Source organism: Pseudomonas sp. S5D5 (genome assembly GCF_003013355.1).
Classification (GTDB): domain Bacteria; phylum Pseudomonadota; class Gammaproteobacteria; order Pseudomonadales; family Pseudomonadaceae; genus Aquipseudomonas; species Aquipseudomonas aylmerensis.
In genome coordinates, this window is record NZ_PTEO01000001.1 from 1,907,481 (window position 1) to 1,965,151 (window position 57,671).

The 57,671-nt window shown below is 61.6% G+C and carries 46 protein-coding genes (2 of these 46 cut by a window edge); 26 read left to right on the top strand and 20 right to left on the bottom strand.

The features are described from left to right. Positions 1–314 carry the beginning of an NCS2 family permease gene (locus C9990_RS09080; protein ID WP_106803060.1) on the bottom strand. The gene continues 1,033 nt to the left of window position 1, outside the view, so only the first 314 of its 1,347 coding nucleotides appear in the window; it begins with the start codon at positions 312–314; the stop codon falls past the left edge of the window. Between the two features lie 704 nt (positions 315–1,018). Beyond that, positions 1,019–1,453 (bottom strand): MarR family winged helix-turn-helix transcriptional regulator, encoded by a 435-nt coding sequence (locus C9990_RS09090; protein WP_065903407.1) that lies wholly within the window; start codon positions 1,451–1,453, stop codon positions 1,019–1,021. Positions 1,454–1,534: 81 nt separating this feature from the next. Here C9990_RS09090 and C9990_RS09095 point away from each other — a divergent pair, with 81 nt between their 5' ends. Both C9990_RS09095 and C9990_RS09100 read left to right on the top strand, forming a co-directional pair. After that, positions 1,535–2,701, top strand: coding sequence for a PLP-dependent aminotransferase family protein (locus C9990_RS09095; RefSeq protein ID WP_106803061.1), 1,167 nt, complete (start codon positions 1,535–1,537; stop codon positions 2,699–2,701). A 10-nt stretch (positions 2,702–2,711) separates the two neighbouring features. Next, positions 2,712–3,314 carry a glutathione S-transferase family protein gene (locus C9990_RS09100; protein ID WP_106803062.1) on the top strand — a complete coding sequence of 201 codons (603 nt, stop codon included), beginning with the start codon at positions 2,712–2,714 and terminating at the stop codon, positions 3,312–3,314. Positions 3,315–3,351: 37 nt separating this feature from the next. On the opposite strand, the gene C9990_RS09105 is transcribed toward C9990_RS09100, so the two are convergent. Beyond that, positions 3,352–4,239, bottom strand: coding sequence for a LysR family transcriptional regulator (locus C9990_RS09105; RefSeq protein WP_065903398.1), 888 nt, complete (start codon positions 4,237–4,239; stop codon positions 3,352–3,354). A 130-nt stretch (positions 4,240–4,369) separates the two neighbouring features. Here C9990_RS09105 and C9990_RS09110 point away from each other — a divergent pair, with 130 nt between their 5' ends. The 3 genes from C9990_RS09110 to C9990_RS09120 are packed head-to-tail and all read left to right on the top strand — an operon-like array spanning position 4,370 to position 7,300. Then, a complete protein-coding gene (locus C9990_RS09110; protein WP_106803063.1) occupies positions 4,370–5,662 on the top strand; it encodes a CitMHS family transporter in 1,293 nt (430 codons plus the stop codon). A 1-nt stretch (position 5,663) separates the two neighbouring features. After that, entirely contained in the window at positions 5,664–6,989 is a 1,326-nt protein-coding gene (locus tag C9990_RS09115; RefSeq protein WP_106803064.1) for an acyclic terpene utilization AtuA family protein, read from the top strand. Beyond that, entirely contained in the window at positions 6,986–7,300 is a 315-nt protein-coding gene (locus tag C9990_RS09120; RefSeq protein WP_106803065.1) for a hypothetical protein, read from the top strand. Before C9990_RS09115 ends, C9990_RS09120 begins: the two co-directional genes overlap by 4 nt. Positions 7,301–7,414: 114 nt before the next feature. Here C9990_RS09120 and C9990_RS09125 read toward each other — a convergent pair whose 3' ends face one another. Further along, entirely contained in the window at positions 7,415–7,786 is a 372-nt protein-coding gene (locus C9990_RS09125; RefSeq protein WP_065903382.1) for a glutathione S-transferase N-terminal domain-containing protein, read from the bottom strand. A gap of 101 nt (positions 7,787–7,887) precedes the next feature. After that, positions 7,888–8,433 carry a GTP cyclohydrolase I FolE gene (folE, locus tag C9990_RS09130; RefSeq protein WP_019826593.1) on the bottom strand — a complete coding sequence of 182 codons (546 nt, stop codon included), beginning with the start codon at positions 8,431–8,433 and terminating at the stop codon, positions 7,888–7,890. Positions 8,434–8,609: 176 nt separating this feature from the next. Between folE and C9990_RS09135 the strand changes: the two genes are divergently transcribed. Together C9990_RS09135 and C9990_RS09140 are read left to right on the top strand one after the other, a co-directional pair. Beyond that, entirely contained in the window at positions 8,610–9,341 is a 732-nt protein-coding gene (locus C9990_RS09135; protein WP_106805616.1) for a zeta toxin family protein, read from the top strand. Next, positions 9,338–9,517 (top strand): hypothetical protein, encoded by a 180-nt coding sequence (locus tag C9990_RS09140; RefSeq protein ID WP_106803066.1) that lies wholly within the window; start codon positions 9,338–9,340, stop codon positions 9,515–9,517. The genes C9990_RS09135 and C9990_RS09140 overlap by 4 nt, the downstream gene beginning before the upstream one ends. Before the next feature lie 50 nt (positions 9,518–9,567). On the opposite strand, the gene C9990_RS09145 is transcribed toward C9990_RS09140, so the two are convergent. The 3 genes from C9990_RS09145 to C9990_RS09155 all read right to left on the bottom strand — a co-directional run bounded on the left by C9990_RS09145 (position 9,568) and on the right by C9990_RS09155 (position 11,254). After that, positions 9,568–10,125 (bottom strand): Smr/MutS family protein, encoded by a 558-nt coding sequence (locus C9990_RS09145; protein ID WP_106803067.1) that lies wholly within the window; start codon positions 10,123–10,125, stop codon positions 9,568–9,570. 75 nt (positions 10,126–10,200) lie between these two features. After that, positions 10,201–10,521: a hypothetical protein gene (locus tag C9990_RS09150; RefSeq protein WP_065903373.1), complete on the bottom strand. Its 321-nt coding sequence runs from the start codon at positions 10,519–10,521 to the stop codon at positions 10,201–10,203. A 142-nt stretch (positions 10,522–10,663) separates the two neighbouring features. Then, positions 10,664–11,254 (bottom strand): cysteine hydrolase family protein, encoded by a 591-nt coding sequence (locus C9990_RS09155; RefSeq protein WP_065903371.1) that lies wholly within the window; start codon positions 11,252–11,254, stop codon positions 10,664–10,666. 239 nt (positions 11,255–11,493) lie between these two features. Here C9990_RS09155 and prmB point away from each other — a divergent pair, with 239 nt between their 5' ends. Further along, a complete protein-coding gene (prmB, locus tag C9990_RS09160; protein ID WP_065903369.1) occupies positions 11,494–12,402 on the top strand; it encodes a 50S ribosomal protein L3 N(5)-glutamine methyltransferase in 909 nt (302 codons plus the stop codon). Positions 12,403–12,485: 83 nt separating this feature from the next. On the opposite strand, the gene C9990_RS09165 is transcribed toward prmB, so the two are convergent. Together C9990_RS09165 and C9990_RS09170 are read right to left on the bottom strand one after the other, a co-directional pair. Beyond that, positions 12,486–13,292 (bottom strand): hypothetical protein, encoded by an 807-nt coding sequence (locus C9990_RS09165; RefSeq protein ID WP_065903367.1) that lies wholly within the window; start codon positions 13,290–13,292, stop codon positions 12,486–12,488. Between the two features lie 99 nt (positions 13,293–13,391). Then, complete coding sequence (locus C9990_RS09170; protein WP_065903365.1) at positions 13,392–14,354, bottom strand: alpha/beta hydrolase; 963 nt, start codon at positions 14,352–14,354, stop codon at positions 13,392–13,394. A 143-nt stretch (positions 14,355–14,497) separates the two neighbouring features. Here C9990_RS09170 and aroC point away from each other — a divergent pair, with 143 nt between their 5' ends. The 4 genes from aroC to C9990_RS09190 all read left to right on the top strand — a co-directional run bounded on the left by aroC (position 14,498) and on the right by C9990_RS09190 (position 17,828). Continuing rightward, on the top strand, positions 14,498–15,589 hold the full coding sequence (gene aroC / locus C9990_RS09175; protein ID WP_106803068.1) for a chorismate synthase: 1,092 nt from the start codon (positions 14,498–14,500) through the stop codon (positions 15,587–15,589). Positions 15,590–15,662: 73 nt separating this feature from the next. Continuing rightward, entirely contained in the window at positions 15,663–16,826 is a 1,164-nt protein-coding gene (locus tag C9990_RS09180; RefSeq protein WP_106803069.1) for an MFS transporter, read from the top strand. Continuing rightward, a complete protein-coding gene (locus C9990_RS09185; protein WP_106803070.1) occupies positions 16,823–17,353 on the top strand; it encodes an acireductone dioxygenase in 531 nt (176 codons plus the stop codon). The genes C9990_RS09180 and C9990_RS09185 overlap by 4 nt, the downstream gene beginning before the upstream one ends. Before the next feature lie 211 nt (positions 17,354–17,564). Next, the gene (locus C9990_RS09190; RefSeq protein ID WP_065903357.1) at positions 17,565–17,828 is read left to right on the top strand and encodes a response regulator transcription factor; all 264 of its coding nucleotides are present in this window, start codon (positions 17,565–17,567) and stop codon (positions 17,826–17,828) included. A 59-nt stretch (positions 17,829–17,887) separates the two neighbouring features. Here C9990_RS09190 and C9990_RS09195 read toward each other — a convergent pair whose 3' ends face one another. After that, the gene (locus tag C9990_RS09195; protein ID WP_003172952.1) at positions 17,888–18,166 is read right to left on the bottom strand and encodes a DUF3509 domain-containing protein; all 279 of its coding nucleotides are present in this window, start codon (positions 18,164–18,166) and stop codon (positions 17,888–17,890) included. Between the two features lie 395 nt (positions 18,167–18,561). On the opposite strand from C9990_RS09195, the gene C9990_RS09200 reads away from it, so the two are divergent. From C9990_RS09200 to C9990_RS09225, 5 genes are all read left to right on the top strand, one after another. Beyond that, positions 18,562–20,388 (top strand): long-chain-acyl-CoA synthetase, encoded by a 1,827-nt coding sequence (locus C9990_RS09200; protein WP_106803071.1) that lies wholly within the window; start codon positions 18,562–18,564, stop codon positions 20,386–20,388. A 95-nt stretch (positions 20,389–20,483) separates the two neighbouring features. Next, positions 20,484–20,999, top strand: coding sequence for an ankyrin repeat domain-containing protein (locus tag C9990_RS09205; protein ID WP_065903353.1), 516 nt, complete (start codon positions 20,484–20,486; stop codon positions 20,997–20,999). A gap of 41 nt (positions 21,000–21,040) precedes the next feature. Next, on the top strand, positions 21,041–21,571 hold the full coding sequence (locus C9990_RS09210) for a hypothetical protein (RefSeq protein ID WP_106803072.1): 531 nt from the start codon (positions 21,041–21,043) through the stop codon (positions 21,569–21,571). A 67-nt stretch (positions 21,572–21,638) separates the two neighbouring features. Continuing rightward, positions 21,639–21,830, top strand: coding sequence for a PLDc N-terminal domain-containing protein (locus C9990_RS09215; RefSeq protein ID WP_003172956.1), 192 nt, complete (start codon positions 21,639–21,641; stop codon positions 21,828–21,830). 1,117 nt (positions 21,831–22,947) lie between these two features. After that, positions 22,948–25,035, top strand: a complete 2,088-nt coding sequence (locus C9990_RS09225; RefSeq protein WP_065904285.1) for an LTA synthase family protein — start codon at positions 22,948–22,950, stop codon at positions 25,033–25,035. Between the two features lie 72 nt (positions 25,036–25,107). On the opposite strand, the gene C9990_RS09230 is transcribed toward C9990_RS09225, so the two are convergent. Continuing rightward, complete coding sequence (locus tag C9990_RS09230) at positions 25,108–25,260, bottom strand: DUF3309 family protein (protein WP_015885095.1); 153 nt, start codon at positions 25,258–25,260, stop codon at positions 25,108–25,110. 328 nt (positions 25,261–25,588) lie between these two features. On the opposite strand from C9990_RS09230, the gene C9990_RS09235 reads away from it, so the two are divergent. Together C9990_RS09235 and csrA are read left to right on the top strand one after the other, a co-directional pair. Next, a complete protein-coding gene (locus C9990_RS09235) occupies positions 25,589–26,410 on the top strand; it encodes an SDR family oxidoreductase (RefSeq protein WP_065904286.1) in 822 nt (273 codons plus the stop codon). Between the two features lie 164 nt (positions 26,411–26,574). Next, positions 26,575–26,778, top strand: a complete 204-nt coding sequence (csrA, locus tag C9990_RS09240) for a carbon storage regulator CsrA (protein WP_065904288.1) — start codon at positions 26,575–26,577, stop codon at positions 26,776–26,778. Between the two features lie 10 nt (positions 26,779–26,788). On the opposite strand, the gene C9990_RS09245 is transcribed toward csrA, so the two are convergent. From C9990_RS09245 to C9990_RS09260, 4 genes are all read right to left on the bottom strand, one after another. Next, positions 26,789–27,016: a YheU family protein gene (locus C9990_RS09245; protein ID WP_003192759.1), complete on the bottom strand. Its 228-nt coding sequence runs from the start codon at positions 27,014–27,016 to the stop codon at positions 26,789–26,791. 60 nt (positions 27,017–27,076) lie between these two features. Beyond that, positions 27,077–28,261 (bottom strand): osmoprotectant NAGGN system M42 family peptidase, encoded by a 1,185-nt coding sequence (locus C9990_RS09250; protein ID WP_065904290.1) that lies wholly within the window; start codon positions 28,259–28,261, stop codon positions 27,077–27,079. A gap of 387 nt (positions 28,262–28,648) precedes the next feature. Next, a complete protein-coding gene (gene ngg, locus C9990_RS09255; protein ID WP_065904291.1) occupies positions 28,649–30,397 on the bottom strand; it encodes an N-acetylglutaminylglutamine synthetase in 1,749 nt (582 codons plus the stop codon). 3 nt (positions 30,398–30,400) lie between these two features. Then, positions 30,401–32,173, bottom strand: a complete 1,773-nt coding sequence (locus tag C9990_RS09260) for an N-acetylglutaminylglutamine amidotransferase (protein WP_106803074.1) — start codon at positions 32,171–32,173, stop codon at positions 30,401–30,403. A gap of 311 nt (positions 32,174–32,484) precedes the next feature. Between C9990_RS09260 and C9990_RS09265 the strand changes: the two genes are divergently transcribed. Then, positions 32,485–37,320 (top strand): NEL-type E3 ubiquitin ligase domain-containing protein, encoded by a 4,836-nt coding sequence (locus C9990_RS09265; protein WP_106803075.1) that lies wholly within the window; start codon positions 32,485–32,487, stop codon positions 37,318–37,320. An 8-nt stretch (positions 37,321–37,328) separates the two neighbouring features. Here C9990_RS09265 and mnmC read toward each other — a convergent pair whose 3' ends face one another. Next, positions 37,329–39,326 (bottom strand): bifunctional tRNA (5-methylaminomethyl-2-thiouridine)(34)-methyltransferase MnmD/FAD-dependent 5-carboxymethylaminomethyl-2-thiouridine(34) oxidoreductase MnmC, encoded by a 1,998-nt coding sequence (gene mnmC / locus C9990_RS09270; RefSeq protein WP_106803076.1) that lies wholly within the window; start codon positions 39,324–39,326, stop codon positions 37,329–37,331. Positions 39,327–39,482: 156 nt separating this feature from the next. Here mnmC and pap point away from each other — a divergent pair, with 156 nt between their 5' ends. From pap to C9990_RS09285, 3 genes are all read left to right on the top strand, one after another. Further along, entirely contained in the window at positions 39,483–40,997 is a 1,515-nt protein-coding gene (gene pap / locus C9990_RS09275; RefSeq protein WP_065904299.1) for a polyphosphate:AMP phosphotransferase, read from the top strand. A gap of 985 nt (positions 40,998–41,982) precedes the next feature. Then, positions 41,983–43,167 carry a thiolase family protein gene (locus tag C9990_RS09280; protein ID WP_106803077.1) on the top strand — a complete coding sequence of 395 codons (1,185 nt, stop codon included), beginning with the start codon at positions 41,983–41,985 and terminating at the stop codon, positions 43,165–43,167. A gap of 118 nt (positions 43,168–43,285) precedes the next feature. Next, positions 43,286–44,242 (top strand): DMT family transporter, encoded by a 957-nt coding sequence (locus C9990_RS09285; protein ID WP_065904307.1) that lies wholly within the window; start codon positions 43,286–43,288, stop codon positions 44,240–44,242. Here C9990_RS09285 and C9990_RS09290 read toward each other — a convergent pair. Beyond that, positions 44,239–45,621 carry a class II fumarate hydratase gene (locus tag C9990_RS09290; RefSeq protein ID WP_065904309.1) on the bottom strand — a complete coding sequence of 461 codons (1,383 nt, stop codon included), beginning with the start codon at positions 45,619–45,621 and terminating at the stop codon, positions 44,239–44,241. The genes C9990_RS09285 and C9990_RS09290 overlap by 4 nt on opposite strands. Before the next feature lie 193 nt (positions 45,622–45,814). Between C9990_RS09290 and C9990_RS09295 the strand changes: the two genes are divergently transcribed. From C9990_RS09295 to C9990_RS09305, 3 genes are all read left to right on the top strand, one after another. Continuing rightward, a complete protein-coding gene (locus C9990_RS09295; protein WP_025855033.1) occupies positions 45,815–46,333 on the top strand; it encodes a DUF2059 domain-containing protein in 519 nt (172 codons plus the stop codon). A gap of 6 nt (positions 46,334–46,339) precedes the next feature. Beyond that, the gene (locus C9990_RS09300; protein WP_065904311.1) at positions 46,340–46,633 is read left to right on the top strand and encodes a BolA family transcriptional regulator; all 294 of its coding nucleotides are present in this window, start codon (positions 46,340–46,342) and stop codon (positions 46,631–46,633) included. A gap of 157 nt (positions 46,634–46,790) precedes the next feature. Beyond that, positions 46,791–49,499, top strand: a complete 2,709-nt coding sequence (locus tag C9990_RS09305) for an RHS repeat-associated core domain-containing protein (RefSeq protein WP_106803078.1) — start codon at positions 46,791–46,793, stop codon at positions 49,497–49,499. 57 nt (positions 49,500–49,556) lie between these two features. Here the strand turns inward: C9990_RS09305 and C9990_RS09310 are convergent, their stop codons facing one another. Both C9990_RS09310 and C9990_RS09315 read right to left on the bottom strand, forming a co-directional pair. Next, positions 49,557–53,993 carry a SpvB/TcaC N-terminal domain-containing protein gene (locus C9990_RS09310; RefSeq protein WP_256595068.1) on the bottom strand — a complete coding sequence of 1,479 codons (4,437 nt, stop codon included), beginning with the start codon at positions 53,991–53,993 and terminating at the stop codon, positions 49,557–49,559. Positions 53,994–54,082: 89 nt separating this feature from the next. Next, on the bottom strand, positions 54,083–57,671 hold the 3' portion of the coding sequence (locus C9990_RS09315) for a neuraminidase-like domain-containing protein (RefSeq protein ID WP_371920625.1). It continues 1,295 nt past the right edge of the window; only the last 3,589 of its 4,884 coding nucleotides appear in the window; its start codon lies off the right edge, out of view; it ends in the stop codon at positions 54,083–54,085.

Genomic DNA, 57,671 nt, shown 5'->3' on the forward strand with positions numbered 1-57,671 from the left:
GTGAAAAACGCGTTCAGGCCCATGCCCGGCGCCAGGCCTACCGGCCAGTTGGCGTACAGGCCCATCAACAGACAACCCAGCGCCGCGGCGATGCACGTGGCGACAAACGCCGCGCCATGATCGATGCCGGCGTCGGCCATGATGTTGGGATTGACGAAGATGATGTAGGCCATGGTGATGAACGTGGTGAGGCCGGCGATCAGTTCGGTCTTCACTGTGGTGCCATGCAGGCGCAGTTTGAACAGGCGTTCCAGCCAGCGACTGCGTGCGGGTAAGAGATCCAGCGTTGGGGCTTCGGATTTGCGGCTTTCCACAGCGAGTACTCCTCAAGAGTTTTATTGTTATTTCCAGCGCCGGTCACGACAGTGGGCAGCAGCGCTTTGAGGTACTGGCGGGTTTTGTTGACCAATAGGTCAGGAACTCGCACGAAGCGAATTATGCTTTTGTATACAAATAAAGCAAATAATGTTTTCGATTGTCTGGGCGAAAGTCGATGGAAGGCCACGGGTGTGGTGTCTGGATAGGGGGGGGAGGCGGGTTTTTTTGGTGAGTTGGGTTTATTGGAGTGAGCCGGGCTTGTTGGGGGGGAACTGGGCTTGTTGGGGTGAACTAGGCTTGTTGGGATGAACTGGGCTTATTGGGGTGAACTGGGCTTATTAGGGTGAACTGGGCTTATTGGGGTGAACTGGGCTTGTTGGGGTGAACTGGGCTAATTGGGGTGAACTGGGCTTGTTGGGATGAACTGGTGCTTATTGGGGTGAACTGGACTTAATTGTGGTGAGCGGGCTTGCCCCGCGTTGGGGTGCGAAGCAGCCCCAAAACCTGCTGGCAGGTTCTGTCTGTAAGAATGCAGTGACTGAATTGGGGCTGCTTCGCACCCCAACGCGGGGCAAGCCCGCTCGCCACAAGTCAGTGCCACAGCCACAGATCCAGTTGTTGCCCCAAGCCCTTGCCACAGCCCCAGATCCAGTTGTTGCCACAAGTCCTTGCCACAGCCACAAGCACATCTACAAAGCAATCACGGCTGCCCGGCAAGGGCCTGATTCACCGCCAACCAGCCCGCCACGGCTTCCTCCCCGGCTTCACTGAATGCGCGTTGCAACAGCTTCACCTGCTCACGCCGCAGTGATTGCTCGAACCGCATACCTTCCTCCGTCAGTTCCAGCAGGCGTTTGCGCTTGTCGGTCTGCGCCGCAACGCTGTTGACCAGGTGCATTTCCTGCAATTGGCGCAACGGCATGTTCAGCGCCTGCTTGCTCACGCCGAGCAGTTCCAGCAACTCCTTCACGCTCAAGGCCGGGTAGCGCGCGATAAAAAATACGATGCGCTGGTGCACCCGGCTCAGGCCGCGGCGTTCGAGCATTTCATCGGCTTTGGCAGTGAACGCCTGGTAGCCGAAGAAGAACGCTTGCATCGCCTCTTGCTGGCTGCCCTGGTTTTTAAGGTCAAGCATGTTGACGTATCCATTCAAGCTGTCGTAATTTCGGTCAACCAGTTTGACGTATTTCCCACAGGCTTTGCTACCGGTGACCTTATGGCCTTCTCTGAACGTGTTACGCGCCTCAAAAGCTCCTTGATCCGTGAAATCCTCGCGGCCGCCCAGCGCCCGCAAGTGATGTCGTTCGCCGGTGGCCTGCCGGCCGAGGCCATGTTGCCGGCCTTGCATTGGGAGGGCATGCCGCTGAACATCGGCCAATACGGCATGAGCGAGGGCGAACCGCAATTGCGTGAGTTACTGGCGGCCGAGGCGCGCGCCCTGGGGGTGCCGTGCCAGGCGAGCCAGGTACTGGTGGTCAGCGGCTCGCAGCAAACCCTCGACCTGGCGGCGAAGTTGTATATCGACAAGGGCACGAAAATCCTGTTGGAAGGCCCGACCTACCTGGCCGCGTTGCAGATCTTCCAACTGTTCGGCGCCGATTGCCTCACGGTGCAGCTGGAAGCAGACGGCCCCGACCTGGCCAGCTTGCGCGCCAACCTTGAGCGCCATCGCCCGGCGTTCATCTACCTGATCCCGACGTTCCAGAACCCATCCGCCGTGCGCTACAGCGAGGCCAAGCGCGAGGCTGTCGCCGCGTTGCTCGATGAGTTCGGCGTCACCCTGATCGAAGACGAACCCTACCGCGAGCTGACCTTCGACGGTGGCAGCGCCAAGCCCATCGTCGGCCGCCTGAACAAAGCCAGCTGGATTTACACCGGCACGGTTTCCAAAACCTTGCTGCCGGGATTGCGCGTCGGTTACCTGATCGCCAGCCCGGACCTGTTCCCGCACTTGCTCAAGCTCAAGCAGTCGGCGGACCTGCACACCAACCGCGTCGGCCAGTGGCAGGCGATGCAGTGGATCGGCACGCAGAAATACCAGCAGCACCTGGGGCAATTGCGCAGCTTTTACCGCGAGCGCCGCGATGCCTTCCAGGCGGCATTGCTGCGTCACTTCGGCGAGCTGGCCGACTGGCAAGTGCCCCAGGGTGGATTATTCTTCTGGCTGACCTTGAAACAGCCGCTCGACACCCGCACCTTGTTGGCTCCTGCGCTCGATCAGGACGTCGCGTTCATGCCCGGTGAACCGTTCTTTTCCGAGCCGGACCAGCACCTGGGCTCACTGCGACTCAATTTCAGCCATATCGACCCGTCCCGTCTGGACGAAGGTCTCAAGCGCCTGGCCGCAGTGGTCCGTCAAGCACAGCACGCGCAAGCGGCATAAGGGGAGCCCCATGTACAAGGTTTATGGCGATTACAAGTCGGGCAACTGCTACAAGGTCAAATTGATGCTCAACCTGCTGGGCATCCCGTACCAATGGGTGGATGTGGACATCCTCAGGGGTGATACGCAGACCGCCGAATTCCTGGCAAAGAACCCCAACGGCAAGATCCCGGTGCTGGAGCTCGAAGACGGCACCTGCCTGTGGGAATCCAACGCGATCCTGAATTTCCTCGCCGACGGCAGCGAATTCCTGCCCACCGAGCCGCGCCTGCGCACGCAGGTGTTGCAGTGGCAGTTCTTCGAACAGTACAGCCACGAGCCGTACATTGCGGTGGCGCGGTTTATCCAGTTTTACCTGGGGTTGCCGCAGGAGCGCCTCGAGGAATACAAGAAGCTGCACAAGGGCGGTTACAAAGCCCTCAAGGTCATGGAACGCCAGCTGCAACTGACCCCGTACCTGGTGGGCGACCAGTTCTCCATCGCGGACGTGGCCTTGTATGCCTATACCCACGTGGCCCGGGAAGGTGGTTTTGACCTGGATGCGTACCCGGGCGTGCAGGCGTGGTTGGCGCGTGTGGCCAGCCACCCCAAGCACGTCGCGATGCTCGACTGAACGCCCTCAATCTGTAGGCGCCCGGCAAGCCGGGCTCCTACAAGGAGGGCATCTGGGCCTTGAGCAGGTCAAAACAGCGCTGCGCCGCCGGGCTCAGGCTCATGCCGCTGCGGCTGATCAGCCCGATCTCCCGGTTCACGCCGGGATGATCGATATTGATGCGTTTCAAGCCTGCCAAACTGTCCGCCGCCGACTCCGGCAGCACACTGATGCCCAGCCCCTGGCGCACCAAGGCAAGGACCGTCGACATATAGTTGGCCTCCATGCCTGCGTTCATCGTCAGCTGCGTCTCATCAAACAACGCATCCACTTGCTCCCGCACGCTGCTGTCACGCCCGGTGAGGATGATCGGCTGGTCCGCCAGTTGCTCCAGGGTCAGCTGGCGATGGCGGGTGAGGGGATGGTCCAGCGGCACGAAGGCGCACAGTCGATCATTCAGCACCGGCACAAACGCCAGGCCGTGACTGAGCCGTGCGCGTACACCAATGCCGAAATCGACCTCGCCTGCACGTACCTGGGCATGAATGCGGTGGGCCACCAGGTCGTGCAGGCGCACTTCGATGCCGCCAAAGCGTTCGCGAAACAGCCGTAGGGCCGGGGGCAGGGTGCCGGCGCAGACCGAGGGCAGGGCGGCGATGGTGACGACGCCGCGACGCAAGGCGGCCAGGTCGCGGGAACCGGTGACAATGTTGTCCAGGTCCAGCAGCAGTTTTTCCATAGGGCCGCGCGCGTCCTGGCCGGCGGCCGTGATGCTCACATGGCGCGGGCTGCGGTCGAGCAGGGCAACGCCCAGCCAATCCTCCAGTTGCTGGACTTGCACGGTCAGCGCCGAAGGTGACAGGTGCAGTTCGTTGGCCGCCTTGGTGAAACTCCCGGTACGGGCCACCGCGAGGAATGCCTGGATATGCTGGATCGAATTTTTCATTGTTGTTTTTCTCGAGCGTTTTGTTTTTACGAACATGACTCGCTGAACATTCCAATTTACAAAGGGTAACGTGATTCCAATACTCGGGGGAAAACAATAACCGGCCGCAAAGGCCGCTCTGGAGTAACCCATGCTCGCTACCCTGGGTGTCATCACCATCCTGTGCCTGCTCGCTGCCGTCATGAGCAAACGCCTCTCGCCGCTGGTGGCCCTGATCGCCTTGCCGATCATCGCCGCGTTGCTCGGTGGGTTCGGCTTGCAAACCAGCGCCTTCATCATTACCGGTATCAAGAACGTTGCCCCCGTGGTGGGCATGTTTGTGTTCGCGATCCTGTTTTTCGGGATCATGACCGATGCCGGCATGCTCGACCCCATCATTGATCGCATCCTGCGCACGGTAGGGACGCGTCCTACAAGGATTGTCGTCGGTACCGCGACCCTGGCCCTGTTGGTGCACCTCGACGGCTCCGGCGCGGTGACCTTCCTGGTGACGGTGCCGGCGATGCTGCCGCTGTATACGCGGCTGGGCATTGATAAACGTATCCTTGCCTGTGTCTGCGCGATGGCCGCGGGGGTCAACTTCCTGCCGTGGACCGGCCCGGTGCTGCGCTCCTCGGCGGCACTGCATGTGCCGGTGGCTGACCTGTTCCAGCCGCTGATCCCGGTGCAGATCGTCGGCCTGGTCTTCGTCTTCGCCTGTGCCTGGTGGCTCGGCCGTCGCGAGGAAAAACGCTTGGGCCTGGGCGCCGGTTCCAGCGTGGATGCCGTGCCCCAACGGGTGCTCAGCGACGCCGACATCCAGCTGCGCCGGCCTCGGCTGTTCTGGGTCAACCTGGTGCTGACTGTGTTGGTGATGGTGGTGATGATCGCCGGCTGGGTCGACCCGGTGGTGATGTTCATGCTCGGCACCGTGATGGCCCTGTGCATCAACTACCCGAATGTGGACGCCCAGCGCGCCCGCATCGATGCCCATGCGAAAACCGCGCTGACCATGGCCAGTATCCTGCTCGCCGCCGGGGTGTTCACCGGCATCATGCAAGGCACCGGCATGCTCAAGGCGATTGCCGAAGTGGCGGTGGCGCAGATTCCGGCCGGCCACGGCAAGTTGATCCCGGCGGTGGTGGGCTTTATTTCCATGCCGTTGAGCATGCTGTTCGACCCCGATTCGTATTATTTCGGCGTGATGCCGGTGATCGCCGAAGTCGGCAAGGCCCTCGGTGTCGACCCGTTGCAGGTGGCCCAGGCCTCGCTGCTGGGCGTGCACACCACCGGTTTCCCGGTCAGCCCGCTGACCCCCGCGACCTTCCTGTTGGTGGGCCTGTGCAAGATCGAATTGGCCGATCACCAGCGCTTCACCATCCCTTTTCTGTTTGCCGCGTCGGTGTTGATGACCCTGACCGCGTTGCTCCTGGGAGTGATTTGAGATGAAAACCTTGCGCATCGGTTCCGGTGCCGGCTATTCCGGCGACCGTATTGAACCCGCCGTGGAACTGGCTGAACAGGGCGATCTGGATTACCTGGTCTTCGAATGCCTGGCCGAACGCACGATTGCCCTGGCGCAACAGGCGCGGATCACGGATCCCGACGGCGGCTATGACCCGCTGCTCAGTGAGCGCATGCGCCGCGTGTTGCCGTTTGTGGGGGAGGGCGCCGGGCGTCGCCGCCTGCGGGTGGTCACCAACATGGGCGCGGCCAACCCGGTGTCGGCGGCGATTGAAGTGCGGCGCATCGCCAGCGAGCTGGGCCTGCGCCTCAAGGTGGTCGCGGTGGTGGGCGACGATGTCTTGGCTGCGTTGCAGCCCGAGCAAGTGCTGGATAACGGCCAGACCGTCGGTTCACTCGGCGAACGGCTGATTTCCGCCAATGCCTACCTGGGCGTGGAAGGCATCCTTGAAGCCCTGCGCGCCGACGCCGATGTGGTGATTACCGGACGTGTCGCCGACCCGTCGCTGTTCCTCGCGCCGCAGATGTTCGAGTTCGGCTGGGCCGCGGATGACTGGCAGCGCTTGGGTCGCGGCACTTTAGTTGGACATTTGCTCGAATGCGCCGGGCAAGTCAGTGGCGGCTATTTTGCCGATCCGGGCTTCAAGGATGTGGATGACCTGGCGCGCCTGGGATTCCCCTTGGCCGAGATCGATGCCGAGGGCGAAGCGCTGATCACCAAGGTTGCAGGCTCCGGTGGACGGGTCAGCCGTGCGACCTGCACCGAGCAACTGATTTATGAAGTGCATGATCCAGCGGCGTATTTGACCCCTGATGTGACCGCCGATTTTTCCCAGGTGGGTTTTGTCGAGGAAGCGGTTGATCGTGTGCGCGCCCAGGGCGCCGCGGGTCGCGCGCGACCTGAACAGTTGAAGGTCAGCGTGGGCTATCTGGATGGCTGGATCGGCGAAGGGCAGATGTCCTACGGCGGCCCCGGCGCCGTCGCACGGGCTCAATTGGCGCGGGATGTCGTACTCAAGCGTCTGGCGTTAACCGGCGTGAAGATGCAGGACGTGCGCGCCGAGCTGATCGGCATGGACTCGCTCCACGGCCCGCGCAGCAGTGTCGAGCCTTGGGAAGTGCGCTTGCGCGTCGCGGCTCGATGCGAGGAGCGTGGCGAAGCGGTACGGATCGGCAATGAAGTGGAAACCCTCTACACCAACGGCCCCTCCGGCGGCGGCGGTGCCAGTAAAAGCGTGCGCCAGGTGGTGGCGGTGGCGTCATTACTGCTGCCGCGAAGCGCGGTCAACCCGAGGATCGAAGCATGAAACTGCACACGCTGGCCCACTCCCGGACCGGGGACAAGGGCGACACCTCGAACATCTCGATCATTGCTTATCGCGCCGAGGATTACCCGTTGCTGTGTGAACAGCTCACGGCCGAACGCGTGACCGAGTTCTTTGCCGGCCTGCTGGAACCGGGTGCTGCGCCGGTGCGGCGTTATGAATTGCCCACTGTCCAGGCGCTGAACTTCGTCTTGCCGGGGATTCTGCGCGGTGGCGTGACCCGCTCCCTGGCGCTGGATGCCCATGGCAAATGCCTGGGCTCGGCGCTGCTGGATGTTGACTTGGTAATCTGAACTCAAAGTGGGAACGGGCTTGCTCGCGAATGCGCTGTGTCAGTCGATAGATTGATTGACTGATCCGCCGCTTTTGCGAGCAAGCCCGCTCCCACATTCGATCTTCAGTGTTTGTCAGACCGCGGCGAAGCGCTTGTCCAGGTAGTCGATGATGACCTTGGAGTCATACATCCAAGTGGTCTGGCCGTTTTCTTCGATGCGCAGGCACGGCACTTTGATCTTGCCACCTTGCTCCAGCAGGGTCTGGCGGTCCTGCTCGTTGTTTTTCGCATCCTTGAGCGCCACCGGCACATTCAGGCGGTGCAGGGTGCGGCGAGTCTTCACACAGAACGGGCAGGCGTGGAATTGATACAGGGTCAGGCCTTTGGCCGCTTCGTTGACCTGTGCCTGTTGTTCGGCGGGGCGCTGTTTTTTACGCGGACGGGTAAGGAAGTCGCCCGCGATGATGACGTGGCCGAGGCCCACTCGAAGTGCTTTGACGAACATGGCTGAAACCTCTTGCCCATGAAGAAGGGGCCGCAGCTTACCTGATTTCTGCAGGCGAAAAAAAACCGGCGATGAACGCCGGTTTTTTCCTACTCAGACGATTACTTGATCAGGCTGAGGAATTCGCTGCGGGTGGCCGCGTTTTCGCGGAACTCACCCAGCATCACCGAGGTGATCATCGAGGAATTCTGTTTCTCGACACCGCGCATCATCATGCACATGTGCTTGGCCTCGATCACGACGGCCACGCCCAGGGCACCCGTCACCTGCATCACCGCATCGGCGATCTGGCGACTGAGGTTTTCCTGGATCTGCAGGCGGCGCGCGTACATGTCGACAATCCGCGCAACCTTCGACAGGCCCAGCACTTTGCCGCTCGGGATGTAGGCAACGTGCGCCTTGCCGATAAACGGCAGCAGGTGGTGTTCGCACAACGAATACAACTCGATGTCCTTGACCAGCACCATTTCGCTGTTGTCAGAGCTGAACAAGGCACCGTTGGTGACTTCTTCCAGGGTCTGTTCATAGCCGCGGCAAAGGTACTGCATCGCCTTGGCGGCACGCTTTGGCGTGTCGAGCAGGCCCTCGCGGGAAACGTCCTCGCCGAGTTGGCCGAGGATCGCGGTGTAATTCTGTTCCAATGTCACAGGACTGTTTCCGTATGGGTTTCAGAACGGTACGGTGTATGCCTGTACCAATGTGAAGCGTTGCCCGGCGCTTAATGGCGGCGGGTGATGTGGCGCACATAGTAGCGTAGGAACGCCGACAGTTGTATTCCTGGGCGATAGCGATGTTAGAGTCTGCCTCCGCTGAGGAGGACGTAATGACCCCGCTGGAGCGATGCATCTCAGAACGCGCATTGACCTTTGCCAAGGCCAATCGGACGAGGATAGCCCGGGAGCTGGCTTGCCTGGATAAGTACCCGGGTGAGCGCTATCCAGTCTCGGTATTTATGGCGGGCTCTCCCGGTGCAGGTAAAACAGAAGTATCAAAGTCCTTTATTCGTTTGATGGAGGAAGGGGGAGCCGGTGCCTTGCGTATCGACCCGGATGACTTCAGGGAATACTTTCCCGAGTACACGGGTCGAAACTCCAGCCTTTTTCAACGTGGCGTGACGGCTATGGTCGAGCGTACCGTTGACTTGGTCTATCAGCAGCGGCAGTCCTTCCTGTTGGACGGAACGCTGGCGAATTTTGCTGTTGCTCGAAAAAACATCCAGCGTGCACTCGATAAGGAAAATCGGTCCGTTCAAGTTATCTATGTTTACCAAAAGCCTGAACTTGCATGGGAGTTCGTGCTGGCACGCGAGGCTGTTGAAGGTAGAAATATCCCCTGCAAAGAGTTCATTCGCCAGTTTTATGCATCAAAGGCAACGGTGTGCGGATTGAAGCGCGAGTTCCTTGGGCGTCTTCAAGTCGATGTTCTCATCAAGGACACCGACGGCGGCGAGTCGCAGATCGGTATCAACCTATCGGCAGGGGAAATTGACGAACTTGTCAGGCAGCCCTACCATCCTGAAGAACTTGAGCAAATATTGACCGGAGTAGCCTTATGAAAGGCGAAGTGACGGAAGTTGTTGAGAAGTACTCATCGACCACAATGTCAGATTTTTTCCGAAGTGGTTCTGTGGAGGAGCGACGTGCGGTCTATCGGAGCGCGGCCAACACGGCAATCACCCTGCAAAAAGCAGTGATCTCGTTGGCAAGAGAGAAAAAAGCGAAAGACAGCTGAAACCCATGCGGCCGACAACAGCCCAGCTCACTTGCTGGGCTTTTTTTTGCTTACTCGTCACGCCCTTCCATCATGGTGCGCTTGAGCATCACATACACCGCCCCCGCGCCGCCGTGGCGGGACTGGCAGGAGGTGAAGCCGAGTACCTGGGTGTGCTGGCGCAGCCAGGTGTTGACGTGGCTTTTGATCATCGGACGCTTGCCGTCCAGTCGCACAGCCTTGCCGTGGGTGACGCGCACGCAGCGGATTTCAAATTTGGTGGCTTCGGCGAGGAAGGCCCACAGGGTTTCGCGGGCTTTTTCCACGGTCATGCCGTGCAGGTCGAGGCTGCCTTCGAACGGGATCTGGCCGGCCTTGAGCTTGCGCATCTGGCTTTCCTGCACGCCGTCGCGGGCCCACATGAGTTCGTCTTCGGGGCCGACATCGATCACGAACTGGTCCGACAGGCCATCCACGGTGGTGGCGTCGGTGCGCACGGTTGCAGCCTGGCGCAGTTTGGCGATCTGCGCCCGGTCGGCCTTGGGTTTGCCGGTGTCGGCGCGGTCGTGCTTGATCGGCTTGACGCCGCGCAGCTCGTTTTTGAACAGGGAAAAATCGTCGTCTTGCATGTCAGCCTCCGCGAAGGGCGGGCAGTTTACCTAAATCGCGGCGGCCAGGGCGCAGGAAACGCTATCCAAGCGCCATCAGTCGTGCTTTTTCATCAGGTGTGAAGCGATGTTCAGCGACAAGGGCTGACGCATCTTCCGACGGCTGCGACGCCACAGCCAGACGCCCAGCCACAGCACCAGCAGGCCAATGACCGCCAAGATCGCCGAGCCGCCGGGGCTGGCATTCAGTTCGCCAAGGGCCGGCGAGTGACCGAATAAACCAGCGGCACCCGCACCCGCCAGCAGCACACCAACAATCGCCAGCAGCGCGGCAATGCCGGCCACCAGGCGCAGACGCCAGTTGCTCGGGCCCTTGGGGCGCAAGCGACGAGCATCAAAACCATCGGATATCTTCATTCCGACCTTTCCTCCAGGGTATCGGCCCTTCGACCGGAAGATACACAGGTTGTTCCTGTACCCGAGGTAATTGCAGCAAATGACAGGCATTTGCAGATGAGCGGGACATAAAACATGCCGCGCCGCTCATCCCATGGGTCGATCAGATCAGATCTTTGGTCAGCGCGAGGGTCGCGAAGTTGTCGGCCATGATGGCCATTTCGGTCTGTTGCACGTGCTCGGCGCTGAGGATGCCGCCCTTGTAGGGCAGGTCGCGCGTCGCGCAGGCGTCTTCCACCAGGGTGCAGCGAAAGCCCAGGTTCTTGGCGGCGCGCACGGTGGTGCTGACGCTGGAGTGACTCATGAAACCGCAGACGATCAGGTCCAGGGAGCCAAGGTCCTGCAGGTGTTTTTCCAGGCCGGTGCCGTGGAACGCGCTGGGCAGCAGTTTGCCGATGATGGTCTCGTCGCCGACAGGTTCCAGGCCGGGGATGAATTCGCCGCGCTCGCCTTGCGGGTCGAACAGGCCGCCAACGGTGCCCAGGTGACGCACATGCACGATCGGGCGCCCGGCGTTGCGCGCGGCAGCGGCCAGTTGCTGGATGTTGGCGACCGCCGCGTCCATGCCCGAGAGGGCGAGCGGGCCGCTGAGGTATTCCTTCTGGGCATCGATGATCACGAGGGTCGCATGGCCAAGGTTGGCTGCCGCATAACCACGACCGCTGAGTTGAAACATCGTCTTTGGAACGGACATTCTGGGGCTCCTGTGAGGGGGGCTTTTGTGACATTGTCCACTGGCTGAGCGGTTCTGTGAATCGCTACCATCGTAAGGTACGCCGTTGTTGACGTGCAGCCATGTCAAGTGGGCGGCTTGTTTAACCGAATGATGGCAATTTGGATGAAATCCGACGTATGGCCTGGGCTTTTCGTACATCGTCGGTACAGGCGAAGGCTGTTAGAATCGCCAGTCGTTTTTTCCAGGAGTCTGCCCCCGTGATCACTTCCCGCCTGCGCACCTTGCGCGACCACATCCGTTGGGCTGTCAGCCGTTTCCATGGGGAAGACCTGTTTTTTGGCCATGGCACCGACAACGCCTGGGACGAAGCCCGGCAATTGGTGCTCGGCGCCTTGCACCTGCCGTGGGAAATCGCCGACAGCTACCTGGATTGCAATCTGGAAGAAGAGGAAATCTCCCACGTGCAGCGCTTGCTGCATCGACGTATCCACGAGCGCGTGCCTACCGCCTACCTGCTGAAAGAGGCCTGGTTCTGCGGTATGTCGTTTATCGTCGACGAGCGCGTGCTGATCCCGCGTTCACCGATTGGCGAACTGATCGAAAACCGCTTCGAACCCTGGCTGGCCCAGCCACCGGCGCGCATCCTCGACCTGTGCACCGGCTCCGGTTGCATCGGCATTGCCTGTGCCTACGAGTTCCAGGACGCCGAAGTAGTGCTGGGCGACTTGTCCTTCGAAGCGCTTGAGGTGGCGAACCAGAACATCGAGCGCCATGGTGTCGACGAGCGCGTCTACACCGTGCAGGGCGACGGCTTCGACGGCCTGCCGGGCCAGCGCTTCGACCTGATCGTGTCGAACCCACCGTATGTGGATGCCGAAGACTTCGCCGACATGCCGGACGAATACCAGCACGAACCGGAGCTGGGCCTGGCCTGTGGCGATGATGGCTTGAACCTGGTGCGGCGCATGCTGGCCGAAGCGGCAGACCACCTGACCGAGAAGGGCTTGTTGATTGTCGAAGTGGGCAACAGCCAGGTGCACGTCGAGGCGCTGTATCCGGAAGTGGACTTCGCCTGGCTGGAGTTCCAGCGCGGTGGCCACGGGGTGTTCATGTTGACGGCCGAGCAGTGCCGCCAGCATCAAGCGGTCTTTGCCGCTCGGGTGTGAAGCACGCCCTGTAGGCGCCCGGCGTGCCGGCGATGGCTCTCTTGAGGCCACCATCGCCGGCAAACCGGGCGCCTACAGTTGCATTACCGGTGAGTGGCAATCCAGATCAACAACCCCGCCTGAAACACGGTAAACGCCACCAGGCAAGTAATCGTGAAGCGCAAGCCGCTGTCTTCGCGCTTGAACTTGGTGACCTTTTCTTCTTCCTTGCGCAGCTTCACTTCCTGCTCCGCCAGGTTCTGCTCGGCCTGTTGCAGCATCTGCGCGGCTTCGAGAATTTCCACGAACTGCACTTTCTCGGTGTTCCAGCTGTCGAGCACGTCGCTGACCTTGCCCGGCTGAACGTTGCCCTTGAGGTGCTGCACATCGGCGTAAGCCACATCAAACCCCTGGATGCGCAGGAAGTGATCGCGGCGCAGGCGCGTGGATTCGTTGAGGGCGTCCTTGTTGGCCAGGTCGACGCCGTCGACGCGGTAGTGTGACCACTTCTTCTTCGCCCAGGCGGCGCCTTGGGCCACCAGGAAGCGACCGATGCCACGGTTGGCCGGTTCGATTTCCAGGCTGTTGCCCGGACCGAAGTGCACGCGGTGCGTGTCATGGTCGACCCAGATATCCAGATGGTTCTGCTCACGGCGCACGCGCTGCCCCGGCAGCTGGATGACCATGCGCAACAGGCTGTGGCGTTTGTCGTGGCGCTCGGCATAGCCGAACTGCACGAACCGCAATGGCCGCACGCCTGTGGCGCGGTCGGTGGCCAGCGGCGCCAGGCGCAGCATCTTGAAATGCTCGGCCTGAACATCCGCCCACGGCAGGGGCGCAGCGTCGACGGCCTCGGTTTTTTCAGCCGGGGTGTCGGCGATTGGTTCCGGTGTTGCTTCAGTGGTTGTCATGCGGCGCGATCCTGTCCAAGCCCAGCGAGTCGACAGTCTTTTTGCTGTCGACTCAGGGCTTATCGGCCGGTTTCTGCAGGACTGGAGGCAAATTGTCGCTTAACGGGGTTGAAGTCCGTCGATAAAGCGCACCAGGCGGCTGCCCAACTCGGCGGCGAGCGGCAGTTGCGGGTCATTGTAGGAGGCCAATTGCTGCTTTACGTCATTGGGCACGATGCGCATCACGTGGTTCATGCCTTCGATCACCGTCAATTGCGCGTCGGGCTTGGCGTTTTTCAGTTGGCGGGCATCGTCGACGCCGACCTGGATGTCGTTGGTGCCCTGGATGATCAGCGCCGGCATGTTCAGCTTGGCGAAGGCCGCCGACGGGTCGGCGCGGAACAGGCTGATCAGATAAGGCTGCACGCTGGGACGGAAAATACCCTCCAGCGGGCCAGGCACATCGGCATCCACCTGGCCGGCCTTGAGGTGATCAAGGATTTCATTGCTGCGCAGCAACAGGGCAGGGGGCAGGTGGTCGGCCAGTTGCTGGCGGATCACCTGGTCGACCGGCCGCGCGCTGCCGGACAGCGAGATCACCCCGGCCGGGTCCAGTTGCGGTGCCGCCAGGGCAGCCACCAATGCGCCTTCACTGTGGCCCAGCAGGATCAGCGGGCCCATGCGTTCATCGGCCTTGAGCTGCTTGCCCCAGGCCACGGCGTCTGCCACATAGGCATCCAGGGTCAGGTTGCGTTCATCCGGGGTGGCGGCCAGGCTCGCGGCCACGCCGCGCTTGTCGTAGCGCACGCTGGCGATGTTGTGCCGCGCCAGCACCCAGGCCAGGCGCTTGAGGCTGTCGTTGCGTGCGCCGTCGGCACTGTTGCCGTTGCGATCGGTGGGACCGGAGCCGGCGATGATCAACACCACCGGTACCGGCTTGTCGGATTTGGGCAACAAGAGCGAGCCAAACAGCTCGCCGCTGCCGGTGTCCAGGCTGATGGGCCGTTGCAGGACGACAGGGGAGGCGGCGAAGCCAAGGCTGGAAAACAGGGTGAGGGTCAAAAGCAGAACTCGCAGCATCATCGCGCCATCATTGGGAAGGTGCCGGTTGGACCAACGTCTACCGGTAAGGTTTCGAGGATGAACTAGTGAGTTAGCCTGCGTATACTGGCCGCCTTAAGTTATTACGGTTGACTTGATTCAACTGATTTCACGGAGCGCTCTGCATGTCCGGCAATACCTTCGGCAAGCTGTTCACTGTCACCACCGCGGGCGAAAGCCATGGCCCGGCGTTGGTCGCCATTGTCGACGGCTGCCCGCCTGGCCTCGAGCTGTCCCTGGAAGACTTGCAGCGTGACCTCGACCGCCGCAAGCCCGGCACCAGCCGCCACACCACCCAGCGTCAGGAGCCCGACGAAGTCGAGATCCTCTCCGGCGTGTTCGAAGGCCGCACCACCGGCTGCGCCATTGGCCTGCTGATTCGCAACACCGACCAGAAGTCCAAGGACTACTCGGCGATCAAGGACCTGTTCCGCCCGGCTCACGCCGACTACACCTACCATCACAAATACGGCGAGCGCGACTACCGTGGCGGTGGCCGCAGCTCGGCCCGCGAAACCGCCATGCGCGTGGCTGCCGGCGCGATCGCGAAGAAATACCTGGCAACCCAGGGCATCGTCATTCGTGGCTACATGAGCCAGTTGGGCCCGATCGAGATTCCGTTCAAGACCTGGGACAGCGTTGAAGACAACGCCTTCTTCAGCCCCGACCCGGACAAGGTGCCGGAGCTGGAGGCCTACATGGACCAGTTGCGCCGCGACCAGGATTCCGTCGGCGCCAAGATCACGGTGGTCGCCGAAGGCGTCAAGCCGGGCCTGGGCGAGCCGATCTTCGACCGCCTCGACGCCGAGCTGGCCCACGCGTTGATGAGCATCAACGCGGTGAAAGGCGTGGAAATCGGCGCCGGTTTTGCCTGCGTGTCGCAGCGCGGCACCGAGCACCGTGATGAGCTGACCCCCGAAGGTTTCCTCAGCAACAACGCCGGCGGCATCCTCGGTGGTATTTCCTCCGGGCAGCCAATCGTCGCGCACCTGGCGCTCAAGGCCACGTCAAGCATCACCACGCCGGGCCGTTCGATCGATGTGCACGGCAACCCGGTGGATGTGATCACCAAGGGCCGCCACGACCCATGCGTCGGCATTCGCGCCACGCCGATTGCCGAGGCGATGATGGCCATCGTGCTGATGGACCACCTGCTGCGCAACCGTGGGCAAAACGCTGATGTACAGGTGACCACCCCGGTGCTGGGCCAGCTGTGACCGCCTGTAGGGGTGAGCGAGCTTGCCGTGGCAAGGGCGCTTGTTCTTGCCGGGCGGCGAAGCAGCCCCGGTAATGACCCCAGCCCTCCCGTACTGGCGCCTCTCCAGCTTCTACCTGTTCTACTTCGCCCTGCTCGGGGCGACGGCGCCGTTCCTGGCGCTGTATTTCGATCATCTCGGGTTCTCCAGCGCGCGCATCGGCGAGCTGGTGGCCATCCCCATGCTGATGCGCTGCGTGGCACCCAACCTGTGGGGTTGGCTAGGCGACTACACCGGTCGGCGCCTGGCCATCGTGCGCTTTGGTGCGGTGTGTACGTTGGTGAGCTTTTCGCTGATCTTCGTCAGCCACACCTACGCCTGGCTGGCCCTGGTGATGGCACTGCATGCGTTCTTCTGGCACGCGGTGCTGCCGCAGTTTGAGGTGATCACCCTGGCGCACCTGCAAAAACAGACCTCGCGCTACAGCCAGATCCGCCTGTGGGGCTCCATCGGTTTTATCCTCACCGTGGTGATCATGGGCCGCCTGTTCGACTGGCTGAGCCTGGACATCTACCCGGTAGTCGTCGTGGTGATCATGGCCGGCATCATCGGTGCCAGCCTGTGGGTGCCGAATGCGCAACCGGCCAGCCTCGGCAATCGCCTGGCCGGGGAGGGGTTCCTCAAGCAGTTACGCAGCCCTGGGGTACTGGCGTTTTATGCCTGCGTGGCGCTGATGCAAATGAGCCACGGCCCGTACTACACCTTCCTCACCCTGCACCTGGAACACTTGGGCTACAGCCGGGGCACGATCGGCATGCTGTGGGCGCTGGGAGTGGTGGCGGAGGTGCTGATGTTCCTCGGCATGAGCCGCATCCTCACGCGTTTTTCGCTGCGCCGGGTGCTGCTGGCCAGTTTCCTGCTGGCGGCCCTGCGCTGGTTGCTGCTGGGATCGTTTGCCGAGTACTTCTGGGTGCTGCTGCTGGCGCAGGTCATGCACGCCGCGACTTTCGGCAGCTTTCACGCGGCGGCCATCGCCTTTGTGCAACGCAGCTTCGGCGCTAGACAACAAGGCCAGGGCCAGGCGCTGTATGCCGCCCTGGCGGGTACCGGCGGCGCGTTGGGCGCGCTGTATTCCGGCTACAGTTGGAACCTGTTGGGGCCGACCCTGACTTTCAGCATCGCCAGCGTCGCGGCCCTGGCCGCCGCCGTTATCATCGGTCTTCGATTGCAAGAGCAGAACCAAGGAAACCCTCAATGAGCTATGTCGCCGTCTACCCCGTCACTTCACCGGATACCCCGAACAAGGTCCTGACCCATGCCGACGACATCGCCGCGATCCTCGCCGAGCACGGTGTGCGGTTCGAGCGCTGGCAGCCCGCACCCATCGAGCAGGGGGCCAGCGACGCGCAAATGATCGCGGCGTACCAGGCGCAGATCGACGCCCTGGGCTACGAGCGCGTGGACGTGTTCAGCGTCACCGGCGACCACCCGCAAAAAGACTCACTGCGCGCGCAGTTCCTCGATGAGCGCCGTTACAGTGACGACGAAGTGCGCTTCTTTATTGCGGGCCAAGGCTTGTACACCCTGCACATTGGCGACTTTGTGTACGCCATACGTTGCGAAAAGCATGACCTGCTGGTGATCCCGGCGGGTATTGCACACTGGTTTGATATCGGCGAGAACCCGCACTTGGTCACGCTGCGGCTGTTCAATAACGCTCAAGGCCAGGTACCCGCGTTCACGGGAGATGAGATCGCCCGACGTTTCCCCGGATTGGACGACTGATTGCGGCGAATTACAAACATCAACCCCGATGAGTTGTTAGTTGCTGTGGGAAGAAACTTAAATTCCTGTAAGGCCCGGCTGTTTATTGCGGGCCCTACGCCTTAATACCATTCGTTATGTAACTCTCTGCGGCATCGATGTTTATATCACCTGTCAATAGGAGGAATCCGAATGCTGACAGGGCGTCCGCCAATAAAAGGGAGAGAACTTAATGATAGGCACAGAGGAGTCGTCACCGTACTGCGTGCCCGATGCCGTCAGGCGGCGGCTGAGCTTGTCCGGCAAGCCCTTGACCCCCACCGAGTTGGAGATCCTGCGCTGGGCCGCGGAAGGCAAGACGGTCTGGGAGATCAGCCAGATACGCAATACGTCCGAAGCCACGGTGAAATTCCACTTGCGCAACATCTACGGCAAGTTGGAGGTCACCAACCGCGTGCAGGCGATGAACGAGGCGGCGCGTCGAGGCCTGTGCTGAATCCATGAAAAAGGGCCGCAATGCTCAACGGCATTGCGGCCCTTTTTTTAGCTGCTTGCTCAGGCCGAATGGTAAGTCGGCAGGGCAAAACGGTTCTGGCTCTGCAGCATCGAAATTTGCGGCAACTCACTGGCTTGTTCGGCCAGGTCGCGGCGAATGGCGCTGATCACCCAAGTGAGTTGATCGGCGGTGTGCAACTGCTGGTAGGAAATCGAACGCTTGACCTGTTTGCCTTCGCTGTTGCGCAGGGTCAACAGGATGCCGCCGTCGGGACGTGGCTGGGTGGTGACGTCGTAGTTGGAGAATACTGAAGCGAATTTATCTTGGATCAGGCTCATGTCTATCAGCTCCGTTGGCTCAAGTTGGCAAGCATGGAGTGATAGGTGCAGTGATTGTGCCAGCTACTGTATTTTAAAAATATCGTTATAAATCAGTGGCTTATAAAAAATGAGATTTTTCGTTTTCGTGCAATTTGCATGAATGGCCATCATGCATCCTGCATTTTGCGCTGCTCAACCCGGCGAATTGCGCGTGCCGTTATCCATAAAGACTGCCCGCACGCGGCTAAATTCCTTTTTTCAGCACGCGCCCCTCGGGATACAAAACTTTTCAAATCCCGCGTGTACAGCCGAAGAGGGGCTGACGTATTTTCCTTCAATGCATTCGGCCTTCTGCCTACAAGAGAGTCGGTGTTTCTGGATCATACGAAGAATAAGAAAAAGGACGTTCCTCCATGAGCCATCCGCAAAACGACATGATCACCTGGGGCATGATGCTGCGTAAGATGCCCGCCATCGTTCGAGCCCTGCCACGGGTGGTGCGCGGCATGCGTGCCGCCAACGTCACCGATCCCCAACAATCCTGCGGCCTGGGCTGGCACTTCGAGCAAGCGACCCTGCGCAACCCCGATGGCGCGGCGCTGCTGTATGGCGACCGCGTGCTCAGCTACCGCGAAGCCAACCAGCGCGCCAACCGTATCGCCCATCACCTGCAGGCCGAGGGCATCGGCAAGGGCGACGTGGTGGCGCTGTTTATCGAAAACCGCCCGGAACTGTTGCTGAGTGTGCTGGCCGTGGCCAAGCTCGGCGGCATCTGCGCGATGCTCAATACCGCGCAGACCCAGGGTGCGCTGGTGCACAGCCTGAACCTGGTGAGCCCGGTGGCGGTGGTGGTGGGCGCTGAGCTGGTAGCAGCCTATGACGCAGTACGTGAGCAGGTGCAGATCGAGGCCCGGCGTACCTGGTTTGTCGCCGACCAGCAACCCGCCGCCGTGCCCGAGGGCTACATCGACCTGCTGGCCGCGAGCGCCGAGTGCGCGGAGGACAACCCCGCCAGCACTGCACAGATCTTCTTCAACGACCCATGCTTCTATATCTACACGTCCGGCACCACCGGCCTGCCCAAGGCCGGCATCATGAAGCACGGCCGCTGGACCAAGACCGCCGTGAGTTTCGGCAGCATCGCCCTGGACATGGGCCCGCAAGACGTCCTCTATTGCACGTTGCCGCTCTACCACGCCACCGGCCTGTGCGTGTGCTGGGGGTCGGCGATTATCGGCGCGTCGGGCTTTGCCATTCGCCGTAAGTTCAGCGCCAGTCAATTCTGGGATGACGCGCGCAAGTTCAAGGCCACCACCCTCGGTTATGTGGGCGAGTTGTGCCGCTACCTGCTCGACCAGCCACCCAGCGGGCTCGATCGTGAAAACCAGGTCACCAAGATGGTCGGCAACGGCCTGCGCCCCGGCGTATGGGCGCAGTTCAAGGCGCGCTACGGCGTGGAGCATATCTGCGAGCTGTACGCGGCCAGCGACGGCAACATCGGTTTTACCAACGTGCTGAATTTCGACAACACCATCGGCTTCTGCCTGCAACACTGGGCGCTGGTGGACTACGCCCACGACAGCGGTGAGCCGATCCGGGGCGCCGATGGTTTCATGCGCAAGGTGCAAACCGGCGGGCAAGGCCTGTTGCTGGCGCGGATCGATGATAAATCGCCGTTCGACGGCTACACCGACCCAGAAAAGAACCGCAAGGTGATCCTCACCGACGTGTTTGAAAAGGGCGACCGCTACTTCAACACCGGCGATTTGTTGCGCAGCATCGGCTTCGGCCATGCGCAATTTATCGATCGCCTGGGCGACACCTATCGCTGGAAAGGCGAAAACGTCTCCACCACCGAGGTCGAGAACGTCCTGCTGCAGCACCCGCAGATCGCCGAGGTAGTGGCCTATGGGGTCGAAATCGAAAACACCAATGGCCGCGCGGGCATGGTCGCTATCACTCCGAGCGAATCCCTGGCCTCACTGGACATGCGCGAGCTGCTGCAATTCGCCCATGGCCAACTGCCGCACTATGCGGTGCCACTGTTCCTGCGGATCAAGGTGAAGATGGAAACCACCGGCACCTTCAAGTATCAGAAAGTGCGGCTCAAGGAAGAGGCGTTTGACCCGGACAAGGCCGGCAATGACCCGGTGTACGCGTGGCTGCCGGGGTCCGACTGCTACGTGCCGGTGACCGGGCAATTACTCGCGCAGATCCAGGGTGGGCAGTTCCGCTATTGATTCTGCCTATGGGCGCTTTTGACAAAAAAGCCATGACAGCTGGGAACTCCGTCGCGACACTGGCGCCTATTCAGTACCAGACACGGAGTTCCCACATGTCAGACCACGCCAAACAAATGACCGAAGACGAAGCCGCCGAATTTGCCGAGCAAGTCTTCGACGTGGCCCGCAAGGGCGATGCCGCCATGCTCGCCGCGCTGCTGGCCAAGGGCTTGCCGGCGAATTTTCGTAACCACAACGGCGACACCTTGCTGATGCTGTCCGCGTACCACGGCCACGCCGAAGCGGTCAAAGTACTGCTGGAATTCAAGGCCGACCCGCTGATCGCGAATGACAAGAACCAGTTGCCGATTGCCGGTGCGGCGTTCAAGGGCAATCTGCCGGTGGTCAAGGCGCTGATCGAAGGCGGCACGCCCGTCGAAGCGGCATCCTCCGATGGCCGCACCGCGCTGATGATGGCGGCGATGTTCAATCGCGTGGAAATGGTCGACTACCTGCTCAGCCAGGGCGCCAACCCCAAGACCACCGACGCCCAAGGCGCTACGGCGCTGGCAGCGGCGCAGACCATGGGGGCCACGGATACGGCGGCGCAGTTGCAAAAACTGGTGTAGGCTGTGCGCCCTCGAAAACCAGCCCGCTACAGGATCACCCCATGAAAACCGCCCTCGTCGAACTCATCAGCAAAATCAGCGCCGGGGTCATGGGCGCAGACGAGGTGGCGCGCATCGCCGATGAAGCGGCCCAGGCCTACGCCGATCCGGTGGCCTTCCTGGCGGCCAACCCGGACATCAACTACGACGACACCTTCCCGATCCCGTTGGGCGAGTGGGTGGTGGTTGGCAGCCTGCCGGACACGGTGCTGTTCCAGGCCGATACTTATGGCGACCTGTTTGCGCAGATCGTCGCCTCGTTCGGCCCGGGTGTGGCGTTCAACCTCAAGCCCAAGCAGTTGGCCAAGACCGAGGACCTGACCGCGCTCAATCGTATCCAGATCCAGATGAGCGCCCTGAGCCCGGAAGATGGCGGCTATGTGCTGCTGGATTTCAGCCAATTGCTCGATGATGAAATCCAGGCCGTGCTGGTCTACGGCAATGACCTGCCGCGCGTGCTCGAGTTGTGCGCTGAAATCGGCATCAAGGCCGAGCCGTCCCTGGAAGCGTTGAAAGTCGCCGTACACGTCTGAAATAAAACGGAACCCCGGCCAGGGCTGACTATCCTACAAGTGCATGCCCTCACTTAGGAGCGACACCATGGGTTCCACTTTCAACGGCCTGATCGGGCTGATCATCCTGGCGCTGGATATCTGGGCGATCATCAACGTGTTCAAAAGCGGCGCGAGCACCGGGGCCAAGGTGCTCTGGATCCTGCTGATCCTGTTGTTGCCGGTACTGGGCCTGATCATCTGGGCAATCGCCGGGCCGCGCGGCAACGTGCGGATCTAAGCGCCTCACTCCCTCTGGAGTGGGCACGATAAAGGTGGGAGCGGGCTTGCTCGCGAAAGCGGTTTGCCAGTCGCTGAAGAGGGTGACTGGTCCACCGCCTTCGCGAGCAAGCCCGCTCCCACATTTGGGATGTATTTCAAGGCTGGAACCGAGTTGTGCTGTCCGCTTAAATGCCGGTGCAGCACCCCGAATCCCAAGCCCGAGCAGCGATCAAAACTGTGGGAGCGGGCTTGCTCGCGAAAGCGGTGGGTCAGTCGCTGGAGAGGGTGGCTGGTCTACCGCATTCGCGAGCAAGCCCGCTCCCACATTTGGGATGTATTTCAAGGTTAGAGCCGAGTTGTACCGTCCGCTTAAATGCGGCAGCACCCCGAATCCCAAGCCCGAGCAGCGATCAAAACTGTGGGAGCGGGCTTGCTCGCGAAAGCGGTGGGTCAGTCGCTGAAGAGGTGACCGATCTGGCGCCTTCGCGTGCAAGCCCGCTCCCACATTTGGGGTGTATTTCAAGGTTGGAACCGAGCTGTACCGCCCGCTCAACTGCCGGTGCAGCACCCCGAATCCCAAGCCCGAGCAGCGATCAAAACTGTGGGAGCGGGCTTGCCCGCGAAAGCGGTGGGTCAGTCGCTGGAGAGGGTGGCTGATCTGGCGCCTTCGCGGGCAAGCCCGCTCCCACATTTGGGATGTATTTCTAGGTTGGAACCGAGCTGTACCGACCGCTCAAATGCCGCAGCACCCCGAATCCCAAGCCCGAACAGCGATCAAAACTGTGGGAGCGGGCTTGCTCGCGAAAGCGGTGGGTCAGTCGCTGCAGAGTGCGACTGATGTGGCGCCTTCGCGAGCAAGCCCGCTCCCACATTTATGTTTCGAAATATTCTGCGCACACAATTTTCACATCCCATCCAAGACAATTCGCCCGCTCAAACCTCCCAGCCAAAGGCTCTATCTCAACTGCCTTTAAAGGCGGGGCAGGGGTGCACGTTCAGTAATTAATAGCCTTGCCGGCTTTGATCGGGCACCATTTGCGCCACCGCGTTAACCGCCTACCCCAGCCAGCCTGGGCGAGGGACGGACGCCACTGCATTATTTCGCAACTTAAACTTCCAATGGGTCCTGAAACGACATGGCAAACCCGGACGCCCTGAGTCAGCAGCGAGCTTCTAATCGCCTGCTGCAACCGACCGTCAAATCCCATCTGGCTTACACGCTGCTCTGCGCACTGGTCATGATGGTGATGTTCTCGCTGCTGCGCCTGGCGCTGCTGGTGTACAACCGCGAGATGATCCTCGACACCCCGGCCTCGACCTTCCTCGAAGCCTTCGCCAACGGCTTGCGTCTGGACCTGCGCCTGGTGGTGTACCTGATCATCCCATTGCTGCTGGCGCTGTTCAGCGTACGGGCGATGGCGGCACGTGGGTTCTTCCGTTTCTGGCTGACCGTAGCGTCCAGTATCGCGCTGTTCCTGGGCCTGATGGAAATGGACTTCTACCGCGAGTTCCACCAGCGCCTCAACGGCCTGGTCTTCCAGTATGTGAAGGAAGACCCGAAAACCGTGATGAGCATGCTCTGGTACGGTTTCCCGGTGGTGCGCTACCTGCTGGCATGGGCCGTGGGCACGTTGATCCTGAGCATCGCGTTCAAGGGCGCCGACCGCGCCACTCGCCCGCGCGGCCCGTTCAGCGGTGGCAGCATTGGCACCCGCCAGGTCGCACCGTGGTACAGCCGCATCGCGGTGTTCGTGGTCTGCCTGCTGATCGCCGTGGTCGCCGCACGTGGCACCCTGCGCCAGGGCCCGCCGCTGCGTTGGGGTGATGTCTACACCACCGAATCGAACTTCGCCAACCAACTGGGCCTCAATGGCACCTTGTCGCTGATCGCGGCTGCGAAGTCGCGTTTCTCCGAAGACCGCTCGAACATCTGGAAGGCCACCCTGGATCAGCCACTGGCGACCCAGACCGTGCGTGACATGCTGGTGCTGCCGCAGGAAAAGCTGGTGGATGCCGACATCGCCGCCGTGCGCCGTGACTACACGCCACCGGCCGAGAAGACCCTGCCGATCAAGAACGTGGTCGTGATCCTGATGGAAAGCTTCGCCGGTCACTCGGTCGGCGCGCTGGGGCGTCCGGGCAACATCACGCCGTACTTCGACAAACTGTCCAAGGAAGGCCTGCTGTTCGACCGCTTCTTCTCCAACGGCACCCACACCCACCAGGGCATGTTCGCCACCATGGCGTGCTTCCCGAACCTGCCGGGCTTCGAATACCTGATGCAGACCCCGGAAGGCAGCCACAAGCTGTCGGGCCTGCCGCAGTTGCTCAGTGCGCGCAAGTTTGACGACGTGTATGTCTACAACGGCGACTTCGCCTGGGACAACCAGTCGGGTTTTTTCAGCAACCAGGGCATGACCAACTTCATCGGCCGCAATGACTTCGTCAACCCGGTGTTCTCCGACCCGACCTGGGGCGTGTCCGACCAGGACATGTTCAACCGTGGCCTGGAAGAGTTGAAAGCCCGCGAAGGCGGCAAGCCGTTCTATGCGCTGCTGCAGACCCTGTCCAACCACACCCCGTACGCATTGCCGACGCCGTTGCCGGTCGAGAAAGTCACTGACCGTGGCAGCCTCAACGAGCATTTGACGGCCATGCGCTATTCCGACTGGGCCCTGGGCCAGTTCTTTGAAAAGGCCCGCAAGGAGCCGTACTTCAAGGAAACCCTGTTCGTGATCGTCGGCGACCACGGTTTCGGCAACGAACAGCAAATCACCGAGATGGACCTGGGCCGCTTCAACGTGCCGATGCTGATGATTGCACCCGGCATGCAAGAGAAGTTCGGCGAGCGTGACCACACCGTGGGCACCCAGATCGACATCGTGCCGACCATCATGGGTCGTCTCGGTGGCGACACCCTGCACCAGTGCTGGGGTCGTGACCTGCTCAACCTGCCGGAAGGCGACAAGGGCTTCGGTGTGATCAAGCCGTCCGGCAGCGACCAGACGGTAGCCTTGGTCACCGCCGACCGGATCCTGGTATTGCCCAAGGAAATGCCGCCGAAACTGTGGGAATACGAACTCGGCGCCAACCCTACCGGCAAAGTGATCCCTGAATCGCCGGACGAGGCTGCACTCAAGCAGCGACTCGAGTCGTTCCTGCAAACCGCCACCAAGAGCCTGCTGGATAACACCGCCGGCGTAGTGAATGGTAAGCCGGACTAACTAACCGGCAATAAAAAAGAGGCCTTTTTCAAGGCCTCTTTTTTTTGCATCTTTTTTAATACCGGGTGGCGGTTATATCCGACCCAGCAGCAACAGCACCAGCAGCACCACCAGCACTACACCGAGGATACCCGACGGGCCATAACCCCAATTACGCGAGTGAGGGAACACTGGCAGACCACCGACCAGCAACAGGATCAGGATAATGATCAGAATGAGGCTCATAGTTTTTTTCCTTATAGGCCTTCTGCAAAGACCGGTTATTTAACGAGAGGCCCGTCATTTAAATTCGGACGCCTTAACAACTCCGACTGCACCACAACGGAGAAAATTCCGTGTTTTTTTAAAGCATTTCGCACACCGGCTTATTTCTTTTAATGCGTTCGCAACTGCAGCTCATTAGTTGAAAAAGATTGAACTTAGGCTATACGCCGGCATCCGACCCGGCCTGCGGTTTGCCTGGGGCATTCATCAATCTGATGGTGCGTGGGTGCAGGAAAAACCTTCGCTACACTGCCGGTCACTTCTTCTGTGAACCACAAGGCTACTTCCTATGCAAAATCGCATGATGATCACTGGCGCCGGGTCCGGCCTGGGTCGTGAAATCGCTCTGCGCTGGGCCCGTGAGGGTTGGCAGTTGGCCTTGTCGGACGTCAGTGAGCCGGGCTTGCAGGAAACCCTCAGGCTGGTGCGAGAGGCCGGTGGCGAGGGTTTTATCCAGCGCTGCGACGTGCGCGACTACAGCCAGCTCACCGCGTTTGCCCAGGCCTGCGAGGTGAAGCTGGGCGGCATTGATGTGATCGTCAACAATGCGGGCGTGGCCTCGGGTGGGTTCTTCGCCGAGCTGTCGCTGGAGGATTGGGATTGGCAGATCGCGATCAACCTGATGGGGGTGGTCAAGGGCTGCAAGGCGTTTCTGCCGCTGCTGGAAAAGAGCAAGGGCCGCATTATCAACATTGCGTCGATGGCGGCGTTGATGCAGGGCCCGGCCATGAGCAACTACAACGTGGCCAAGGCCGGTGTGGTGGCCTTGTCGGAGAGCCTGCTGGTGGAACTCAAGCAGCAAGAGGTCGGGGTGCACGTGGTGTGCCCGTCGTTCTTCCAGACCAACCTGTTGGATTCGTTTCGCGGACCGACCCCGGCAATGAAGGCGCAGGTGGGCAAGTTGCTCGAGAGTTCGCCGATCTCGGCGGCGGACATTGCCGACTACATCTACCAGCGGGTGGCGGCGGGCGAGTTCATGATTCTGCCCCATGAGCAGGGGCGGATGGCGTGGGCGTTGAAGCAGAAGAATCCACAGTTGCTGTACGACGAGATGACAGTAATGGCCGACAAGATGCGCGCCAAGGCCCAGGGTCAAAGCGCCAAGGCTTGAACCCGGGCTGGCCGGTGAGGGTGCTGTCGACGGCAATATTTCATCAGGTCTGTCAGGCAAATTACCAACGTTTGTAGGTGCTGGCTGATTTGTTTGCAAGCCATTGATGGCGCCCATCCATGCGCGCATGGTCAAGGTCCTGAGACTCAAAAAGGACAACGACCATGCTGGTATTAAGCCGTACTGTCGACGAAATCATCTCCATCGGCGACACCATCGCCGTGCACATCCTTGAGGTGAACGGTACCCAGGTGAAATTCGGGGTAGAGGCACCGACCGGGGTGCATGTTCATCGTGCCGAGGTCTATCAGAAAATCCTCGAGCGCCAAGGCGCTGCCACCCATCCGGTGCTGGTGCCCAACCCCTGAATAACCTCGGTCAGTCGAACAGATGCTTGGGCACATCGTGCTTGAGCATCAACTGGCACTGCTCGCTTTCCGGGTCGAACACGATCAATGCCTGGCCCTTGGTCAGCGCCTGGCGCACACGCAATACACGGGTTTCCAGGGGCGTGTCGTCGCCATTGTCGGTGCCGTCACGGGTGACGAAATCCTCGATGAGGCGGGTCAGGGTGTCGACTTCAAGCGCGTCGTAGGGAATCAGCATACAAGCCTCACATAGAGAATCCCGGCGATGCTACTGCGCCGGGACTCCAGTTGCCAGTATTCAGGACTTGTTGCCCACCAGGCTGTCCACCGACGGCACGCGGGTATCGCTCTCCATCTGTGTTTCATGCTCGATCTGGTGACTGAACCGATCCAGTGAACCCTGGGCCGGCTGGGCGTCGCTGGCGAACACGGGCGGGCTGAGGATGTAGGCGCTCAACAGCCGGCTCAGGGCGGCGAGGCTGTCGATATGCGTGCGCTCGTAGCCATGGGTTGCATCGCAACCAAACGCCAGCAGCGCGGTGCGGATGTCGTGGCCGGCGGTCACGGCCGAGTGAGCATCACTGAAGTAGTAGCGGAACAGGTCGCGGCGCACCGGCAGTTCGTTGTCGGTTGCCAGTCGCAACAGGTGCCGCGACAGGTGATAGTCATACGGCCCGCCGGAATCCTGCATCGCCACGCTCACGGCATGCTCGCTGGAATGCTGGCCGGGGGCGACCGGGGCGATATCGATACCGACAAACTCGCTCACGTCCCAAGGCAGGGCAGCTGCGGCGCCGCTGCCGGTTTCCTCGGTGATGGTGAACAGCGGATGGCAGTCGATCAGCAACGGCTCGCCGCTGTCGACGATGGCCTTGAGGGCCGCGAGCAGGGCGGCGACGCCGGCCTTGTCGTCCAGGTGACGCGCGCTGATATGCCCGCTCTCAGTGAACTCCGGCAGCGGGTCGAACGCCACATAGTCACCAATGCTGATGCCCAGGGAATCGCAGTCGGCACGGGTCGCGCAGTAGGCGTCCAGGCGCAATTCAACGTGGTCCCAGCTCACTGGCATTTCATCCACGGCGGTGTTGAACGCATGCCCTGAGGCCATCAACGGCAGCACGCTGCCACGGATCACGCCGTTGTCGGTGAACAGGCTGACGCGGCTGCCTTCGGCAAAGCGGCTCGACCAGCAACCTACCGGCGCCAGGGTCAGGCGACCGTTGTCCTTGATCGCGCGCACGGCGGCGCCGATGGTGTCCAGGTGTGCGGAGACAGCGCGGTCAGGGCTGTTTTTCTGACCCTTGAGGGTGGCGCGAATGGTGCCGCGCCGGGTCATTTCAAATGGAATGCCGAGCTCTTCCAAGCGCTCGGCCACGTAGCGCACGATGGTGTCGGTAAACCCGGTCGGGCTGGGAATGGCGAGCATTTCCAGCAAGACTTTTTGCAGGTAATTGAGGTCCGGTTCGGGGATGGTTCGAGTCATGAAAACTCCTCGTGAGGTGAGCGCGCTATTGGAGCGAGCGGGCTGGTTGTGGCGTGGCGAGCGGGCTAATTGTGGTGACTGGGTTAATTGTGGTGAGCGGGCTTGCCCCGCGTTGGGCTGCGAAGCGGCCCCAAAACCTGCCAGTCAGTTCTGGCTGGAAAAACGCGGCGCCTGGATGGGGGCTGCTTCGCAGCCCAACGCGGGGCAAGCCCGCTCGCCACAACAGCCCTGCTTGCCACAACAGTTCTGCCTGTCATGACAGTCCTGCCTGCCACAACAGTTCTGCCTGTCATGACAGCCCTGCTTGCCAAAACAGCCCTGTCTGCCAGAAACAGTCTGCTTGCCACCACGCACATGCTCACCACAACAGCCCGGCTCTCCACTGGGTTATTGGGCGGTCGGCTGGCTATGGGGAAACAACAAATCCACAAACTTCTCCGCCGTCGGCTGCGGCTCATGGTTTGCCAGGCCGGCCCGTTCGTTGGCTTCGATAAATACATAGTCCGGTTGGTCGGCGGCGGGCACCATCAGGTCCAGGCCCACCATGGGGATGTCCAGGGCGCGGGCGGCGCGTACGGCGGCGTCGACCAGCGTGGGGTGCAGGATGGCGGTGACGTCTTCCAGGCAGCCGCCGGTGTGCAGGTTGGCGGTGCGGCGCACGGCCAGGGTCTGGCCCCGCGGCAGAATGCTGCTGTAGTCGTAGCCGGCCGCCTGCAGGGTGCGTTCGGTCTCGGCGTCCACGGGGATTTTGCTTTCGCCGTCGGTGGCCGCCTGGCGCCGCCGACTCTGGGCTTCGATCAATGCCCCGATGGAATGCTGGCCGTCGCCGGTGACTTCGGCAGGGCGGCGGATCGCGGCGGCGACCACCTCGAAGCCGATTACCAGGATGCGCAGGTCGAGGCCCTGGTGGAAACTTTCGAGCAACACGCGGCTGTCGAACTGGCGCGCCGCTTCGATGGCCTGCTGCACCTCTTCAATGGTCTGCAGATCCACTGCCACGCCTTGGCCTTGCTCACCATCCAGCGGCTTGACCACGATGCGCTGGTGTTCGTCGAGGAACTCCAGGTTGTCATCGGCGCTGCCCGCAAGTTGCTGCGATGGCAGTTTCAATCCGGCAGCTTTCAACACCTTGTGGGTCAGGCTTTTGTCCTGGCACAGGGTCATGCTGATCGCGCTGGTCAAATCGCTCAGCGACTCGCGGCAACGCACGCGGCGTCCGCCATGGCTCAGGGTGAACAGGCCGGCATCGGCGTCATCCACCTGCACATCGATGCCGCGCCGGTGCGCCTCTTCGACGATGATCCGCGCGTAGGGGTTGAACCCCGCCTGCGGACCCGGGCCGAGGAACAACGGCTGGTTGATGCCGTTCTTGCGCTTGATCGCAAAGGTGGTCAGCGCGCGAAAGCCGAGCTTGGCGTAGAGGTTCTTGGCCTGGCGGTTATCGTGCAGCACCGACAGGTCGAGGTAACTCAAGCCACGGCTCATGAAGTGCTCCACCAGGTGGCGCACCAGCACTTCGCCGACACCAGGACGCGTACAGTGCGGATCCACCGCGAGGCACCAGAGGCTGCAGCCGTTTTCCGGGTCGTGGAAAGCTTTCTGGTGATTGAGGCCCATCACGCTGCCGATCACCGCGCCGCTGTCTTCATCCTCGGCCAACCAATACACCGGGCCACCTTGATGGCGCGGGGTCAGGCGCTCAGCGTCGACCGGCAACATGCCCCGCCCTTGATAGAGCTGGTTGACTGCCGCCCAGTCTGCCTCGGTCTGCACCCGGCGAATGCGGAAACCGCGAAACACCCGGGTGGCCGGACGATAGTCGCTGAACCACAGGCGCAGGGTGTCGGAGGGGTCGAGAAACAACTGCTGCGGATCGATCCCGAGGATCTGCTGCGGCGCCGCCACGTACAGGGCGATGTCGCGCTCACCAGGCTGCTCGTTGAGCAGTTCCTCGGCCAGGCTCGCGGGGTCGGGAAAGGTATGGCCGATCAACAACCGGCCCCAGCCGCAGTGCACGGCAATCGGCTCGGCGGCCAGCGGGCTGCCATCTTCGGCCAGTCGGGCTTGCAGGCGCTCGTAGGTTGGCGCCTGGCCCTTGAGCAAGCGTTGGCTGTAAGCCGCTGCATGGGGTTTCATCAATCAGATTCCTTGTTCGCTGAGCCACAGGTTCAGCGCCGCCAGTTGCCACAGCTTGGAGCCGCGCAGCGGGGTCAGTTGGCCTTGCGGATCGGTCAGCAGGCGGTCGAGCATGGCCGGATTGAACAGGCCACGGTCCTGGCTCGGGTCGAGCAGCAGCTCGCGCACCCAGTTGAGGGTGTCGCCTTGCAAATGCTTGAGGCCGGGGACCGGGAAGTAACCTTTCTTGCGGTCGATGACTTCGCTCGGGATCACCCGGCGCGCCGCTTCCTTCAACACTTGCTTGCCGCCGTCGGGCAGCTTGAATTTGCCTGGCACGCGGGCCGACAGTTCCACCAGGCGGTAGTCCAGGAACGGCGTACGCGCTTCCAGGCCCCAGGCCATGGTCATGTTGTCGACGCGTTTGACCGGGTCGTCCACCAGCATCACGGTGCTGTCCAGGCGCAACGCCTTGTCCACGGCCGCATCGGCACCGGGCATGGCGAAATGTTCGCGCACGAAGTCACCGGCGGCGTCGTTGGCGGTCAGCCATTTCGGCGCGACGGTGGCGGCGTAGTCGTCATAGCTGCGGTCAAAGAATGCTTCGCGATAGGCCGCATACGGATCGCTGGCGCCGTCGACCTGCGGGTACCAGTGGTAACCCGCGAACAGCTCGTCGGCACCCTGGCCGCTCTGCACCACCTTGCAATGCTTGGCCACTTCCCGCGACAGCAGGTAGAAGGCGATGCAGTCGTGGCTGACCATCGGCTCGCTCATGGCGCGGAAGGCCGCCGGCAATTGTTCGATGATCTCGCTTTCGGCGATGCGCAACTGATGGTGGCGCGTGCCGTAGTGCTTGGCGATCAGGTCCGAGTACTGAAATTCGTCGCCACGCTCGCCGCCGGCGTCTTCAAACCCGATGGAGAAGGTCGACAGGTCCTGCACGCCCACTTCACGCAACAGCCCGACGAGCATGCTCGAGTCGACGCCGCCGGACAGCAGTACACCAACATCCACGGCGGCGCGTTGACGAATTGCCACGGCTTCGCGGGTGCTGTCGAGTACGCGGTCGGTCCAGTCTTCGAGGGTGAGGTTGCGCTCATCCTCGTGCGGACCGTAGGGCAGGGTCCACCAGGTTTTCTGCTCGGTGGTGCCGTCGGCGTCGATGCGCATCCAGCTGGCCGGCGGCAGTTTTTCGATACCTGCCAGCAAGGTGCGCGGTGCAGGCACCACGGCGTGGAAGTTCAGGTAATGGTTGAGCGCCACCGGATCAAGGATCGGGTTGATATCGCCGCCCTTGAGCAGTGCCGGCAAGGCCGAGGCAAAGCGCAAACGCTGGCCGGTACGCGACAGGTACAACGGCTTGACGCCGAGCCGGTCGCGGGCGATGAACAGGCGCTGGGAATCGCGCTCCCAGATGGCGAATGCAAACATGCCATTGAGCTTGGGCAGCAGGGCTTCGCCCCAGGCGTGATAGCCCTTGAGCAGCACTTCGGTGTCGCCACCGGAATAGAAGGCGTAGCCGAGGGCTTCAAGCTCCTGGCGCAATTCCGGGAAGTTATAGATCGCGCCGTTGAACGCCAGGGACAGGCCCAGTTGGGCGTCGACCATCGGTTGGGCGGAGCCGTCCGACAGGTCCATGATTTTCAGGCGTCGATGGCCCAGGGCAATCGGCCCTTGGGCATGGAAGCCCCACGCGTCAGGTCCGCGTGGCGCCAAGTGATGGGTGATTCGTTCCACCGCTGCCAGGTCGGCAGGTTGGTGATCGAAACGTAATTCTCCAGCTAATCCGCACATAGAGTCCTTACCGGTTTTTCCGTTGGGGAGGGATAGAAATGCACGCGCCAATGCAGCGGGTACCTAGGGACTGACCCCACGCCCATGTGCGGAGTTTTAGATCAATAAGTTATATGGCAAACGGCCGCCCCTGCCTGCGAAGTGCCCCCCGGCCCGCGTGGCGTGGGCCAACGTGGCGGTAACCAGATCACGTTCAGGTACAAAAACCAGGGCGCTCCAGTGCTTGAACGCGCAACTATTTGAACCCTTTGGCGAGGAGGGTGGGCTTATCGTGCTGCGTCATTGTTCAACGCAATGAAGGAACGTTGTTAATGACGCAAACAGTTGATTTGAGCCAGGCCGTCGCGCCTGTGACTCAGAATGAAACGATGGCCGCGCTGCTGGGAGTCACCGGCGACCTGGACAAGGCGCAAGTGCTGTATGAGCAACTGCCGGCCTGGTTGGTCAAGGCTGATGCCGATGTGCTGCACGGCATCGAGCGGGCGCATGCGCTGAGTGAACGGCCGCGGGAAAAACTGCAGCGGCTGCTGCGCCGCCTCAAGCCCCTGGATCAGTTTTGCCGCGAACGGCTCGGCGCCTTCCTGGCGAGCAAAGGCCTGGCTGAACTGGACATCGATAATGACACCCTGGATCTGCCCCGGCGTTCATTCAGCGGTGTGAGTGCAGACCTCGGCGGCATGCTGATCGAGACCATCAACCTGGAGCGGCACAGCCTGTTGCAGGCCGCCATGCAGAACTTTTCCGACACCTCGGCCGCGGTTGGCGGGCTACCGATCAACGCGGTCGTGCGTGTCGGGCCAAAGCGCGCGATTGCGCAACACCCCACCGCGCATACCTTTGTCGGTTACTGTCGCGAGTTGAACCTGGGCGCGGCTTATCAGGCGCATATCCGTGAAGTGTTCAACCTGCCTGCTCCCGGTGAGGGCCAACTGGACATTGGCCGGGGCTATAACCCGGCGGTCAGCGAGGTTGGCCAGCCTCGCTGCCTGGACATGCAGATCGACCTGCATGTGGCCTATGGCAAGGGCGATATCGACGCCCCCACCCGTGCGTTGTTGCTCGACGTGGTCAGGCTCGACCTGCCAGCCGCCGAGGTTCCAAACGTGTGGTTCAACCGCCAACCGTTGACCTGGCAGGGCTTGAACATAGACGGGGCTTGCCTGTGGGGCGTGCTGGTGTTTTCCAGCACGGCGGCCGAGGGTCTTTCCCGCGGCCCGATCGTGGTGTACATGCCCAATGAGCCGGTGCGCCCATGGTACCGCTATGAGTCCCTCGAGCAGTTCAAGGTCTACCTGACGCTCAAACTCCAGGTCGGCTCCTATCGCACGTTTTTCACCGGCTATCTGGATGAGTCCGAGCGCTTCGATTTTTTTCAGCGCTTTGACCAGAACAAAACGTTGATACGGGTGGAGCCGCTGGCGGTAACCAGCAATGTATCGACGTTTTTTTTCAATGCCTGTGTCGGCAAGATACGCCTCGATGCCCTGGTACTGGCGGTGCCCAACGCCCAGGCCGATGACGATGCGCGCAAGGAGCGCGTCCAGAATTACCTGGATATCGGCCTGACCCTGCTGAATGTCGCGGGGTTGATGGTGCCGGTCATCGGGCAACTGATGATGGGCGTGGCGGTCGGGCAGATTCTTGGGGAGGTCTTCGATGGGGTGGACGATTGGGTCCACCAAGACAAGCACGAAGCGCTCAGGCACCTGACCAACGTCGCTGAAAACCTGGCCGCCATGGCCTTGTTCGCGGCGGGGACGAGCGTGGTGGGGCGGCTGTGGCGATCTACCCCTGCCACGTCGCGGCTGTACGAGAAAGTCGAAGGTGTGCGCATGCCGGACCAATCCACGCGGTTATGGCGTACCCGTCCCGAGCCCTATCAGCAGTCCCTGTCGCTGCACGGCCGGGTTGCCGGTCCGCGAGGGGTGTATCAGGTCGACGGCCAGTCCTACGTGAATATCGACGGTGCGGTGTATTCGATCACCTTTGATGCCCGTACCGGCCGTTGGAGAGCCGTGCACCCGCGACGTGCCTCGGCGTATCAGCCGCCGGTGAGCCACAACTTCCAGGGCGGCTGGCAGTTCTCGTTCGAGCGTCCCTATGAGTGGGAAAGTGTCGAATACATCCTGGGGCGGCTCGACCCGAGCCTGAAGTCCTTTACCCCGGAACAATTGCGCCAAATCGCCGCCATCACCGATATGAACTTGCCCCGCCTGCAGCAACTGGCCAGGGACAACCTGCCATTGCCGGAACGGTTGCGCGATTGTGCGCAGCGCATGCGGCAGAACCAGAGTATTCGCGACCTGATCTGGCAAATGGACCATCAAGCCCCCCTCGACGCGACGACCTCCCACGTGCAGATGCAGGCGCTGCCGTTGATGGACGGCTGGCCCAAAGGGCGGTTTTTCGAACTGCTGGACGATGAAGGCTATGTGCTTGAGCGTCACCCTGACACTGCGCCTTTCGACTACGAAGACCTGAGCATCCACCTGACCACGCAGCAACTGAAAAGCGGGCAGATCCTGCCGACGTTGCTGGCCGCCCTGGACGATGAAGAAAAAGTGACACTGCTGGGCAGCGCCTTTCAGCCAGGCGAGGAGCAAGCGATCCTGGCGCGGCGCCTCGCGGCATCGCTCAAGCAGCATCATCGAGCGGTGTATGAACGGCTGCGAGCGCATGCCGACTTCACCGAGCAGGCGGATCATGGGTTGCTCAAGGACCGTCATCCGCAGTTGCCTATTCGGCTCGCCTGGGAAGTCATGAGTGAAGCCTCCACCGCCGAGCGCCTGCGCTTGCGTCATACCCGGCGCGTGCCGCTGCGCCTGAGCCAATGGGCGCGCGCGACCGAGGAGGCGCTGGACGAAGACGAGGCCCTGATGGGCCTGTACGTACCGGAGGTGGCCACCGATGCCACCCGCCGCATCGCCACCGGCCTGCTGCGCGTGGTGCCGGGCTGGCCCGAGGACCTGGTGCTGCAAGTGCGCCGTGAGCGCTTGCGGGGCGATATTCTCGCCCAGGTGGGCGATACAGAGGCCGCCGCCACGCGTGTGCTGGTTCAGTCGGCGAAGGGCTTTCGCGCCCACGATGGGCAGGGGGTGTCGCTGGGGGCGCTGGCCGGTGGTCCGGAAGGGTTTTACACGGCCCTGCTCGACTGTCTGTCCGCCGAGCACATCGAGGCAATGGGACTCGACGGAAACGAAATGGCCAGTCGCTTGCGCCACACCCTTATCGGTAAGGCCGAGGATGAGCGCAGCCGGATGGCCCGTTACCTGTGGCCGGAACGGGCGCTGGCTGAGGAACCGGCCCTGTCGTGCGTGCAGGCCACGCCGATGGGGTGGCAGCAATATCCCCATGGCCTGATGCGCAAGGTCAGAAAGCTCTACCCCTTGTTTGATGACTCGCGCATCGCGACTTTCCTGCAAGCCCTGGGCTCCGATCACCTGTCCCGCGCCAAAGCCGTGCGTGCCCTTGAAGAACAATATGAGGCGTTGCATCGGGCCCTGAAGCTGTGGACCAAGGACAAGGTCGCACAATCCGACCAGGCCCTGCTTGACCTGCGCCTGGCGCGCCATCAGGCCGCAGAAGCGATCAAGCGCAGTTGGCAATACGCGACGCTGAGCCGGGATGTGGCGGCTCGCCAGGTCCCGATCCTGAATCTTGACGGCATGGCCGTTGGCGCCTTGCCGACCCTGCCGCCGGGTGTCCAGTTCGGGCATGTCCGGCAGTTGTCGTTGAAGCGTATGGGGCTCAACGACGACGTCGGGTATTTCCTCAAGCACTTCAAGGGCCTGAATTTCCTCGAACTGACGGGTAACCGCATCACGCGGCTGCCGGAAGTGCTCCAGCAAATGAAGCAGCTCAGTCACTTGTACCTCGACCACAATCAACTGCAACTGACCGAGTACACCCGCACCAAACTCGCCGACCTCAAGGCGCTGCAAGTGCTGAACCTGAACGACAACCCGCTGCTGGACTCACCGGTGGTCTACAAGATGCTCGATCTGCAGACCCTGGCCTTGCGCAATTGCCGGCTGACAAGCCTGCCGACCGGCATTATGCGCATTCCCCACCTGAACCGACTCGACCTGCGCGCCAACGATATCGTCAGCTTGCCGCCGTGGTTGTTCGACACCGAGCAGCGCAAGCCCGAGAACATCCACCTGGAGCAAAACCCGCTGGATGCCGGCACCCGCCAGCTACTGAACCATTACCGCGACGAGACGGGGGTGGGCATGGGGTTTTTTGAAGATGACATTGGCCGGTTACACGAACAGCGGGCCAAGGCCCTGTGGCTGGGGGATGAACGGCTGGCGGGGCACGCGCAGCAAGCCGAGATCTGGCTGGGGCTTCGCGATGAGCCGGCTTGCGACGGACTGTTCAAGCTGCTGGCAGGGCTGAGTGATACCGCAGACAGCGTGCACGTGCGAGAGGACCTGCACCGGCGCGTCTGGAACGTGTTGGAAGCGACGGCAGAGGATGTCGAGTTGCGCGGCCAAGTGTTCGAACTCGCCGCCACGCCGTTGAACTGTGATGACAGCGCCGCCGACAGTTTCAGTAATGTGGAGGTACTGGTTCTGGTCCGCAAAGCGGTGCGACAGGTCGAAACGGGCGAGGCGCAGACCCGGCCGCTGCTGCGCTTGGGCAGGGGCTTGTTTCGTCTCGATCGGCTGGCGTCCATCGCCCGTCACCATAGTGTCGCGCATCCGACGGTCGACCCGCTGGAGGTCAGCCTGGCCTATCGGACTGGCCTGGTCGAGCGCCTGCACTTGCCGGGGCAGCCTCGCCACATGCGCTATGCCAGCCTCGGCGGGGTCACCCAAAACATGCTCAGAATGGCCGAAGCGCAGGTCAAGGAGGCTGAGCTTTCGCCGCTCCTTCTGAAGTACCTGGCGAATCTGCCGTGGTGGCAAAACTACTTGAAAAAGACCCAGAGCGGCTCGTTTGAAACCTTGAACGAACCATTCATCAGCCGCTCGGACACGCTGTTCGAGCAGCGTGAAGCCCTGGATGACGCCACCTACAAAAACCGTATCGATCAGATCAGTGACGACCGGCAACGGGCGGAGTCCGCCGAGCTTGAACGCCTGACCCAGGAGGCGTTGAGGCTGGATGACCTGGGTGGCTGTGCATTGCCAACGGTGCACTGAGCCTGCGCTCAGCGCGGATTTTTCACGGCGTTGCTGCGAATCAAGGCCCGCACCGCGAAGCGGTTCGGGTGGCAGGCCTCGGCCACACTGCGCGGCAGGGGCAGCGGCTCGTTGTCCAGCCAGGCTGCCAGTAGCTCGCCGGACAGCGGTGCGGTGATCAGGCCCCGCGAGCCGTGGCCGCTGTTGACGTACAGACCGTCCAGCCACGGGCAGGCGGCTTGCGGAGCGTGGCGGGCGTCCTTGCGCAGCGCATCGTAGGCCAGGTCGAAGGCCTCGGGATCGGCGAGCGGGCCGACAATCGGCAGGTAATCCGGACTGGTGCAGCGAAATGCAGCGCGGCCTTCCAAGGCATCCGGGGCGAGGCTGGCCGCCTGCAGGCGCCGGGCCAGTTCCGGGGAGATTTCCTCCAGCAGCTCGAGGTTGCCGGCATGCTCGGCAGCAGTGGGGGCGAGGTCATCGCTGTGGAAATCAAAGCTGGCCCCCAGTGTGTGTTCACCCAGGCGTGGCGGCGCCACATAACCTTCGGCGCACACCACCGTGGCCAAGGCCTGGCTGTCGGCGGTCTGGGGCAGCCGGGTGATTTGCCCGCGAATACGCTTGAGGGGCAACGCGGCGCTGGCAGCAAAACGCTTGACCTCGGCGGCACCGGCCAGCACTACCACCGGGGCACTGGCCAGCAACTGCTCACCGTCCCAGGCCTGCCAATGGTCGTCGACTTTGCGCAGCTCCAGCACCTCTCGATGGGCCAGCACATTGATCCCGGAGTGGCGTGCCTGCCACTGGCAGAGGGCGGGCGGGTGCACCCAGCCACCTTCGGGGAAAAACAGCCCGCCATGCTCCAGGCCAACCCCGGCGCGCACCTGGGCCTGATCCCGGTCCAGCAGGTGCAGCAAGTCCGGAGCGAACGCCCCGGCCAGTTGCGCCTGGCGTTCGGCCTCCTTGGCATTGAAGGCCAGTTGCAGCACGCCGCAGCCATCCCAATCCACCCCCCGGTGCAGGTGTTCCAGCAGGCGCCGGGTATGCCCGAAGCCGCTGACAATCATCTGCGACAAGGCGGTGCCGTGGGCGGACAGCTTGAGGTACAGCACTCCCTGCGGATTGCCGGAGGCCTCCTGGGCCAGGGCCTCATGCCGCTCCAGCAGGCTGACCTGCCAACCGCGTGCGGCCAGGCTGGCGGCGCTGGCGCAACCGGCCAGGCCACCGCCGATCACCAGGGCGTGGCGCTCGCCATGGAGCGCGGGAGGGCGCGTGAACCAGGGTTTGACCGCGGCCGGCGCGGGCGTCTCGGCGGGCCAGCCGAGAAACTCACCGCGCAGGATTTCCCATTTATGACCGATGCCCGGCGTGCGCTTCATCTTGAAACCGGCGGCATTGATCAGGCGCCGTACCCAGCCGGTGCTGGTGAAGGTGCTGATGGTCGAGCCGGGGGCTGCCAGGCGTGCCAGTTCGGCGAACAGCTCGGCGGTCCACATCTCGGGGTTTTTCGCCGGGGCGAAGCCGTCGAGAAACCACGCGTCGACCTGGGCGTCCAGTTGCGGCAATTGCTCCATGACATCGCCGACCAGCAGGGTCAGGGTCACCCGGCCGTTATCCAGCACCAGTTGCTGGAAGCCTGGATGAATGGCGATGTACTGGGCCAGCAGTTGCTCGGCGAAGGGCTGCAGTGGCGGCCAGAGGGCGAGGGCGCGCTGCAGGTCGGCGTGGCTCAGCGGGTACTTTTCCACGCTGACAAAATGCAGGCGCGCACCGGCCACGGCGTGCTGTTCGAACAACTGCCAGGCGCAGAGAAAGTTCAAGCCGGTGCCGAAGCCGGTCTCGCCAATCACCAGCCGCCCGCCCACCGGCAGGGCCGCAAAGCGTTCCTGCAAGCGGTTCTGCTCGAGGAACACATAGCGGGTTTCTTCAAGGCCGGACTTATCGGAGAAGTACACGTCGTCAAACACTCGCGAGTGCGGGCGACCTTGGTCATCCCAGTCGAGCTGGGCGTTGGGCAATACGGGGGTCATGGGCGGCTCATCATCAACGAAGCAGGCAACGGCAAGGCGGCCATTCTAGCCGATCAACTACCAACGCATTGATCCATGGCAAGCGGCAGTGGAATTTCCTCCCGCGTGTCGTTGCCCAATCCGCTAGTCTTGCTGAATTCTGGAACGGAGCCGCCCATGTTCGAATCTGCCGAAATTGGTCACGCCATCGACAAAGACACCTACGACGCCGAAGTCCCGGCCCTGCGCGAAGCGTTGCTGGAGGTGCAGTACGAGCTGCAGCAGCAAAAGCGTTTTCCGGTGATCATCCTGATCAACGGCATTGAAGGGGCCGGCAAGGGCGAGACGGTCAAACTGCTGAATGAATGGATGGACCCGCGCCTGATCGAGGTGCGCACCTTCGACCAGCAGACCGACGAAGAACTGGCCCGCCCACCGGCCTGGCGCTATTGGCGCCAATTGCCTGCCAAGGGCCGCATGGGCATCTTTTTCGGCAACTGGTACAGCCAGATGCTGCAGGGCCGGGTGCATGGCGAAATCAAGGATGCGCGGCTCGACCAGGCCATCGCCGGGGCCGAGCGCCTGGAGAAAATGCTCTGCGATGAAGGCGCGCTGATCTTCAAGTTCTGGTTCCACCTGTCCAAGAAGCAAATGAAAGCGCGCCTCAAGGCCCTGGCCGACGACCCGTTGCACAGCTGGCGCATCAGCCCGCTGGACTGGCAGCAGTCCGCGACTTACGACAAGTTCGTGCATTTTGGCGAGCGCATCCTGCGCCGCACCAGCCGCGACTACGCGCCGTGGCACGTGATCGAAGGCGTCGATGCGCACTACCGCAGTCTTACCGTGGGCAAGATCCTGCTCGAAAGCCTGCAAAATGCCCTGAAGCAGGCCAAGGGCAAGGCCAGCGGCATGAACCCGGCGCCGCTGCTGGCCTCGGTGGACCAGAAGAGTCTGCTCGACAGCCTCGACATGACGCTGAGCCTGGACAAGGACGATTACGAAGAACAGCTGATTACCGAGCAGGCCCGCTTCTCCGGCCTGATGCGCGACAAGCGCATGCGCAAGCACGCCCTGGTGACCGTATTTGAAGGCAATGACGCGGCGGGCAAGGGCGGCGCGATCCGGCGTGTCGCGGCGGCGCTGGACCCGCGTCAGTACCACATCGTGCCGATTGCCGCGCCGAGCGAGGATGAACGCGCCCAGCCTTACCTGTGGCGGTTCTGGCAGAAGATCCCGGCGCGCGGCATGTTCACTGTGTTCGACCGCTCGTGGTACGGCCGCGTGCTGGTGGAGCGCATCGAAGGCTTCTGCACCCCGGCCGACTGGATGCGCGCCTACGGCGAGATCAATGACTTTGAGGAGCAACTGCGCGATGCGGGGGTGATCGTGGTCAAGTTCTGGCTGGCGATCGACAAGCAAACCCAATTGGAACGCTTCCAGGCCCGCGAAGAAATCCCGTTCAAACGCTTCAAGATCACCGAAGACGACTGGCGCAACCGCGAAAAGTGGGACGACTACCGCGCCGCCGTCGGCGACATGGTCGACCGCACCAGCACCGAGGTCTCGCCTTGGACATTGGTGGAAGCCAATGACAAGCGCTGGGCGCGGGTAAAAGTGCTGCGCACCATCAACCGCGCGCTGGAAGAAGCATTCGAGAAAAGCGACAAGCACGACAAGAAGAAAAAGAAATAAGCGCGAGGCAGCCGGCTTGAGGTGGAGAGCTGGCTTGTGGTGGACAGCTATGGTGGACAAAGCTGGTATTTAGTGGAGAGCCCGCTTTTTTGTGGCGAGCGGGCTTGCCCCGCGTTGGGCTGCGCAGCAGCCCCAAACCCTGCCCACCTCTTCTAACTGAAGCCCTGCAGTGCCTGGGGCCGGGGCCGCTTCGCGCCCCAACGCAGGACAAGCCTGCTCACCACAAGGGCTTGGCCGCCCAAACTCTCTGCAATACAAACCCTTGTGGTGGACAGCCAGCTTTTAGTGGAGAGCCCGCTTTTTTGTGGCGAGCGGGCTTGCCCCGCGTTGGGCTGCGCAGCAGCCCCAAACTCTGCCCACCTCTTCTGACTGAAGCACCGCACTGCCTGGGTGAGGGCCGCTCCGCGCCCCAACGCAGGACAAGCCTGCTCACCACAAGGGCTTGGCCACCTAAACTCTCTGTACTCCAAACCCGCGTGGTGGACAGCCAGCTTTTAGTGGACAGTGGAGAGCCCGCTTTTTTGTGGCGAGCGGGCTTGCCCCGCGTTGGGCTGCGCAGCAGCCCCAAACTTGCCCACCTCTTCTGACTGAAGCACCGCATTGCCTGGGTGAGGGCCGCTTCGCGCCCCAACGCAGGGCAAGCCTGCTCACCACAAGGGCTTGGCCACCTAAACCCTGCCCACCCCTTCTAACTGAAGCACTGCAGTGCCTGGGGTGAGGGCCGCTTCGCGCCCCAACGCAGGACAAGCCTGCTCACCACAAGGGCCCGGCCACCCAAACTCTCTGCACTACAAACCCGCTGCACAACAACCTCCCGCACAACTAGACTTCTGCACAACAACCCCACTGCCCAACAGCCCCCCCCATTACAAACCCGCGCACCACCCCATGCTTTTGTATATGCCAGGTGAATGATCATCGCGGCCGGGCGGGCGCGGATCTATCCTCGATTGATCTCCCAACAACGACAAGATCGAGGTAGCCCATGCGTGAAGTAGTGATCGTCGACAGTGTGCGAACCGGCCTGGCCAAGTCCTTTCGCGGCAAGTTCAACCAGACCCGCCCGGATGACATGGCGGCCCATTGCGTCAACGCACTGCTGACCCGTAACGGCATCGACCCGGCCAGTGTCGAGGATTGCATCGTCGGCGCCGGCTCCAACGAAGGCGCCCAGGGCTACAACATCGGTCGCAATGTGGCGGTGCTCTCGCAGCTGGGTACCGGCACGGCGGGGATGACCCTCAACCGATTCTGCTCCTCGGGCCTGCAGGCGATTGCGATTGCGGCCAACCAGATTGCTTCGGGTTGCAGCGACATCATCGTCGCCGGCGGCGTCGAGTCCATCAGCCTGACCATGAAAAGCGTCAACACCGACAACCTGATCAACCCGCTGCTCAAGGAGCAGGTGCCGGGGATCTATTTCCCCATGGGCCAGACCGCCGAAATCGTCGCGCGCCGCTACCATGTCAGCCGCGAAGACCAGGACCTCTATGCGCTGCAAAGCCAGCAGCGCACGGCCCAGGCGCAGGCCGACGGGTTGTTCGACGATGAAATCGTGTCGATGGCGGTCAAGTACAAGGTCGAGGACAAGAACACCGGCGCGGTGCAGGTCCTTGATGGCGTGGTCGATCGCGATGATTGCAACCGCCCGGACACCACCCTGGCGAGCCTTGCCGGGTTGAAGCCGGTGTTTGCCGAAGACGGCTCAGTGACGGCGGGCAACTCGTCGCAGTTGTCCGACGGGGCCTCGATGACACTGGTGATGAGCCTGGAAAAAGCCCTGGCGCTGGGGCTCAAGCCCAAGGCGTTTTTCCGCGGCTTCACCGTGGCCGGTTGCGAGCCGGACGAAATGGGCATCGGCCCGGTGTTCTCGGTGCCCAAGCTGCTCAAGGCGCGTGGCTTGCAGGTGGCGGACATCGACCTGTGGGAACTCAACGAAGCGTTCGCCTCCCAGTGCCTGTATGCGCGCAATCGCCTGGAAATCGATAACGCCAAGTACAACGTCAACGGCGGCTCGATTTCCATCGGCCATCCGTTCGGCATGACCGGTTCGCGGCAAGTCGGGCACCTGGTGCGGGAACTGCAGCGGCGCAACCTGCGCTACGGCATCGTCACCATGTGCGTGGGCGGCGGCATGGGCGCCACCGGTCTGTTCGAGGCCGTCCGCTAGATCACCCGCCAATGTAGGCGCGGGCTTGCCGGCTCCTACAATTGAATTGCGCCGTAGCCCAATCCTTCTGCTTGCCCCTAGAATGCCCGTTCCACTTCCTCTGGCATCTGGGGCACTCATGCACATCTCTTCCGGCCGCTGGGTCTACGGTTTCTGCCTGACCCTGTTGACCGCGCTGCTCTGGGGCATCCTCCCGGTCAAGCTCAAACAGGTCTTGCAAGTGATGGACCCGGTCACCGTCACCTGGTTTCGCCTGACGGTCGCCGGCAGTTGCCTGTTCCTGTACCTGGCGGCCACCAAGCGCCTGCCCAGCCGCAAAGTGCTCGGCCCCAAGGGCGGCTGGCTGGTGGCGATGGCCGTGTGCGGGCTGGTCGGCAACTACGTGTTGTACCTGGTGGGCCTGAACATGCTCAGCCCCGGCACCGCACAGTTGGTGGTGCAGATGGGCCCGATCTTTCTGATGATCGCCAGCGTGTTTGTGTTCAAGGAGCGTTTCAGCCGGGGGCAGGTGCTTGGGTTGGTGGTGTTGATCGTGGGGTTTGGGCTGTTTTTCAACCAGCGCCTGGAGGAGTTGCTCACGTCTGTCGGCACTTACACCGCCGGCGTGCTGACCATCCTGCTCGCCACCTCGATCTGGGTGTTCTACGCCCTCGGCCAGAAGCAGTTGCTGACGGTGTGGAATTCGCTGCAGGTGATGATGGTGATCTACCTGTCCTGCGCGGTGCTGCTCACTCCCTGGGCGCATCCGCTGGAAGCGCTGGACCTGAGCCCATTGCAAGGCTGGCTGTTACTGGCGTGCTGCATGAACACCTTGGTGGCCTACGGCGCATTTGCCGAAGCCCTGGCCCATTGGGAGGCCTCGCGGGTCAGTGCGACGCTGGCGTTGACGCCGCTGGTGACATTTGTCGCGGTGGCGCTGGCAGCCTGGCTGTGGCCGGACTACGTGCAGGCAGAAGAAATCAACGCGCTGGGATATTTCGGCGCGCTGGTGGTGATGCTCGGTTCGGCGGCCGTGGCGCTGGCCCCCTCGCTGCTCGCCGGGCTCAAGGCCCGGCGGCTGCGCATGGCGTCTTAGGCGCCCAGCATGTTTTCCGGGCGAACCCACTGGTCGAACTCTGCATCGGTGAGGTAGCCCAGTTCAAGGGCGGCCTCGCGCAGCGTCAACCCTTCGGCGTAGGCCTTCTTGGCAATCTCCGCCGACTTGTCGTAGCCGATGTGCGGGTTGAGCGCGGTGACCAGCATCAATCCGCGCTCCAGGTGCTCGGCCATTTGCGTGGCGTCGGGCTCGAGGCCGGCAATGCAGTGCTCCTGGAAGTTGTTGCAGCCGTCGGCCAGCAGGCGGATCGACTCCAGCAGGTTGTGGATGATCACCGGCTTGTACACGTTCAACTGCAAGTGCCCTTGGCTGGCGGCAATGCCGATGGTCACGTCGTTGCCCAACACCTGGCAGGCCAGCATCGACAGCGCCTCGCACTGGGTCGGGTTGACCTTGCCGGGCATGATCGAACTGCCGGGCTCGTTGGCCGGCAGCTTGACCTCGGCCAGCCCGGCGCGTGGGCCCGAGCCCAGCAGGCGCAGGTCGTTGGCGATTTTCATCAGGGCCACGGCCAGGGTTTTCAGCGCGCCGTGCAGGGTCACCAGTGGCTCGTGTCCGGATAGCGCGGCGAATTTGTTGGGCGCCGTGACAAACGGCAGGCCGGACAGCGCGGCCAGCTCGGAGGCAATCGCCTCGCCGAAACCATGCGGCGCATTCAGCCCGGTGCCGACGGCGGTGCCGCCCTGGGCCAGCTCGCACACGGCGGGCAGGGCGCTGCGGATGGCGCGTTCGGCGTAGTCAAGCTGGGCGATAAAGGCTGACAGTTCCTGGCCAAAGGTGATCGGCGTGGCGTCCATCATGTGGGTGCGGCCGGTCTTCACCAGTTTCATGTGCCGCGCGGCGAGTTCCGCGAGGCCGCCGGACAGATTGGCGATGCCCGGCAGCAACTGGGTGTGCACCGCCTGCACGGCCGCAATGCTCATGGCCGTGGGGAAGCAGTCGTTGGAGCTTTGCGAGCGATTGACGTGATCGTTGGGGTGCACCGGGCTCTTGCCGCCGCGGGTCTTGCCCGACAGCTCGTTGGCACGGCCGGCGATCACCTCGTTGGCGTTCATGTTGCTCTGGGTGCCGCTGCCGGTCTGCCAGACGACCAGCGGGAATTGGTCATCATGCTGGCCGGCGAGCACTTCGTCGGCGGCCTGTTCGATCAGGCGGGCGATGTCGGCGGGCAAATCGCCATTACGGTCGTTGACCCGCGCGGCGGCCTTCTTCACCAGGGCCAGGGCGTGCAGCACCGCCAGCGGCATGCGCTGCTCGCCGATGGCGAAATTCACCAGCGAACGTTGGGTCTGGGCGCCCCAGTAAGCGTCATCCGGGACGGCGACTTCTCCCAGGCTGTCGGTTTCGATACGGCTCATCGGGCACACTCCTTCAGGTTCGTTTGCGCAGTTTAGGCCTTGATGGGCCTATGGGGTTCCCTAAAAGACTTTTCATCGGATTCATCCCGTGCCAATCCAGGCCGTACAAGGCCCGGGGTTGAGCCGCAGCGTTTTTTAGGCGCAGAATGGGCGCCCTTGGGGTCTTACCTCGCCTGCTAGAAAAGGAAACTCGATGACTCGTCTTCGTGCCATCTGTACCGCGGTTGCTCTGGTTTGCGCCAGCGGCCAGGTTTTTGCCGATACCGCCAGCCACAACGCCAGCGCCGAAGCCTTCCTTACCCTGGCCCACGCCGACAAGCTGGGTACCCCGGTGTACATGCAAGTGCAGCAAATGTTCGCCCAGCGTTTCGAACAGACCAAGGCGCCTGCCGCCAAGCAGTCCGTACTGGACAGCTACCAGGCCAAGGCCAACGCCGCCCTCGACCAGGCCATCGGCTGGCCGAAGCTGAAACCGGACATGGTCAAGCTCTACACCAGCAACTTCAGCGAATCCGAGCTCAAGGACCTAGTCGCGTTCTACCAGTCGCCACTGGGCAAGAAAGTCCTCGAGAAAATGCCGCAGCTGACCCAGCAATCGGCCCAGATGACCCAGGAAAAACTGGAAAGCGCCGTACCGGTGGTGAACAAGCTGTTGGAAGACATGACCAACGAGCTGACGCCAAAAGCCGCCGCACCGGCCAAGAAGAAGTAAGCAGGAATGAGCATGCAACAGCGTATCGAAACGGCACTTGCCGCCCTGGGCCCGGACCACTTGAGCGTGCTGGATGAAAGCCACATGCACAGCCGTGGGCTGCAAACCCACTTCAAGGCCGTACTGGTCAGCCCGCAGTTCGAGGGGCTCAACCGCGTCAAGCGCCACCAGAAGGTCTACGCCACCCTGGGTGACCTGATGAGCGAATTTCATGCGCTGGCGCTGCACACCTACACGCCTGAAGAATGGGCGAAAATCGACGCAGCCCCGGCCTCGCCGACCTGCGCCGGCGGGCACTGAGCCCGCAGCCCAAGGCCTGCGGGCGCGGCGTGTTCGCGCTCGCAGGTTGCCGTATCCTGTGCCTGTAATTAGACACATAAAACATCCTCGCAGTACCCCCACGCCCTAAAGGGGTTCCCTAGACTTTTTTGACCTTAGCTGATCAGGTCATGAGTTTATGTCCACTTCTTTGCATCGAAATACACCGACCTTGAAGGCCATGGATCCTCGCGGGCTGGCTGTGCGTGCTGTTCACTATCATCGTGAGAGCGTGACGCAGGCTCCGCAGGCACGGGTCACCCGCCAGGTTTTTGGGGCCAATGGTCTTTTGCTCAGCCAGTGGGACCCACGGCAATTTGCGCGCGGCGCTGCGGGTGTGGCGTCACAGTCGACCATTTACAGCCTGTCGGGCGAGCCTGTGCGCACCGAGAGCGCCGATGCCGGCTGGCGCCTGCTGATACATGGTGAAGCAGGGCAGCTGTTGCATCGCTGGGATTCGCGTCTAGCTCATCACGAGCGGCGCTACGACCGCCTGTTACGCCCAGTGGCCGTGTTTGAACAGGCAGCGAATGAGCCGCGGCCGCGTTGTGTCGAGCGCCTGATCTATGCGGCCGCCGAACCCGCCGAGGCGGCCGGCAACCGTTGTGGTCGGCTGATTCGCCACGCGGACCCGGCCGGTGTCTTGTTGATGGATGAGTACGGGATCGATGGAAGCGTCACGCAGCAGACTCGACGGTTTCGCTTGGATGCGTCCGCAGTTGACTGGCCATCCAGTCATGACGAACAAGCCGAACAGCTGGAGCCCAAGGCCCACACTACGACCTGGCGCTACGATGCCTTGGGCGCGCAGCTGGAGCAGGTCGACGCCCAGGGCAATCGTCGGCACTGGCTCTATGGGCAGCAAGGCTGGCTGAAGGAGGTTGCGCTGACCCTCCGTGGCGGCTCACGCCAGGTTTTGACGAACCAGCGCGTGTACAACGCCAGCGGTCTGGTGATCTCCGAACGGATGGGCAATGGCGTTACCAAGCTGGCGAAATACGCCGCTGAGGACAATCGTCTGTTGCAACTGACGGTGCATCGCAAGGGCGAGGCCGCCAAGCCTTTACAGGACCTTGTGTACGAGTACGACCCGGTAGGCAACATCCTCAGCCTCAGCGACCAGGCGCAGCCGACGCAATGGCACACTAATGCGCGTATTGATGCGGTCAACCGCTACCAGTACGACAGTCTGTACCAGCTGACCCAGGCCACCGGTCGGGAAAATGCCGGCAACAGCGGTGGCCAGGCTGCGCCGGGACGGGTGACGTTCGGTGCAACTGACACCGGGCTCTGGCGCAATTACACCCAACATTACCGTTACGATGAACATGGCAACTTGACGAGTCTTCGCCATGTGCCGAGTAGCGGAGCCGGTCATACCCGGGACATGCGTGTCGCTGCGGGCAGCAATCGCGCCTTGCCGGTGACTGACGGTGCACCGCGGCAATGGGCAATGATGTTTGATGCCAATGGCAACCAACACGTGCTCGGCAGCGGCCAACAGTTAGGCTGGGACGTGCGGAATCAGCTCACCCATGTGACTCAGGTGTGGCGTGAGCAGGGTGATCCGGATGTGGAAAGTTACCTCTACGACGGCCAGGGCCAACGGGCAGCCAAAATCAGAAGCCAGCAGGTCGCGGGGAAACCCCATACACAATTGACATGCTACTTGCCGGGATTGCGCCTGCATGCACAAGCAGGCAAGCGCTTGAACGTGCTGGAGATCGATATCGGCGGCGGTCATGTCACGGTGTTGCAATGGGAGCAGGGTCGCCCCAGCGATATGAAAGACGAGCACATGCAATTCAGCCTCCTCGATCACCTCAATAGCAGCTTGCTGGAACTGGACGAGCAGGCCCAGTTGCTGAGCCAGGAGCATTATTATCCTTATGGCGCGACGGCGTGGTGGGCTACCAACGATACGCAGCGAGCTCGCTATAAGGTTCGCCGCTATGCAGGTAAGGAGCGCGATGCGACAGGGTTGTATTACTACGGATCGCGGTATTACGCGCCGTGGCTGCAACGCTGGATCAGCCCGGACCCGCTGGGCGACGTGGACGGCCTGAACCTGTATGCGATGACCCTGGGCAACCCCTTGCTGTTCAGGGATGTTGATGGCGGGCAAGTGTCTTTTGGCGAGCAATTCCAACCCAGTCGAGGCGATATTCTTTTCGGCTTGGCCAACACCGTGCGAATCTATCGCAGCTTCTGGTCGAAGCTGACGGCACGCGGGGACATAATGGCTGCCTATTTCGGCGTCGAGGAGATGGGGGCGGCAACTGCGGCGCTGGCCGTAAGTGTCGACGCGTACATTCGGCGCGGGCTCGACAGGATCGGCGAGTCCGAGTATGAGCAAACGATCGCAGAGCAAGGCGGGCAGGTCGCACGGCAATTCTATGGCGCTATTGTGTCCAAGTATTCGGGCTGCACATCGACCACCGCCAACCGGGAGTTCGCGAAGAAATTCGTCAGTGATTTTTCTTCCAGTGACTATTCCTTCGAACGCACCCTTGAAGGCTACATAGATGTGAACTTGAGTGCGTTCCAGCACAAGCTGGTCAGCCGCGCCAGCAAGTCGGCGTTGAAGACGCTGACGGACCCTCAGAGCCTGCGCCAGGCGCACTTTGCTCTGGATGATCTGGACATGGACGTTGTGATCAATAAGTCCGCGGTTTCTGCCACGGGTTCTGAGCTGCGCTGGCTGTATCGGCATCGACAGCAACTGGCAGGCCGCGTGACGTTCTATCGGCATCAACAACGGGTCGACGCCCCTTGGGAGTCCGACTCCTCCGCGTGGCGTCGCTATAAACCCGCCAGTTCCAGGGCTTCACGGACGGCGGCACGTTGAGTGAACAAAGCAGTTTGGCCGTCTCTCAAAGGTGAGACGGCCACGCTTCCCCAGGCTTCAGTGTTCAGCCGAGAGGTCTACCTGCGCTCCAGACGTATCATTTTCATCTTCGCTGACGGTGTACCAGGCCCAGTAGGTGATTTGCCGTAGTGTTTTCCTGGCGGTGAGGGTGCGGGTGGGGCGGCCGAGGGGGTCATGGAACTGCCTGTCGCCAGGCAGGAACTGCTGCAGGGACTGACCGTCGATGTACCGGTGGCGGTTGGCGTAATAGGTGCGATACACCCGCACGATCCGCCCCGTGGGGCTGTATTCGGTGTGTTCGCTGACGCACCAGCGCGGATCAGCCTGAACCGTCTGGATGGCGCCGTCCTTGACCGTCAGGTCCGCGTTGTCGCCCACCGCACAGGCCGGCCCCGGCTCGGCTTGTTGTTTGCTTTGCAAGATGCGCCCGAAGCCGTCATGGGAGACCAGGCTCATGTGGATGAGCTGTTCCTGATCGTGGGTATAGCGATCAGCTGCCAACATCAGGCTTCGTGCCGGTTCGCGCCGGGCCTTCTGGATCAAGTCGGACAAGGCTTTCTCGCTAGCACTCAAGGCGCTGGCCTTTTTTTTCAGGCGCAACCGGGCGGTGGCGCGTATGTGCCCGTCTGGTGAGACATAGCGCTGGGTGACCCAGTGCGCCTGCCTGTCCGTCGGTGCGATCGAACCCATCCAACTGAATGGGTCGTAGAGCCAGGCACGGGCGGCCTCGCCGAGGATCGTTGCGGGTGCTTGAATGGCGGATTCGATGGATGCGTCTACCGGCCGGCGATACGCCGACAATGGCCCGAAGCCGACGGACGTTGCCGATGCTTGCCCGTTGATGCTGGTCGCGAGCAAGCGACCGAACGCATCGTAGAGCGCTTGCTCGGTCGTGCCATTTGGATCGGTGATGCTGATCGGCTGGAGCAGGCGGTAGTCATGCTGGACGCGGGTGATGCAGCCGTCGGGTTGTTTGACCTGGATGACCTGAAGCCCGTAAGGGTCATAGGTCAGCGTGGTTTCGCCCTCGGCCTGAGTCAGGCGCCAAGTGTGTAGACGAAAGAAGTGTTTGGCGTTGAAGTAGCGCGGAAACTGACGGCGAATCGACCAGAGGGGGGACGATTGGCGTTCCTGGTCATTGGCATGAAAAAACAGCGCCATGGGCCGGTAACCGATTCGGCCCAGGCGGCTCGGCAGGTCTTCGGCGGGTTGGCCCGGCATGTCGGGAATTTTCTCCAGCGCCTGGAGCGCTTTGGGGGCCAGTTCAGCGCTTTCTTGATAATCCGCCAGCCCCTGGAAGTTTGCTGTTCCGGGCGTCAAGGTTTGCCCTTTGCCGCCCGGTTCGCGGTAGTGCTGGATCGTCAAGCCGCTCAGCTCGCGCGGTGCTTGTGGCCCCAGTGGACCAGAAAGCCGGTCGATCAAACTCTCGTAGCGGATAGCCGACGCGTTCAGCCCCGCAGGTGGCTGCCCGTCAGGCAGGGTCCAGGCGTTGGTGCGTTGACGATAGGGCAATCCCAATCGCCATTGGTCGTCGTTGGGTTGATGAATCCACTGCGCCAAGGTTTCGCGCAGATAAAACACCTGCTGAGCCGGGTCGTGGGTGTCACGCCACCATTGTCGCTGATGCTCATCCTCGAGCAGTGCCGGTGGTGTATCACTGACCGTCTTGCGCCGCGCGCCATGCACCGTGACGCTGTGGACCAGGCTGGCGTAGGCATCCCAGCGCAAGTTGACCTGGTGTTCGCAGGCCGGATCATCGGGCACCTGTTCGTATTGATAATGCACGGACTCCAGCGTCAGCGGCAGCATTCGCGGCCAGGGTTGCGAGCCGGATGCCGGGGGCAAGCGACGGACCAGATAGCGGTACTGCTGCACCGAATAGGGTGTGCTATTGGCCGGGTCAAGGGCGAACACTTCCACCCGCAGCGGCAGGCCCCTGAGCGCATAGGCTGCCGCCCGTGTCTCCGGTGGCGTGGGCGACGCGATCACGCGGTCGTGATGGTCGGTCGGTTGCGGCTGTTGGGGGGCATCATGTGTCGCCAGCAACGTGCGGCCGAGCGTGATGGCGTCAGGGTCGTGCTGGCTGTAGTCGTCCTTGGGCATATCCAGTGCCTGGCCGGTGTGAAACCAACGTTTGGTTTGCGTCCCTGCTCCGGGCGCGTCATGGGTGCCGGTCTCGATGTCGGTTTGAAGCAGCAAGCCAAAACCCTGGAAGGCGCGTTCATGAGGGGCGTAAAAGCCTTGGCGATAGCTGAAATGCTGGGTCAGTGTGTGATGACTGATCTCATCGCGCTGCCTCTGGCGTTTAACCAGGGTCAGTGCGAAGGGCAATCGGCAGACGGCCTGCCTGCCTTCGGCCTGGTGCTGCCTTTTCTCGTCCAGCCATTCCTGGGCACTGCTGCGGTAGCTCACCTCGACTTGGGCGCCCAGATTGTTGTTGGTAATGCTGAGTAGACAAGGCCTGCTATCAAAAAAATCGTAGCGCCAATGGCGAGGGTGTGGGTGCGTGACGCTGATGATCAGGCTGGCGTAACCGTTGCCTTGCAGGTCCGCCACGCTCACCTGGCATAAGGCGTCATGCTGAACGCCTGATGGCCAGGGTAAGACCAACGGGGTTTTGGCAAAGCCATTGCCGCCCTTGTTGGTGAAAATGCGTACCTCATGGGTCGTCAGGTACAGCAAGTCGCTGGCACCGCAGCCATCCAGATCCGCCAGCAACACATTGGAAGCATTGAACGTCGTTTCCCTGAAAGGCAAGGTGGCCAATACTCTCCCTTTGCCGAATCGCCCATGGCCCAGGTTGGGCCAGCATTTGATTTCGTTGTGTCGTATACGCACCAGGTGCTGCTGGCCGCTGCCAAGTATGTCGCTGAAGCCAACCCAGTCGGCGGAAGAACCGAGGAAGGACGGTAAGTCGTCGCCGTCGATCGTGTGCGCCTGCTCGATGCCCTGCTGGAAACCGCTATGCCGGTTGGCATACAGGCGCACGCTACGCGGGCCTACCAGTGCGATATCAGCCAAGCCGCTGCTCATCAGGTCGGCAAATATCGCATGGGTGTGCAAGAACTCCACCGGGAACGCATCGAACCGTACGAACCCCGCGTCTTTACGTTGTGGGGCCAGGCTGAAGAATCCGCTCATGCCCGGTCGGGCCAGGACCCATTCCAGCCGACCGTCACCATCGATATCGAGCAAGGCCTGATAGACCGGGCGTGAACCGTCCGCCACGGGAATAGCCGGCAGTTCTTGAGCGGGAGCGTACGTCACCCCATCGCCTGTAGACGCCTCATCTCGCTGGGGTGCCCGGTAGTACCAGGCTTGATCACCGCGGTACAAGATTCCCGGTAAGCCCTCGCCGAATAGATCCACCAGTTGATAGCGCTGGCCGTCATTGAGACCGGGCACGTCCACGAAACGCTGGTAGCGGCGGGCATCCAGTTTCAGGCCTGAGTATTGATACAGATATTCTTGCGGCGGCAGGCTGGTGAGCGTTCCCTGGGAGTCAACGGCCTGCTCGTGTACCGCTAGCAAGGTGTTGAGCCCGTTGGGAAAGGTTTTGTGTTCGAACCGCAGGCGTTTGACCAAGACAGGGGAGGGGCCCATGTCGGGGGCATCTGCGAAGGCGTGAAACATCAGGATTTGCCGACACAGTCGCAGCGTTCGTAGTTCAAAACCGTAGATGAAACTGGAAAACGGATCTTCGCGTGGAAGCCACGGGTTGAGCGCGTCGTAGGAAGGCAACTTGTCGTTGGCGGTGGTGCGTTGACCGTAGTCGAACAGCAGGTAAAAGTGCCACGCCTGACGGGAAAAATCGTCATTCTTGAGCAAATACAGCGTCTCCTTTTCCCTCGCCATGACGTTGCCGTAACACACTTTATGCAGATAACGCTGGGCCCGGCTGTCATGGGGTTCCGTGCGAGTACCGGTCTCGGCCAGGTACTGGTAACCGATATGCTCGCCATGGGCGTTCAGGCTTTCCTCAAGCAGCCATTGCGCCACATGGCTCAGGTTATCGGGATCAGCGATACGCGCCGCAGGCGTTTTGCCGTACACATGCCGGCTGCCGTCAGCCGCCTGGATCAGCCAGAACCCGGCCGCATCGCCCTCTGAACGCCAATGCTCGACGCGCTCGAAGCGCTGTTCGACCCTCGGAAAGTAGCGCGTGACGACGTAGTGGCGGCCTAGCGGCACGTGGTCAAAACTGTCGCGTTGTGTCTGGACAAGCGTGCCTGCGGCGGTGCGTTCGGGCATCCATTGCTGTGCATCAGGACCCTGGAATGTATCGGCTGCGGTGTAATCGGGGACGCCCTGCTGGGTACGCCGTGTGACGGCACCCGGATTGACGTCCCAGCCGAAACCGAACGCACTGTTACCCGCCGTGCTGCGATAGATCAGCGACAACGTAGGTGCATAACCACGGCCAGTGGAAATCGGCAACCCAACCTCAAAAGTCGCCGTGCCATCAGCGCCCACGTTGCCCCAGCCTTTGGCGACGCCCTCGATGGCGGAGCTGGCTTTAGGCAGCGATGGCACCTTGAGGGGCGATTCATTCGCCTGAGTGCTCATGTTTCACTCCTGCCAGGCCTGGCCGTGTAGCGCACATGAATGATGATGTCGGTGATGGATTCAAGCAGGTTTTTTTGTTGCAGCGGATTGGGAAAGTTCAAGCGCCAGCACGATATCGCCCCCGTGTATTCAAACGGCAGGTAGCGTGGGTCGTTGTCGAAGTTGAGCGTAAACAGGCCGTTGTCGTCCAGGCCGCGCGACAAGGCGATTTGCTGGTGTGCCCTGAAGTCGGTCCTGAGGGTGCCATCGGGCATCTGGATTTCGTTTCGGGTCTGGGTCAGTGTTGCCTTGATGTCTTCATAAGGTCCTAGCAAGGCGGGTAGTGTGACGCTGACATGCTTGATCCTGCGCAGGGTCTGCCCAGGGTAGTCCTCATCCAGGAGCGCTTGAGTCAGGGCGAAGCTGATGGTGCCGCTGCTGACCAATTGCGCTTTATGTTCAGTCCAGGTTTTGGCAGGCGCGGTGATTTCGAAGGTCTGTTGGCCGGTCGCGACCTGACACTCGATCAGGCGATGGCGCAGTGACATGGTTTTGCTGATTTCCAGCTCGCGAGGTGTGTGTTGCAGGTACGCGGTGTTCATCTTCACCAGGTTCAGTTTCAAGCTTTCCGCGCTCAGCAGACCTCGGGAGGTGTGATGCCAGGCCCCACCTTGGAAGAACTGCCGGCTGTCGGTGGTTTCGTACTGCCAGCAGGCTTCAGCGGCCAGGCACAGGGAGTGGACGTTGTCATACAGCGCGTAATAGAACGTGCTCAGTTGGGCCGTGAGCCATTGATAGAGCTGTGTCCCGGTAAAGCGCATGCCGAGTAATTGGTAGGCTGACTTGGCCTGGGCCAATGCGGTGTGGGCACTGCGTAGTTGCAGGCGAGTGGCTTTTTCCTGCTCGGCATGCACCAGCAGCAGGGTGTCGATCTGGGCCAGTTCCAGGCGAGCCTGTTGTTCGGCGTGGGCCCATTCTTGAGCGCGACGATTTAACTGTTCAGTGCGCTCCAATTCGTTACCGTTGGCGCGGGCGATGTTGGCTTCGCCCTGGGCGAAGGCCTGATAGGCATGAAACGCCCCCTCCCAACGCATCCCTCCGGACGACGTGCCGAAGATATTCGGCAACAGCATAGCGGCGCCGGCGCCTATACCGGCAATCGCGACTTTTCTCTCCCAGGCGACGCTCTCCAGATAGTGTTGGCCGGCCGAAATTTCACCGGTGCTGATGCCTTCGCTGAGCTGGCGTGTCAGGTAGTCCAGTCGCCCCTCGACGATTGCTCGGCTGCGACGCAGGGCATCTTTGTTTTTTTCATCGATGGCAACGGCCTGGGTCTGTTGGGTCAGCACCAATTCGGCCAACTGCCAGGCGTTTTGCTGTTGCACCTCAAGGTAGTGCGCCTGTTCCTTGCGCTCGATCAAGGTGAGCAGCGTGGTGCCGAACTGCGCCAGGCTGTCGACCGCGCTCAAGGCGTGCCCCAGCATGACCTGGAACCGGTAGTGACCCACTTCAGGGCGGACCAGTGGCAATGTACTGGCGTCACCCGCAGCGCCCTGTGCATTTCGCGTCAGCAGCGCGGCAGGGGACAAGGGGGGCGCAAAGAGTGTCTGGCGCAATGGCTTGCCGGAAATATCCAGATGATGGCGAAGCCCGTGCAGGCGACTTTCCAATATGTCCCAGCGTGCGACCAGTTGCGTGTTCAGCGGGCGGAACAAATAGGGGCTGTCCATGAGCCAAGTGTGTTGCCCTGTGGTCTTGCAGTGCCGGGACAGTACGGTGGTGTATTCGGGTTGATGTTCCAACTGGCGGATGGCCTGGGAGGACACCGTCGCCAGTGCGTCCAAGGTGCGGGAGGTCCAGGTATCGGCACGTGTGACCGTCGGGCGCATGCCGAGCAGGTTCTGCGCCTGGATGTACCAGAGTTTGGCTTCGGCCAGGCTGTCGGGGCTCACTTGGCGATAAGCCGCGTCGCCCCGGTTGATCAGGATATCCACATTGAGGTGGTACAGCGCCTTACGCAGGTATGTCGGAAAGCTGAGAGCCAGGTAATGCGGGCTCTCGGGGTGGTGGCAGGCGAAGCTCAGTTCTACCGGGTTGCCTGGCAGGGCACTGAGGGCCCCGGTGTCTGGGTGGAGTGGGTCGAACAGGGCGTGCAACCAGGTCTGGGCGTGAGCGTATTGCTGCTGCTGGTTGAAGTAATGGGCGATGGTCCAGGGTAAGTAGATAAACAGTTCGCGCAAATTTTTACCGTGCGCGCCCTGGAAATCCGGGGGCTCGGGGGCGGCGTCCGCAGTCAGTGCCGGTTCCCTCCAGTCATCCGGGGAGCGTAAAAATACCGGGTCGAAGCCGAGTGTGGCGTGTTGGGTCAGTTGACTCGCCACCGTGGTGTTGAGTCGGATGGCCGGGACACTCGGGGCGAAGCTTGTGGAAAAATCAATCCACTCGTGGGTCGCTCCGGTGTTTTGCTGTTGGCGCGTAATTCGTGGGGAATGCGCGGGCTTGTCGACGGCAACGGAGGTGGCAAGGGCGCATTTGATGGCCTTGAGTGCATAGCCGAGGACAGTCACCTGGTTCTCTCTGCTCTCAAGCGTGATGACCCCATGGATCAGCGTGATGGCTGATGCGGGTTGCTCATTGGGTAACTTTACCCGCGTACTTGCCAGGTGCCCGACTGCGAGTTCGGGGGAGGCGCCTACCAGACTCTCGTGATCGAGGTCCGAGTCGTTGAGGATTTGGGCAGTGTTGTTATTAATGGCTTGCGGAGTGGGCACGTCCTTCAGTTTGGATTGCATGATGACGTGCTTGTAGAAACGCAACGTGGGCGTGGAAGTGTTACCCAGCTCCAGCCTCACGTCATTCACGAAGTGCAGTTTTGGGTTGGCGACTTCATCACCTGGCAGGTGGTAGCCGCTGTAACGGTCGAGTATCACCAGGAAGGGATCCTGATGATGGGTATACAAGTGGAGGAATGCATTTTTGTTGAGAAACTTCCCTGCCAGGGAGTATTCGAAGATGGGAAGGTATTGGTCGGTATGCCCGGGTCTCGGGTCCGGCCTTGATTTCATCTCTTTCTCAAGCCTGAACAATATGGAGTCTTTGTCATAAATGGCATTGGAATAGCTTTTTCCGGTCTTGGGGTTTTTAAAGAACATCGAGTGATACGTGGCGTCTGCACTGGGATGTATCGCGCAGTCGATCCTGATGACCGAACCGCTGATGAGTTCAACTTCGGACAAGGTCGAGTCATGCAACGCCGACTGGGTGCTCAGGGTAATGCTCATCTCGGAGTACCGGGATGCAAGGGTGATGCTGTACGTCTGCAGAAAGGGCCTGACGATTCTTGAGGTGAAGACGAATTCGTTGGTGGCGGGATCAAAGGCGGTGGTGGCTGTATCGGCGGCGACTATGGCTGTGCTTTTGGATTCAAAGTCCCACGTTCGCTGATCTTCGATCTGGGGTGTTTGAGCGTCCAGGACTACCGTTCTTTCGTCTTGTTCCTGCGCCAGGCGTGTCTTGAACTGTAAGTTGTCTTTGTTTATATCGAAAAACAGACGGAAGTATTGGTGAGCGAACGGCGGAAGTAACACGCTGGAAAACAGGTTGTCT

Coding starts and splice junctions, on each gene's coding strand:
- C9990_RS09235 (WP_065904286.1), top strand. CDS start 25,589: ATGCAAAATCGCATGATGATCACTGGCGCCGGGTCCGGCCTGGGTCGT.
- C9990_RS09285 (WP_065904307.1), top strand. CDS start 43,286: ATGCACATCTCTTCCGGCCGCTGGGTCTACGGTTTCTGCCTGACCCTG.
- C9990_RS09295 (WP_025855033.1), top strand. CDS start 45,815: ATGACTCGTCTTCGTGCCATCTGTACCGCGGTTGCTCTGGTTTGCGCC.
- C9990_RS09095 (WP_106803061.1), top strand. CDS start 1,535: ATGGCCTTCTCTGAACGTGTTACGCGCCTCAAAAGCTCCTTGATCCGT.
- C9990_RS09225 (WP_065904285.1), top strand. CDS start 22,948: ATGGCAAACCCGGACGCCCTGAGTCAGCAGCGAGCTTCTAATCGCCTG.
- C9990_RS09210 (WP_106803072.1), top strand. CDS start 21,041: ATGAAAACCGCCCTCGTCGAACTCATCAGCAAAATCAGCGCCGGGGTC.
- C9990_RS09205 (WP_065903353.1), top strand. CDS start 20,484: ATGTCAGACCACGCCAAACAAATGACCGAAGACGAAGCCGCCGAATTT.
- C9990_RS09280 (WP_106803077.1), top strand. CDS start 41,983: ATGCGTGAAGTAGTGATCGTCGACAGTGTGCGAACCGGCCTGGCCAAG.
- C9990_RS09135 (WP_106805616.1), top strand. CDS start 8,610: ATGACCCCGCTGGAGCGATGCATCTCAGAACGCGCATTGACCTTTGCC.
- C9990_RS09200 (WP_106803071.1), top strand. CDS start 18,562: ATGAGCCATCCGCAAAACGACATGATCACCTGGGGCATGATGCTGCGT.
- pap (WP_065904299.1), top strand. CDS start 39,483: ATGTTCGAATCTGCCGAAATTGGTCACGCCATCGACAAAGACACCTAC.
- C9990_RS09245 (WP_003192759.1), bottom strand. CDS start 27,016: ATGCTGATTCCCTACGACGCGCTTGAAGTCGACACCCTGACCCGCCTC.
- C9990_RS09290 (WP_065904309.1), bottom strand. CDS start 45,621: ATGAGCCGTATCGAAACCGACAGCCTGGGAGAAGTCGCCGTCCCGGAT.
- ngg (WP_065904291.1), bottom strand. CDS start 30,397: ATGAAACCCCATGCAGCGGCTTACAGCCAACGCTTGCTCAAGGGCCAG.
- C9990_RS09215 (WP_003172956.1), top strand. CDS start 21,639: ATGGGTTCCACTTTCAACGGCCTGATCGGGCTGATCATCCTGGCGCTG.
- C9990_RS09170 (WP_065903365.1), bottom strand. CDS start 14,354: ATGATGCTGCGAGTTCTGCTTTTGACCCTCACCCTGTTTTCCAGCCTT.
- aroC (WP_106803068.1), top strand. CDS start 14,498: ATGTCCGGCAATACCTTCGGCAAGCTGTTCACTGTCACCACCGCGGGC.
- C9990_RS09140 (WP_106803066.1), top strand. CDS start 9,338: ATGAAAGGCGAAGTGACGGAAGTTGTTGAGAAGTACTCATCGACCACA.
- C9990_RS09150 (WP_065903373.1), bottom strand. CDS start 10,521: ATGAAGATATCCGATGGTTTTGATGCTCGTCGCTTGCGCCCCAAGGGC.
- C9990_RS09125 (WP_065903382.1), bottom strand. CDS start 7,786: ATGTTCGTCAAAGCACTTCGAGTGGGCCTCGGCCACGTCATCATCGCG.
- C9990_RS09120 (WP_106803065.1), top strand. CDS start 6,986: ATGAAACTGCACACGCTGGCCCACTCCCGGACCGGGGACAAGGGCGAC.
- C9990_RS09100 (WP_106803062.1), top strand. CDS start 2,712: ATGTACAAGGTTTATGGCGATTACAAGTCGGGCAACTGCTACAAGGTC.
- C9990_RS09250 (WP_065904290.1), bottom strand. CDS start 28,261: ATGACTCGAACCATCCCCGAACCGGACCTCAATTACCTGCAAAAAGTC.
- C9990_RS09145 (WP_106803067.1), bottom strand. CDS start 10,125: ATGCAAGACGACGATTTTTCCCTGTTCAAAAACGAGCTGCGCGGCGTC.
- C9990_RS09165 (WP_065903367.1), bottom strand. CDS start 13,292: ATGACAACCACTGAAGCAACACCGGAACCAATCGCCGACACCCCGGCT.
- C9990_RS09260 (WP_106803074.1), bottom strand. CDS start 32,173: ATGTGCGGATTAGCTGGAGAATTACGTTTCGATCACCAACCTGCCGAC.
- C9990_RS09195 (WP_003172952.1), bottom strand. CDS start 18,166: ATGAGCCTGATCCAAGATAAATTCGCTTCAGTATTCTCCAACTACGAC.
- C9990_RS09180 (WP_106803069.1), top strand. CDS start 15,663: ATGACCCCAGCCCTCCCGTACTGGCGCCTCTCCAGCTTCTACCTGTTC.
- C9990_RS09115 (WP_106803064.1), top strand. CDS start 5,664: ATGAAAACCTTGCGCATCGGTTCCGGTGCCGGCTATTCCGGCGACCGT.
- csrA (WP_065904288.1), top strand. CDS start 26,575: ATGCTGGTATTAAGCCGTACTGTCGACGAAATCATCTCCATCGGCGAC.
- C9990_RS09190 (WP_065903357.1), top strand. CDS start 17,565: ATGATAGGCACAGAGGAGTCGTCACCGTACTGCGTGCCCGATGCCGTC.
- C9990_RS09155 (WP_065903371.1), bottom strand. CDS start 11,254: ATGTCCGTTCCAAAGACGATGTTTCAACTCAGCGGTCGTGGTTATGCG.
- C9990_RS09105 (WP_065903398.1), bottom strand. CDS start 4,239: ATGAAAAATTCGATCCAGCATATCCAGGCATTCCTCGCGGTGGCCCGT.
- C9990_RS09265 (WP_106803075.1), top strand. CDS start 32,485: ATGACGCAAACAGTTGATTTGAGCCAGGCCGTCGCGCCTGTGACTCAG.
- C9990_RS09300 (WP_065904311.1), top strand. CDS start 46,340: ATGAGCATGCAACAGCGTATCGAAACGGCACTTGCCGCCCTGGGCCCG.
- mnmC (WP_106803076.1), bottom strand. CDS start 39,326: ATGACCCCCGTATTGCCCAACGCCCAGCTCGACTGGGATGACCAAGGT.
- C9990_RS09090 (WP_065903407.1), bottom strand. CDS start 1,453: ATGCTTGACCTTAAAAACCAGGGCAGCCAGCAAGAGGCGATGCAAGCG.
- C9990_RS09185 (WP_106803070.1), top strand. CDS start 16,823: ATGAGCTATGTCGCCGTCTACCCCGTCACTTCACCGGATACCCCGAAC.
- C9990_RS09305 (WP_106803078.1), top strand. CDS start 46,791: ATGTCCACTTCTTTGCATCGAAATACACCGACCTTGAAGGCCATGGAT.
- C9990_RS09230 (WP_015885095.1), bottom strand. CDS start 25,260: ATGAGCCTCATTCTGATCATTATCCTGATCCTGTTGCTGGTCGGTGGT.
- C9990_RS09110 (WP_106803063.1), top strand. CDS start 4,370: ATGCTCGCTACCCTGGGTGTCATCACCATCCTGTGCCTGCTCGCTGCC.